The following is a 57,671-nucleotide window of genomic DNA, read 5'->3' as shown; positions in this document are numbered from 1 at the left end:
TCCTGCAATCCTTGTTGTTCATAATGACCGTTTTGGTTCGATTGCTGGTGTAACAAATGTCCTAATGAAATATTCTGTAAATATTGGCCATATGGAAGTTTCACGTAAAGAAGTCGGACAAATTGCTTTGATGGCAATTGAGGTCGACCAAGATCTAGATGATAAAATTATTAAAGAAATTGAATCTTTACCACATATCATTCGCGTTACGAAAATGGTTGATTAAGGAGAGGGGGAACTTAAATGTTTAAAAATGTTGCTGAATTAGTTGAATTAGCTGAATCAAAAAATGTTAAAATTTCAGAAATAATGATTCAACAAGAGATGTTTTTTACAGGAAGAAGCCGTGAAGAGATTATCGGTAAAATGGAGCAAAATCTTGTTGTTATGGAAAAGGCAGTTGAAAGAGGTCTTGCAGGTGTTCACTCGCCAACAGGTTTAACAGGAGGGGACGCTGTATTACTTCAAAATTACATTGCAAAAGGTAATTTCCTTTCTGGTCATTTACTTTTAGATGCTGTTAGTAAAGCGGTTGCTACAAATGAAGTAAATGCTGCAATGGGTACGATTTGTGCAACTCCTACAGCAGGTTCAGCTGGAGTAGTTCCTGGAACTCTTTTTGCAGTAAAAGAGAAATTAAATCCTACTCGAATGCAAATGATTGAATTCTTATTTGCATCTGGTGCTTTCGGTTTTGTTGTAGCTAATAATGCGTCAATTTCAGGTGCTGCAGGGGGCTGTCAAGCGGAAGTAGGCTCTGCAAGTGGTATGGCAGCAGCTGCGATCGTTGAAATGGCTGGTGGTACTCCAAGTCAAAGTGCTGAAGCATTTGCCATTACATTAAAAAATATGCTTGGTTTAGTATGTGACCCGGTTGCAGGTTTAGTCGAAGTTCCATGTGTTAAGCGAAACGCAATGGGTGCTGCTAACGCAATGGTAGCAGCTGATATGGCATTAGCAGGTATTACAAGTCGTATTCCATGTGACGAAGTAATTGATGCTATGTATCGAATTGGACAAACAATGCCATCTGCGCTAAGAGAAACTGCAGAAGGAGGACTAGCGGCAACGCCAACAGGACGTGAATTGGAAGCAAAAATATTTGGTGTTTCGCTAAAAAAATAGTGAGTATTGAACTTGAACAAAAAGTATCTGTATTAAGTGGTGTCGGTGAGGAAACTGAAACACAATTAAATGATATGGGTATTTTTACTATAAATGACTTAATCGAATATTTACCGTATCGATATGAGGATTTTCGAAATAAGGATTTATCAGAAGTGAAGCATGAAGAGCGCGTGACTGTCGAGGGGATTGTTCATAGCGCTCCTCTTCTTCAATTTTTTGGCAAAAATAAATCACGACTAACATTTCGACTTTTAGTTGATCGATACTTAATTACTGTTATTTGTTTTAATCGACCGTATTTTAAAACAAAGCTAAACTTAAATGAGCATGTAACTGTTTCTGGCAAGTGGGATCAACATAAACAAACCATTTCATTATCAGACCTTGTATTTGGTTCTCGTACGAATAGTCACGAAATTGAGCCTGTCTATTCAATTAAGGGGAAAATGTCTGTAAAAACAATGCGTAAATTTGTTGAGCAGTCTTTTAAAAAATATGGACATTTAATAAATGACTTAGTGCCAAACGAACTAATTCAAAAATATAAACTTTTAAATCGTTCAGAAACAATGAGATTACTTCACCACCCAATTGATGCGAATAGTCTAAAACAAGCTAGAAGAAGCTTTGTTTATGAAGAGTTTTTTCTTTTTCAACTAAAAATGCAAGCACTTCGCAAAATTCAGCGTAATCAATCAAAAGGCATCCCAAAAACATTAAACATTGAAAAAATACAACAACTAATCCAATCCTTACCATTTCCACTGACATCAGCTCAAAATAGAGTTGTACAAGAAATATTCACAGATTTAGAAAGTCCTTATCGAATGAATCGCTTATTACAAGGGGATGTTGGGTCGGGAAAAACCGTTGTCGCTACCATTGCATTATATGCATGTACACTTAATGGTTATCAAGGTGCATTAATGGTGCCTACAGAAATTTTAGCTGAGCAACATTTTGAATCTTTAGCCAAAATGCTACAACATACAGAAGTAAATGTTGAGCTTCTTACAAGTTCTGTAAAAGGTAAAAAGCGTCGTGAAATCCTGGAACGATTAAAAAACGGTGAGGTACATATTTTAGTCGGTACCCATGCATTAATTCAAGATGAGGTTCAATTTAATAAATTAGGTATTGTAATAACAGATGAACAACATCGATTTGGTGTTGGTCAACGAAGAGTTTTAAGAGAGAAAGGTTATTTCCCTGATGTTTTATTTATGACAGCTACTCCAATCCCAAGAACTTTAGCAATAACAGCTTTTGGTGAAATGGATGTATCGATTATTGATGAATATCCGGCTGGTCGTAAAAAAATAGAAACGTATTGGGTTAAACAAGAAATGTTTGATCGCGTTTTAGATTTTATCGGTAAAGAAATTAAAAATGGACGACAAGCATATCTAATCTGTCCACTGATCGAGGAGTCAGAGAAATTAGACCTTCAGAATGCATTAGATTTACATAGTGTTCTATCTTTTCATTATCAAAATGTGGCGAAGGTTGGATTGATGCATGGAAAGCTTTCATCAACAGAGAAGGATGACGTGATGAAGGCATTTGCAGCTAATGATGTTCAAATATTAGTATCAACGACAGTCGTAGAAGTAGGTGTAAATGTACCAAATGCAACTGTGATGGTTATTTATGATGCAGATCGCTTTGGACTATCACAATTACATCAGCTAAGAGGACGAGTTGGACGAGGTTCAGAACAATCTTATTGTATTTTAGTTGGCGATCCAAAAAGTGAAGTAGGAAAAGAAAGATTAACAATCATGACAGAAACAAACGATGGTTTTGAGCTAAGTGAAAAGGATTTAGAACTTAGAGGACCAGGAGATTTCTTTGGAAAACAACAAAGTGGTGTGCCCGAATTTAAAATGGCTGATATGGTACATGACTATCGTGCATTAGAAGTTGCGCGAAATGATGCAACATTATTAGTTAATTCAGATGTATTTTGGAAAGCTAATGAATATCAAGGATTAAGAATGTACTTAGACAGAACGGGATTATTTAATTCAGAAAAATTAGATTAGTACTAGGTATTAAAAGTTTGTCAAAAAAATATTGTAATACATGGATTTTTAATATAAACTGTATTTAATACCTGGTCACAAATTAGTAGTTGAGGTATGTAATATGAGAAGAAATAAAAAAGATCGTCATGAATTGTTAAAAAAAATTATAAAAGAAAATCCGTTTATTACAGATGAAGATTTAGCTAATCAATTATCTGTGAGCATACAAACTATTCGTCTTGATCGTCTTGAATTATCAATTCCTGAGTTAAGGGAACGTATCAAAAATGTTGCCACTCAGCAATTAGAAGATGTAAAATCACTACCAGTAGATGAAATAATCGGTGAAGTTATTGATATTCATTTAAACGAAAGTGCCATTTCTATATTTGACGTTAAGGAAGAGCATACTTTTAGTAGAAATGGAATTGCCCGAGGTCATCACTTATTTGCCCAGGCTAATTCTTTAGCAGTTGCAGTTATTCATGATGATTTAGCTCTTACAGCTAAATCAAATTTTGTTTTTATTAAACCAGTAAAAACAAATGATCGAGTAATTGCGAAGGCAAAGGTTTTACCGCAAAAAGAAGATCCGAGGCGCACTACAGTTGATATCAATGGCTATGTTGAAAAAGAACATGTATTCCATGGCTTGTTCGAAATGTACCACCGAAGTATTGAAGAATAGGAAGTGAACAAGATGAAATTAGCTATCGATGCAATGGGTGGAGATCATGCCCCAAAAGCAATCGTTGAAGGTGCGATGCTTGCAGTTGAAAAATTGAATGATATACATATTACTTTAATTGGTGATGAATCAAAAATTAAACCATTCTTAACGAATGATAAAAATATAACGATTATTCATACAGATGAAGTAATTGAAGGAACTGAAGAGCCAGTTAGAGCGGTTAGAAGAAAAAAGAATGCCTCTATGGTTTTAATGGCAAACCAAGTAAAAGAAGGTAATGCTGATGCATGTATTTCTGCTGGAAATACTGGAGCATTAATGACAGCGGGACTATTAGTTGTTGGTCGCATGGAAGGTGTAGAACGACCTGCACTTTCACCAACAATGCCTACTTTAGATGGAAAAGGCTTTGTTTTCCTAGATGTAGGTGCTAATGTTGATGCAAAAGCAACTCATTTACTTCAATATGCGATTATGGGGTCTGTATATGCCCAAAAAGTAAGAGGTATACATAATCCGACTGTAGGATTACTAAATGTCGGTACGGAAGATAAAAAAGGTAATGAACTTGCTAAACAAACTTTCCAGTTACTAAAAGAAAGTAATTTGAATTTTATAGGAAATGTTGAAGCTAGGGACTTAATGAACTCAGTAGCAGATGTAGTAGTTACAGACGGGTATACTGGAAATATAGCTTTAAAAGCGATTGAAGGTACTGCACTTGCAATGTTTTCATTAATTAAAGAAGCGATGCTTACTAATTTTACATCGAAGCTTGCAGCAGCTGTATTAAAACCAAACTTAAAAGGTGTTAAAAAGAAAATGGATTACTCTGAGTATGGTGGAGCAGCGTTATTTGGCTTAAAATCACCTGTCATTAAGGCTCATGGAAGTTCTGATGCTATGGGGATTTTTAGTGCAATTAAGCAAACGCAAACGATGGTTGAACATAATGTTGTAAAACTAGTAAGTGATCACATGGAGAAAATCGAATCAAATGCATAAGGGGGTCACTCCATTGGGTAAAGTGGCGTTTATTTTTCCTGGACAAGGATCACAAAAAGTTGGAATGGGTAAAGATGTAGCTGAGAGCTATAATGAATGTGGATCTATTTTTGAAACTGCTAACGAACAAATTGGTTTTAGTCTTTCTGAAATTATTTTCAATGGAACTGATGAAGAGTTAACTGCTACATATCATGCACAACCAGCAATCTTAACAACTTCAATTGCTATGCTTGAGAAGATTAAATCAGCTGGAATTAAATCAGACTTTGTCGCTGGTCATAGTTTAGGTGAGTTTACAGCGCTTGTAGCAGCAAATAGCATTTCATTTGAAGACGGTGTTAAATTAGTACATAAACGTGGTCAATTAATGGAACAAGCCGTACCAGTAGGACAAGGTGCAATGGCAGCTGTATTATTTTTAGCTCCAGAAAAAATTGAAGAAGTTATTTCTGAAGTGAATAAAAATGGTCATTCTGTAGGTATTGCAAATTATAATTCTCCTACACAAGTCGTTATTACTGGAGATGCAGAAGGTGTACAAATTGCTTCTGGTTTACTAAAAGAAGCTGGAGCTAAACGTGTATTACCTTTAAAAGTAAGTGGTCCATTCCACTCATCTTTAATGAAACCTGCAAGCGAAGAATTCCAAAACGAGCTTGGTAAAATAAGTGTAAATGATTGTGTAACGCCATTAATTTCAAATGTTACTGCTAAAGTTGTGACAGATGCAAATGAAATTAAGGAATTATTAGTTAATCAATTATATTCTCCGGTAAAATGGAACCAATCTATTCAAGAATTAGTTGACCTTGGTGTTGATACATTCGTTGAAATTGGTCCTGGAAAAGTTTTAACTGGATTAGTTAAGGCAATCTCTCCATCATCAAAATTAGTAAATGTTTATGATGTTGAAACATTAAACCAATTTTTAAATGAATGGGAGGAAATAAAATCATGCTAAATGGTAAAGTTGCATTAGTTACAGGTGGATCTCGAGGTATAGGACGAGCAATCGCATTATCTTTAGCAAAAAATGGTGCGAATGTAGTTGTTAATTATTCTGGGAATGAGGCGGCTGCTCTTAAAGTTGTAGAAGAAATTACAGCTCTTGGAGTTAAAGCTATTGCATATAAAGCAAATGTATCAAATGGTGAAGAAGTTGCTGCATTAGTAAAAAATACTGTTGATGAATTTGGTAGTATTGATATACTAGTAAACAACGCAGGTATTACAAGAGACGGTCTTTTATTACGTATGAAAGATGCTGATTGGGATGATGTAATTGATACAAACTTAAAAGGCGTATTCAATTGTATCAAAGCAGCAGCGAAGTTTATGACTCGTCAACGTAATGGCCGCATCATTAATATTAGTTCAGTTGTTGGACAAATTGGTAATCCAGGACAAATGAACTATGTAGCTGCAAAAGCTGGCGTATTAGGTTTAACAAAAACAGCAGCAAAGGAATTAGCTTCTAGAAATATTACAGTTAATGCAATTGCACCTGGTTTTATTGAAACTGATATGACAAATGAATTAAATGAGCAAATCAGATCACAAATGTTATCGAATATTCCATTGCAATCTTTTGGTCAACCAGAAGATATTGCAAATGCAGTAGTATTCTTAGCAATGGATGCAAGTAGATACATTACTGGACAAACAATCAATGTTGATGGTGGACTTGTAATGAATTAGTTTGGCGTTTGCCACATTTTTATGTATAATGCATAAGTAGACAATCTTTGGGGGGAGGTGAATAATAATGCAAGATGTATTAGAGCGCGTATCAAAGATTATTGTTGACCGTTTAGGTGTAGAAGAATCTGAGATCCAAATTACAAGCCGTTTCAAAGAAGATTTAGACGCAGACTCATTAGACGTAGTTGAATTAGTAATGCAATTAGAAGATGAGTTTGAATTAGAAATTTCTGACGAAGATGCTGAAAAAATCGTCACAGTTGGTGATGTTGTGAACTACATAGAGAGCAACATGTAATGAGAAAAGTCCCGTATTTTATACGGGACTTCTCATCATTTTCTTGACTAGTAGGTTTAGCAGCATATCAAACTGCTTTTTAGTTGGAGGTAAATATGCCGCATTCAAGAAGAGTAAGAGAATATAAACTTTCTGATGTTGAAAAAGAGAATTTTGTAAAATTACAAAAACAAATAAATATTATGTTTAATAATGAGGGCTTGCTAATTCAAGCGTTTACACATTCATCCTATGTGAATGAGCATCGTAAAAAACCATATGAAGATAATGAGAGATTAGAATATTTAGGGGATGCTGTTTTAGAGCTTACCGTTTCACAATATTTATTTCAAAAATATATAACTATGAGTGAAGGCGAGTTAACAAAATTACGTGCCGCAATCGTTTGTGAACCATCACTTGTGAAATTTGCGAATGAATTAGATTTTGGTCGATATATATTACTTGGTCGCGGAGAAGAATTGACAGGTGGTCGAACGCGTCCAGCATTACTTGCGGATGTTTTTGAAGCATTCATTGGATCATTATATTTGGACCAAGGATTACAAACAGTTATAAACTTCTTATCTCTTCATATATTCCCAAAAATAAACGATGGTGCTTTTTCGCATGTGATGGATTTTAAAAGTCAATTACAAGAGTATGTACAAAGAGACTCCACAGGTTCAATTGAGTATAAAATACTTCAAGAAAAAGGACCAGCTCATAACCGAGAATTTGTTTCAAAAGTATTATTAAATGGTGAAACATTAGGAATCGGTAGTGGTAGATCTAAAAAAGAAGCAGAGCAACAAGCAGCTAAAGAAGCATTATTAAAATTAAAAGAGTCAAGTAAATAGATTAACTAAAAAATCTAGTAGAAACTTGTCAATTAAACGAACAAACTTGATTTTTAGACTGATTGCAAGCGCTTGACTCTTGAGTGTTGAAGCTTGTTGAGGAGCTTAAGTCCCCTAAGGCGGTAAAGAGTACCGTTAGACAGGTGAAGAAACGAAGAAAGCGAGCGTTTGGCGGGCAGTCTGCTCCCCCTTTTATGGGGGAGTTTTTGTGTATATAATTAAATCAAAAAGGGGGAATTCAGTTGTTCCTCAAACGACTAGATATAATTGGATTTAAATCATTCGCTCAGCGAGTTACGATAGATTTTGTAAAAGGTGTTACAGCAGTTGTAGGACCAAATGGAAGTGGTAAAAGTAATATTACAGATGCCATTAGATGGGTACTAGGCGAACAGTCAGTCAAATCATTACGAGGAGCGAAGATGGAGGATATCATTTTTGCTGGTAGTGATGGAAGAAAGCCTTTAAATTATGCAGAAGTTACGCTGACTTTAGATAATCAAGATCAACAATTACCACTTGAGTATAGTGAAGTAAGTGTAACCAGACGTGTTTACCGTTCTGGAGATAGTGATTTTTATATTAATAAACAATCTTGTCGATTAAAAGATATTGTTGATTTATTTATGGATTCTGGACTTGGAAGAGAGGCATTCTCTATTATTTCTCAAGGGAAGGTTGAAGAAATATTAAGCAGTAAGCCAGAAGAACGAAGAGGGATTTTTGAAGAAGCAGCTGGAGTATTAAAGTATAAAAACCGAAAGAAAAAGGCTGAAGCAAAATTATTCGAAACGCAAGAAAACTTAAATCGAGTTGATGATATTTTATTTGAATTAAATTCCCAAATTGAACCATTAAGAATGCAAGCTTCAATTGCAAAGGAATACATAGAACATAGAGATGAGCTAGAAAAGGTTGAGGCAGCTCTCTTAGTATACGAAATTGAATCGCTTCACCAGAAATGGGAGGAGCTTAAACTAGAAATTGCCCAAAACTCTGATCTAGAGATTGCGTTATCGACAGAGATTTCGACTGAAGAATCAAAACAACACGAATTACAAGAGAAATTAAATGCATTAGATGAATCAATCGATCAATTGCAGCAAGTTTTATTAACCGTTACGAAGAACTTGGAAAAATATGAAGGTCAGAAAGAGCTAATGAAGGAGCGAAAAAGAAATACTTCAACTCAATCTGAACAATTAAGAAAACAAATTGATGAAGTTACTGAACAAATAAACGAGACATCTAAATTAATCGAAGCAGAAAAAGAACAAGAAAAACTTTCTCGCCAAAATATAAACAAAACGAAAACAAATATTGTTGAGATCCAAAATGAGATTACATCTTATGAGGGTGATATTGAAGAGCAAATCGAATTAATAAAATCTGACTATATTGAGCTTTTAAATAATCAAGCATCGATTAAAAATGAAAAAACGATGCTTGAAAAGCAAAGCCAACAATACTCAGTAAAATCGAGTCGATTAGATTTAGAAAACGAAAAATACATTCGTCAAAGAGAGAAATTACAGAATAGAAAAACTGAATTGCTTAATGAGAAAGAACAGTTTGATTTAACATTTAAAGAGTTAAATGAAAAATTAGAAACTTTGAATAAGCAACATGATGAAACTTCAACAGTATTAAAGGAAAAAGAAGAATTACTAAATAAAGCTTATCAGTTTATTCAACAAACAAAATCAAGAAAAGAAACACTTGAAGAACTTCAAGAAGATTTTGCTGGTTTTAATCAAGGTGTTAAAGAAATATTGAAAGCAAGAGGCACAAGATTAGAAGGTATTAAAGGTGCAATTGCTGAACTAATTACAACAAACAAACAATACGAAATTGCGATTGAAATTGCACTAGGTGCAGCTACACAACAAATTGTAGTTGAAAATGACGAGCATGCTAGAAGAGCAATTCAATTTTTAAAACAACAACGATTAGGCCGAGCTACATTTTTACCAATGAATATTGTTAAAGCGCGTTTTGTACCCGCAAATGTTATTGAAGGATTAAAAAGAAATTCTTCCTTTATTGGAGTTGCATCATCACTTGTTAGTTATTCAGGCGAGTATGAGCAGGTGATCCAAAACTTACTTGGAACTGTTTTAATCGCACAAGACTTAAAAGGTGCTAATGAACTGGCTAAACTCGTTGGACATCGCTATCGCTTTGTCACGCTTGAAGGTGATGTAGTTAATCCTGGTGGAGCGATGACTGGTGGGGCTGTCCGAACAACGAATTCATCACTTATAGGAAGACAGCGAGAGTTAGAAGAAATCACCGTAAAGCTAAAGGATATGCAAGAAAAGACTAACTCGCTTGAGAGTGAGGTTCAAATACTTAAGGCTTCAAATCTAGAAAGTTCTTCTAAAGCTCAAACATTAAATGATGAAATTCAAAAGGTTAAGCAAATAATTGTTTCAATTATGGAACAGCTAAAAAGTATCGAATTTGAAGAAAAAAATATAAACGATGCTTTAGCAATCTATGATTTAGAAATGGGAAGTTCAGCAAGTGATTTATTAAAAGTTAAAGACCGTCTAGAGGAATTATCATCGTTAAATGCTAATGTGAAAAATGAGATTATTTCTAAAGAACAAAAGATCAATGAATTAACTGAACGGAAACTAAATCAAAAGGAAATTAAAGATGAATTACAATCAAAGTTAACTAGTCTGAAAATTTCTCTGGCACAAGAAGAGCAAAAGTTAAGTTATAGTAACGAAAGAATCCGCCAGTTTGAAGAAAATTCTATCAAACAAAAGCAAATTCTTGAAGAAACGAAAGAAAAAATCATCTTCTTATCAAGTGAACTTATGACGAATGAAAATGGTAAGGAAGAGCTCGAGAACATAATTTCGGATACTCGAATTGAATTTTCAAAAACGACAGAAATTATTTCGAAACGTCGAGAGCAACGAATTGCTTATCAAACAGAACTAGAAGATTATGTTCAATCATTACGTGAAAAGCAACGTCAATATAAGTCACTGTCTGATTTACTAAAGCAGCAAGAAGTAAATAGCAATCGACTTGATGTAGAACTTGAAAATCGTCTTGAACAACTAAATGTAAAGTATATGACTACTTACGAAGCGGCAAAAATGAAATATACACTAGAAATGACAGTTGATGATGCAAGTAAACGAGTTAAACTATTAAAGCGTTCAATTGAGGAATTGGGAACTGTTAATATTGGTGCAATTGATGAGTATGAACGTGTATCTGAACGTCATAATTTCCTTCAAGAACAAAGTACTGATTTAAATGAAGCAAAAATAACACTTTACAATGTAATTAGTGAGATGGATGAAGAAATGACAAAACGTTTTGAAACAAGTTTTAGTGCAATTCGTGAAAAATTCCAAGTCGTCTTTGCTCAGTTGTTTGGTGGAGGTAGAGCTGATTTAGTTCTAACAGATGAGGAAAATTTATTGTTAACAGGTGTGGATATTGTTGCTCAGCCACCAGGTAAAAAGCTTCAAAATTTAGGCTTATTATCAGGAGGCGAACGAGCGCTTACGGCAATCGCGCTACTTTTTGCGATTTTACAAGTACGTCCAGTACCTTTCTGTGTTCTTGATGAGGTTGAAGCTGCACTAGATGAGGCCAATGTAGCTCGATTTGCAAAATTCTTAAAATATTTTAGTGAACAAACTCAATTTATTGTTATTACACACCGTAAAGGTACAATGGAAGAATGTGATGTATTATACGGTGTTACAATGCAAGAATATGGGGTTTCTACGCTAGTATCAGTTCGCTTAGATGAAGGCGAAGCATTATTATCGAATGGTAATTAGAAAGGATTGAAATTATGAGCTTTTTTAAGAAATTAAAAGAAACAATCTCGAAGCAAACGGAGTCAGTGACTCAAAAATTTAAATCTGGATTAGAGAAATCAAGAAATAACCTGACAGAAGGGTTAAACGATTTATTTGCTAGATACCGTAAAGTAGATGAAGATTTTTTTGAAGAACTTGAAGAAATTCTAATTATGGCTGATGTTGGTGTAAACACAGTAATGGAATTAGTAGAGGACTTGAAATTTGAAGTTAAACGAAAAAATATTCAAGATCCAAAAGGTGTACAAGAGGTTATTTCTGAAAAATTAGTTGAATTGTATAAAGGTGATGATTCAACTGATGATTCATTTGAGTTAAATTTAAATCCTGATGGTTTAACAGTTGTTTTATTCGTTGGAGTTAACGGAGTAGGAAAAACAACTTCAATTGGTAAAATCGCTCATAAACTAAAAACTGAAGGCAAAAAAGTACTACTTGCTGCAGGTGACACATTTAGAGCCGGAGCAATTGAACAGTTAGAAGTATGGGGTCAACGTGTTGGTGTAGATACAATTAAACAAGGTGAAGGATCAGATCCAGCTGCAGTAATGTATGATGCAGTTCAAGCTGCAAAAGCTCGTAAAGTAGATGTTTTACTTTGTGACACAGCTGGTCGCCTACAAAATAAAGTAAACTTAATGAAAGAACTTGAAAAAGTACGTAATGTCATTGCTAGAGAAGTACCTGGTGCACCTCACGAAGTATTACTAGTAATTGATGCAACAACGGGCCAAAATGGTCTTGTTCAAGCAAAAACATTCTCCGAAGCTACAAATGTTTCTGGTATCGTCTTAACGAAACTAGACGGAACGGCTAAAGGTGGTATTGTTTTAGCAATCCGAAACGAACTAAAAGTACCAGTTAAATTCGTCGGCCTTGGAGAACAAATGGACGACCTACAACCATTCCAAGCGGAACAATTTGTATATGGCCTATTTGGAGATTTAATGAATAAAGAAGCATAATTTTAAAATTAAGAAATGACGTGGATTTGTTTTAAGTTGAAAGACATATCCACTTTTTTTAAATTGTGTGAATAGAGAGATTAGTAAGACCAAGATGAATGCAGGGATGACCCATAAAAAGCATGCGCCCCACAGTTGAAATTAACTAACAAATAACGTGAATTTCAACTTTGCTAAGTTATTACAATTAGGATAAAAGTTCAATTTAATTATGCTGTTTTGATTTTTATAAATCGTCAAGTAAAAAACTTGACAGATATTTGTGTATTAGGTAAACTAGCATATGTAAAGGCAATTCACTTAACAAAGGAGTGATAGTTTTGGCAGATCATACAATGTTAGATAAGACGATGAGAATCAATTATCTATATGATTTTTATCATTCTCTTTTAACTCCAAAACAACAAAACTATATGTCATTATATTATTTAGATGACTATTCTTTAGGTGAGATTGCGGAAGAGTTTAACATTAGTAGACAGGCGGTTTATGATAATATAAAACGTACTGAAGCTATGTTAGAAGAATACGAAGAGAAATTATTACTTCTTAAAAAATTTCAACAACGAAATGAACTTTTAAATCATTTGAAAACTTATGCTAAAAAAGGTAAAGTTGTAGATGACGAGTTTCTTCGAGTGATCGATGCGTTAGAGAAATTAGAATAATAAGGAGGACGGTTTTATGGCATTTGAAGGATTAGCCGACCGACTTCAAAAGACATTACAAAAGGTTCGAGGCAAAGGTAAAGTATCTGAATCTGATGTCAAGGAAATGATGAGAGAAGTTCGTCTTGCTTTACTAGAGGCGGATGTTAATTTTAAAGTTGTTAAAGATTTTGTGAAACGTGTTTCTGAACGAGCTGTAGGACAAGAAGTATTACAAAGCCTAACGCCTGGTCAACATGTTGTAAAGGTAGTTCAAGAAGAACTAACGGCATTAATGGGTGGAGAACAAAGCAAAATTGCTGTTGCAAATCGCCCGCCGACTGTTATTATGATGGTTGGTTTACAAGGTGCTGGTAAAACAACAACGACAGGTAAATTAGCGAATTTACTTCGAAAAAAGTACAATCGTAAGCCACTTTTAGTTGCAGCAGATATATACCGTCCTGCCGCGATTAAACAGCTTCAAACATTAGGTAAACAATTAGATTTGCCAGTATTTTCATTAGGTGATCAAGTAAGTCCGGTTGAAATTGCGAAACAAGCAATTCAACATGCTAAGGATGAACATCATGATTATGTCCTAATTGATACTGCAGGTCGTTTACATATTGACGAAGGTTTAATGGAAGAACTTGCACAAATTAAAGAACTTTCAAAACCTGAAGAAATCTTCCTAGTTGTTGATGCAATGACAGGACAAGATGCAGTCAATGTGGCACAAAGCTTTAATGATCAATTAGGTTTAACTGGAGTCGTTTTGACGAAGCTTGATGGCGATACTCGTGGTGGTGCAGCATTATCAATTCGTGCAGTGACGAATACTCCAATTAAATTTGTTGGACTTGGTGAAAAACTAGATGCAATTGAGCCGTTCCATCCAGAACGAATGGCATCACGTATTCTAGGAATGGGTGATGTGCTTACTTTAATTGAAAAGGCACAAGAAAACGTAGACCAAGAAAAAGCAAAAGAGATGGAACAAAAATTAAGAAATGCATCTTTTACTTTAGATGATTTCTTAGACCAACTTTCTCAAGTTAAAAAAATGGGACCACTTGGTGATATTTTAAAAATGATGCCAGGTGCAAACAAAATTAAAGGATTGAATGATGTGCAAATTGACGATAAACAAATCGCTCATGTAGAGGCAATTATTCAATCGATGACAAAGCAGGAAAAGCTTACACCAGATATTATTAACTCAAGTCGCAGAAAGCGAATAGCTAGAGGTTCTGGTCGCCCTGTACAAGAAATAAACCGTTTATTAAAACAGTTTGAAGAAATGAAAAAAATGATGAAAATGATGGGCGGCATGCAAAAAGGGAAGAAGAAAGGTTTTAAATTTCCGGGCTTATTCTAACCTATTTGTATAATTTTCCAGCATTTAAACATCATTTAATAAAAAATTATGCTGTTAAGAAATTTTACTTTACAAACAGTATTGGTTTTTGATAATATATAAATCGTTGTAAATATTTTCGGAGGTGCTTTAAAAATGGCAGTTAAAATTCGTTTAAAACGTATGGGAGCTAAAAAATCTCCTTTTTACCGTGTAGTAGTAGCAGACGCTCGTTCTCCTCGTGATGGACGTTTCATCGAGGAAATTGGAACTTACAATCCAGTTGCTCAACCAGCTGAAATCAAAATTAACGAAGAAGCAGCATTAAAATGGTTAGGAACAGGTGCTAAACCATCTGATACAGTTCGTAACTTATTCTCTAAAGCTGGTATCTTAGAGAAATTCCACAACGCTCGCAACGGCAAGTAATTATGGAAAAAAAGATGAATACACTCATAAATGCAATTGTTTCAAGTCTTGTAGATCATCCAGAGGATATTTCACTTCAAGTTAAAGAAGATGAGAATAATCTATACTTTCATTTACAGGTAAATCCTGAAGATGCTGGTAGAGTGATTGGCAAACATGGTAAAATTGCTAAAGCGATTCGTACGGTTGTATATGCAGCAAGTAATGAACACGCAAAACGTATTCACTTAGATATTCAGTAATGTAAAACGGTCCTTGGCTATAGCTAAGGGCCGTTTTCAACATTACAGAGATTTACGGGAAAGCCAATATAATGTGGTGTGTTAGTCCCTATTTATGAATAGATGTAAGTCGTTTGGGCAAGTGGTAGCTTTTGATGCTTTAATGATTTTAAGATATGCTATACTTGGTATTAGGCAAGCTGTTTTAACCGCCTATGGTCTCAGGTAGACATATATACAATCGAAATGGTCAAACTAAAAATGAACATAGAAATTTTAATATAGAGGTAAAAGAATGAAAAAATATTTAAATGTCGGAAAAATTGTAAATACACATGGAGTTCGAGGAGAGGTTCGTGTTATTTCTAGAACTGATTTTCCAGAAAAACGTTACGTAAAAGGTAATACTTTATATTTCTTTAAAGAAAATGAATCGACACCAATTGAATTAATCATAACAAGTCACCGTGTACATAAAAATTTTGATTTACTTACATTTGAAGGGTATGAATCTTTAAACGCGGTAGAACCACTTAAAAATGGGATTTTAAAGATTACTGAAGATCAATTACACGAGCTAGATAAAAATGAGTACTATTACCATGAAATTATTGGTTGTGTTGTTGAGACAATTGATGGAGAAGAAATTGGAAAAATTAAAGAGATATTATCTCCAGGCGCAAACGATGTTTGGGTTATTCAAAGAAAAGGTCAAAAAGATGCCCTTATTCCTTATATCGAGCAAATTGTGAAAGAAATAGATGTAGCGAATAAAAAAGTTAAAATCGAATTAATGGAAGGTCTATTATGATGAAATTAGACTTTTTAACTCTTTTCCCAGAAATGTTTGAAGGAGTTTTAAATTCTTCTATTTTAAAAAAAGCACAAGAAAAAGAGGCTGTTAAGTTTCGCTGTGTAAATTTTAGAGATTTCTCTACGAATAAACATTCAAATGTTGATGACTATCCATATGGTGGTGGCGCTGGTATGGTACTAGCTCCACAGCCGATTTTTGATGCCGTTGATGAATTAGTATCAAAAAGTGAAAATAAGCCGAGGGTAGTCCTTCTATGCCCTCAAGGAGAGCGATTTAATCAACGTAAAGCTGAAGAGCTTGCAAAAGAGGAGCACTTAATCTTTATTTGTGGACATTATGAAGGCTATGATGAACGAATTCGTGAACATGTAGTGACGGATGAAATCTCAATTGGGGATTATGTATTAACAGGTGGAGAACTTGGTGCTATGGTCATTGCCGATAGTGTCGTTCGTTTATTACCTGGGGTACTTGGTAATACTACTTCAAAAATTGAAGATTCATTTAGTACAGGATTATTAGAGCATCCTCATTACACGAGACCTGCCGAATTTAGAGGCCATAAAGTACCAGATGTTTTATTATCAGGAAATCATGCGAAAATTGAAGAATGGCGAACAAAGCAATCTTTTAAACGAACGATAACGCGTCGTCCAGATTTACTCGAAAACTACTCTCTTTCTGAAATAGAGTCAAAATGGATGGATCAAGTAAAAGAAGAATTAAAACAAGAAAACTAGTTGCGTGCACTAATAGAATATGTTAATATAACTTGTGGCTTGAGTAAATACTTAAGCCTTTATTCTCGGTGTTCCGCTGCGAGTCACTAAATCTTGTAAGAGCATCGCTTGGAAAAGGAGAGCATACATTATGCAAAATTTAATCAACGAAATTACAAAAGAACAACTAAGAACTGACTTACCAGCATTCCGTCCTGGTGATACTGTACGAGTTCACGTTAAAGTTGTTGAGGGTACTCGTGAGCGTATCCAATTATTCGAAGGTGTAGTTATTAAACGTCGTGGTGGCGGAATTAGCGAAACTTTCACAGTTCGTAAAATTTCTTACGGAGTTGGTGTTGAACGTACGTTCCCAATTCACACTCCAAAAATTGCTAAATTAGACGTTGTTCGTCGCGGTAAAGTACGTCGTGCTAAACTTTACTACCTACGTGCACTTACTGGTAAAAAAGCAAGAATTAAAGAACTTCGATAGTCTTTTGAAAGGAGCTTGTATTAAACAAGCTCCTTTTTTTCCAATATTTGTAGATTATGGATATAATAAAAAGTAAAATAGAATACATAAATAAAGTTATTAACTTAACTGGTTAAAACTGCAAAACGTATGGTTATAAAATGGAGGGATTAGGTTGAAAGAAAGCAATAGTGGTGGAATTTGGGAATTAGTTAAAACAATTTTTATTGCGCTTGTACTTGCACTTGGTATTCGAACATTCCTTTTTACACCGGTTTTAGTTGACGGTATCTCAATGATGCCAACACTACAGGATCAAAGTAGAATGATTGTAAATAAGATCGTATACAAACTACATGAACCTAGACGTTTTGATATTGTAGTCTTCCATGCTACAAAGGAAAAAGATTATATTAAACGAGTTATTGGCTTACCCGGTGACACAGTAGAATATAGAAATGATGTCCTATATGTTAACGGTAAACCGTATAAAGAACCATATTTGAACGAATATAAAAAAGAAACGACAGATGGTCCTCTAACTGAAGACTTTAAGTTAGAAGAGATTACGGGTAGAAAAACTGTACCGAAAGGACAAGTATTCGTTTTAGGTGATAATCGTCGTTTAAGCAAAGATAGTCGTATTATCGGAACAGTTAGTCAAAAAGAAATTTTAGGCCGAGCAAGTTTTGTTTTTTGGCCGTTATCTGAGGTTGAAATGGCGAAATAAAAGCCAAATTAATCTTGATTATTCAAAGTATAAGAAGGTGGCAACATGACGATTCAATGGTTTCCTGGCCATATGGCAAAAGCTAGAAGACAAGTTACTGAAAAACTATCATTAATTGATGTTGTAATTGAATTAGCGGATGCAAGGGTACCTGCAGCTTCTAGAAATCCAATGATCGATGAAATAATTTCAAATAAACCAAGATTGCTTTTATTAAATAAAGCAGATTTAGCAGATCCAAGAATTACTCAGCAATGGTTAGCGCATTATGAAAAACAAGGCGTAATGGCAATTGCTATTGATGCAGCATCTGGACAAGGGTTAAAAGCAATAATTTCTTCCTGTGAAATACTTGTAAAAGAGAAATTTGATAAAATGAGATCAAAAGGGATTAAACCTCGCGCAATTAGAGCGTTAATTGTTGGGATCCCGAATGTTGGAAAATCGACTTTAATCAATAAGCTCGCACGAAAAAATATTGCTAAAACTGGTGACCGTCCAGGCGTAACGCAAGCACAGCAGTGGATAAAAGTAGGGAAAGAAATTGAACTGCTTGATACACCGGGTATATTGTGGCCTAAATTTGAAGATCAACTTGTAGGTCTTCGTTTAGCTACTACAGGTGCAATAAAAGATAGTATCATTAACCTACAAGAAGTAATGATTTACGCGATTAAATATTTAAGAGAGTTTTATCCAAATGTATTAAAAGAAAGATATGACATGAATGAGGAAGTTTTATTTTCTGAAGAAGTCGTTGATATTTTTGATCATATTGGAAAGAAACGTGGATTACTTATGTCAGGCGGAATTATAGATTATGATAAGACATCTGATTTATTTTTACGTGAGCTAAGAGCAGGGAAATTAGGAAGATTAACTTTCGAAAATCCATCAATGCTTGAAGTAACAACTGATGAAATATTAGAAGAAAGTGCGCAAGAATAAGCGTACTTTCTTCTTTTTTAATGAAATTTTATGGTCTAAACAGAACATGTTATAAAAGGAGTTCAAAATTATGTCTCTGAAAATAGATGAAATAAAAAATATACTAAGTGAATTAACTGACCCAACGAATGAACTCTTAAAAGAATTTGAAAGTGATCAAAGAATTGGTGTACAAAAGCTAGTAGCTAAATGGTATAGAGAACAAGAAAAAAGAGATTTAGCTAGAGAGAAATTCCTTAAAATGATGGAATATGAACAGAATCTTTACAGCCAAAATATAAAGTTAATTGCAGGAGTAGATGAAGTTGGTAGAGGTCCATTAGCTGGTCCTGTTGTAGCAGCGGCAGTAATTTTAGCGGAAAATACTGAGCTAATTGGATTAGATGATTCCAAAAAATTATCTAAAGAAAAACGACAGTATTTCGTAAAGCGAATCAAGGAAGAAGCAATTTCTTATGGGGTTGGTATGGCCAGTTCAACTGAAATAGATGAAATCAATATTTATGAAGCGACTAAATTAGCGATGAGACGTGCAATCGAACAACTTACTCATTCGCCTGAACATTTATTAATTGATGCAATGAAACTTCCGCTGGATATTTCTCAAACATCTATCATTAAGGGTGATGCAACGAGCATCAGTATAGCAGCTGCATCTGTACTTGCAAAAGAAACAAGAGATTCTTTAATGTGCGAACTTAGTTTAAAGCATCCAAACTATGGATTTGAAAAGCATATGGGATATGGAACTAAGGAACATTTAAAAGCGATCGATGAGCATGGAATTATTAATGAACATAGAAGATCCTTTGCACCAATTAAAGAAAAAGTTTGATTGTATAATTGGTAATTAGATTACATCAATTTACTGAAGTGGTCTAAAATATAATAGATTAACGGCGTTTAAAATTAACATTTTAAGTTTGTATTAAATAGTTAAATGAATCGAAAGGATATAAACCTAAAATCAAAATGATACTAATTGTCGTTAATCTATTTTCAAAGGATAAAGATAAATTATTGGTAAAATAATATTGTAATATGATAAACTACATTAACTATTGTATATGAAAGGGTTTTCTATATAAAAACATAGAATATTTAATTCTTTTCTACTAAAGTATTTACAGTATATTCGGTAAGAGATACAATAGGTATGTGTTTTAATTTGTCTTGTTCTAAAAGGGGAGGATGGATCATGAATATCCATGAGTATCAAGGGAAAGAAATCCTACGAAGCTATGGCGTAAAAGTACCAAATGGTAAAGTTGCATTCACAGTTGAAGAAGCAGTAGAAGCAGCTAAAGAATTAGGTACAGCTGTATGCGTAGTAAAAGCTCAAATTCACGCTGGTGGCCGCGGTAAAGCGGGTGGCGTAAAAGTAGCGAAAAATTTAGATGAAGTAAATACATATGCTAGTGAAATTCTAGGTAAAGTATTAGTTACTCATCAAACTGGACCAGAAGGTAAGGAAGTTAAGCGCTTACTTATCGAAGAAGGCTGCGATATTAAAAAAGAATATTATGTTGGTTTAGTTTTAGACCGCGCTACTTCACAAGTTGTATTAATGGCTTCTGAAGAAGGTGGAACTGAAATTGAAGAAGTAGCTGAAAAAACACCTGAAAAAATCTTTAAAGAGTATATTGATCCAGCAGTAGGTCTACAAGGCTTCCAAGCTCGTCGTATTGCGTTCAATATCAACATTCCAAGCAACCTAGTAAACAAAGCTGTTAAGTTCATGATGGGCTTATATAGTGCGTTTATCGAAAAAGATTGCTCAATCGCTGAAATTAACCCATTAGTAGTTACAGGTGATGGAGAAGTAATGGCACTAGATGCAAAGTTAAACTTTGACTCAAATGCTTTATATCGTCATGCAGACATTTTAGCTTACCGTGACTTAGAAGAAGAAGATCCAAAAGAAATCGAAGCTTCTAAGTATGACTTAAACTATATTTCTTTATATGGAAATATCGGATGTATGGTTAATGGTGCTGGTCTAGCAATGGCTACAATGGATATCATTAAACACTACGGTGGAGATCCCGCTAACTTCCTTGATGTTGGGGGCGGTGCTACAGCTGAGAAAGTTACAGAAGCGTTTAAAATCATCCTTTCTGACCAAAATGTTAAAGGTATTTTCGTTAATATCTTCGGTGGCATCATGAAGTGTGATGTTATTGCTGAAGGTGTAATCGAAGCAACTAAACAAGTTGGTTTACACTTACCATTAGTTGTTCGTTTAGAAGGAACGAATGTTGAATTAGGTAAGAAGATTCTTAATGAGTCAGGCTTAAACATTGTTGCAGCAGATTCAATGGCGGATGGCGCTGAAAAAATCGTTGCACTTGTAGGCTAAGAAAGGGAGGATAAAAATGAGCGTATTCATTAATAAAGATACAAAAGTCATTGTACAAGGTATTACTGGTTCACAAGGCTTATTCCATACAACTCAAATGTTAGAGTATGGAACTAAAATCGTTGGTGGTGTAACTCCTGGTAAAGGTGGAACTGACATTGCTGGCGTACCTGTATTCAATACAGTTAAAGATGCAGTTGAAGCTACTGGTGCTAATGCATCTGTAATCTACGTACCACCAGCATTTGCTGCTGATGCAATCATGGAAGCAGTTGATGCAGAATTAGATATCGCTATTTGTATTACAGAAGGTATTCCAGTACTTGATATGGTAAATGTTAAAAGGTACATGGAAGGCAAAAAGACTAGATTAGTTGGTCCTAACTGTCCTGGTGTTATCACTCCAGATGAGTGTAAAATTGGTATCATGCCTGGTTACATTCATAAAAAAGGTCATGTTGGAATCGTATCACGTTCTGGTACATTAACTTATGAGGCTGTACATCAATTAACTCAAGCTGGTATTGGTCAATCTACAGCTGTAGGTATTGGTGGAGACCCTGTAAATGGAACTAACTTCATCGATGTATTAAAAGCATTCAATGAAGATCCAGAAACTTATGCAGTTATTATGATTGGTGAAATCGGTGGAACTGCAGAAGAAGAAGCTGCTGAGTGGGTACAAGCTAATATGGCGAAACCAGTAGTAGGGTTCATTGGCGGTCAAACAGCTCCAGAAGGTAAACGTATGGGACATGCTGGTGCAATTATCGCAGGCGGTAAAGGTACTGCTAAAGAGAAAATGGCTACAATGGAAAGCTGTGGCATTAAAGTTGCACTTACTCCAGCAGTAATGGGCGAAACTTTAATTGGTGTATTAAAAGAGCGTGGCTTATATGAACAATGTAAGACACATGAAGCTTTAGTATAAGAATGATAAAACAAGTAGCCTCCGTTAGGAGGCTACTTGTTATTAGAAGAAAGGAGAATACATGAAAAATAAAATTCGACTTATTCATTTGCATCATTTTTTATTTGAAAACTATCAGGCAATCAAGAAGATTCTTCTCTATGATCCACATTTAGAAAACCTCTATCAATATTCACCTTCTACATTTAAAACTACATTTCAAATGACTTCGATAGCCGCTGAAAAATTATATGATCAACTTCATTCAACTTCCATTTTTGATATTTTAAAAGAAAGCTATAAAAAAAATATTAAAATTATTACAATTTATGATGATGTATACCCGGATTTGTTAAGAGAAATATGTGACCCTCCCTTTGTTTTATATTTGAAAGGTAATCAAAATATCCTTAATAAACAATTTATGTTGAGTATAATTGGAGCTAGAAAACCAACTTCATTTGCAAAAATTATTTGTGATTCATTAATATTAGGTCTGATAAGAGAAAATTGTGTTATTGTAAGTGGAATGGCATCCGGATGCGATTCGATTGCACATCATTCAGCTATTTTCCACAACGGAAAAACGATTGCAGTTGTCGGTTGTGGGTTAGACTATATTTATCCGAAAGAAAACCGTAACTTATTTAACGAAATATCTTTAAATCATTTAGTTATTAGCGAATATCCATATTATATTAGACCAGAAAAAAGATATTTTCCTAGAAGAAATAGAATTATTGCTGGTTTATCAAAAGGTTTAATCGTTTTAGAGGCTAAGGAGAAGAGCGGCACGATGATTACTGCAAATTTTGCAATTCAATATAATAGAGAGGTATTTGCAGTGCCAGGTCCGATTATAATGGAAGAATATAAAGGAAATCATCGATTAATTCAGGATGGAGCGAAATTAATTACATGTACAAATGATATTTTAGAGGAATTTTAGGAATATACTAAAAAATAAAAAAATATGTTTATATTACAAAATATTGACAATACTAATGCGACTTGTGGTATTTTATATCTAAATAAAATTTGACTAATGTATAGAATAAACTATACAATTTGAAATTGTATGAAGGAAAATCAAAAATATAAATTGAACTCTTCTTATTATGAATCTATTTGAGAATACATAAGAATAAAAGAAAGAAATAAGGAATACAGAGAGTAATGAATAGGAAACTCTCGGGAGGCTTAAAAGATGGCAGAAAATTTAGTTATAGTGGAGTCCCCTTCAAAGGCTAAAACAATAGAAAAGTACTTAGGTAAAAAATTCAAAGTAATCGCATCAATGGGACATGTTCGAGATCTACCTAAAAGCCAGATGGGGATTGAAATAGAAAACGATTACAACCCAAAATACATAACAATCCGTGGAAAAGGTCCAGTTTTAAAGGATTTAAGATCTGCTGCGAAAAAAGCAAAAAAAATCTATCTAGCAGCCGATCCAGATCGCGAGGGTGAAGCAATAGCATGGCATATTGCGAATACACTCAATATCGATACATCATCGGATTGTCGTGTAGTGTTTAATGAAATTACAAAAGATGCTATTAAAGAGTCTTTTAAAAAACCTAGACCAATTAATATGAATTTAGTAGACGCACAGCAAGCAAGACGTGTACTAGATCGTTTAGTAGGGTATAACATAAGCCCATTACTATGGAAGAAAGTGAAAAAGGGCTTAAGTGCTGGTCGAGTTCAATCTGTCGCTCTTAGACTAATCATCGAAAGAGAAAAAGAGATTGAAATCTTCCAACCTGAAGAATACTGGACAATTAAAAGTAAAGCTTTAACAAAGAAAGAAACATTTGATACTTCTTTTTACGGTGTTAATGGTAAAAAATTGGAATTGAATTCTGAAACTGACGTGAAAAATGTTTTATCACAAATTAAAGGTGATCACTTTGAAGTTCAAAGTGTTACTAGAAAAGAACGTAAACGCAATCCAGCAACTGCTTTTACTACTTCCTTACTACAGCAGGAAGCAGCTAGAAAATTAAATATGCGTGCAAAGAAAACGATGATGATTGCACAGCAATTATATGAAGGAATTTCCCTAGGTAGTGGAGGACAGGTCGGATTAATCACATATATGAGAACTGATTCGACTAGAATATCCGATGTTGCGACTGAGGAAGCAAAATCTTATATAATTGATACTTATGGTGCAGATTTTATTGCTACAAATAAAAAAAGTGAAAAGAAATCAGATAAAGTACAAGATGCTCACGAAGCAATTAGACCAACGTCTACATTACGTTCGCCTGATACAATCAAAGCACATGTTAGCCGTGATCAATATCGACTTTATAAATTAATATGGGAACGATTTGTTGCTAGTCAGATGGCATCAGCAGTACTCGATACGGTTAAAGTTGACTTAATTAATAATGATGTAATATTTAGAGCTAATGGATCTGTAGTTAAATTCCCTGGGTTTATGAAGGTGTATATAGAAAGTAATGATGATGGCACAGAAGAAAAAGACCGTATCCTTCCACCGTTAGCTGAAGGTGAAAAAGTTAAATTAGAAGATCTATTACCTGAACAACATTTTACTCAACCTCCTCCACGTTACACGGAAGCTAGATTAGTAAAAACGCTTGAAGAGTTAGGAATAGGTCGACCATCAACTTATGTACCAACTTTAGAAACGATTCAGAAACGTGGATATGTTTCACTAGATAATAAACGATTTGTACCTACTGAACTAGGTCAAATAGTATTTGACTTAGTCGTAGAGTTTTTCCCAGAAGTAATTAATATTGAGTTCACGGTTCAAATGGAAGGCGACCTTGATAAAATTGAAGATGGTAATGTGAACTGGATTCAAATCATCGATCAATTTTATAGAGGTTTTGAGAAGCACTTAGAAATAGCTGAGAAAGAAATGCAAAAAGTTGAAATTAGAGATGAACCTGCTGGTGAAGACTGTGAATTATGTGGAAATCCAATGGTATTTAAAATGGGCAGATACGGTAAGTTCATGGCGTGCTCAAACTTTCCAGATTGCAGAAATACAAAAGCAATCGTAAAAGATATTGGTGTCAAATGTCCTACATGTAAAGATGGGAATATAATTGAACGTAAATCGAAAAAGAATCGAATATTCTATGGATGTACGAATTATCCAGAATGTGAATTCTTATCATGGGATAAGCCAATTGCAAGACCTTGTCCGAAATGTGAAAACTTACTAGTTGAAAAGAAAATGAAAAAAGGTATTCAAGTTCAATGTGTATCTTGTGACTACAAAGAGGATCAACAAGTGTGAGTAATTAATTTAACTCACTTCAGACATCAGTCTGAAAATCAAATTTATGGGACTTTGTCTAAATACAAGTGTGAGCAATTAATTTGCTCACTTTTACTTTTCATATCAACTTTTTATTAAGAAATCTTTAAGAAAAAAATTATAAAATATTATTACGTAATTTTGATTGAATCAGCGTAGAAGGAGTTAACAATGAAAGAACAATTTATTAATGTAATTGGGGCAGGTTTAGCAGGAAGCGAGGCTGCTTATCAAATCGCAAAAAGAGGAATTAAAGTACATTTATACGAGATGAGACCAGTTAGACAAACACCTGCTCATCATACCGATAAGTTTGCTGAATTAGTTTGTAGTAATTCACTAAGAGCGAATACATTAACGAACGCTGTTGGTGTATTAAAAGAGGAAATGAGAAGATTAGATTCAGTTATAATTCGATCTGCTGATGAGTGTGCTGTACCAGCAGGTGGTGCGTTAGCTGTAGACCGACATGAGTTTGCAAGCCGTGTAACTGAGTATGTAAAAAATCATCCAAATGTAACTGTGCATAACGAAGAAATGACTAAAATTCCTGAAGGACCAACAGTTATCGCAACAGGACCTTTAACATCACCTGAATTATCACAGCAATTAAAGGAATTAACGGGTGAAGATTATTTCTATTTTTATGATGCTGCGGCTCCGATAGTAGAAAAAGAAAGTATTGATTTAAATAAAGTATATTTAAAATCAAGATATGATAAAGGTGAAGCAGCTTACTTAAATTGTCCAATGACAGAAGAGGAATTTGATCGTTTTTATGAAGCATTAACCACAGCAGAAACAGTTCCTTTAAAAGAATTTGAAAAAGAGATTTTCTTTGAAGGCTGTATGCCAGTTGAAGTAATGGCTAAACGTGGAAAGCAAACATTATTATTCGGACCAATGAAACCAGTAGGCCTAGAGGATCCAAAGACTGGTAAGACGCCGTATGCAGTTGTCCAACTACGTCAGGATGACAGTGCTGGAACTTTATATAATATAGTAGGATTCCAAACGCATTTAAAATGGGGGCCTCAAAAAGAAGTTTTACAATTAATACCTGGCCTAGAGAATGCTGAAATTGTAAGATATGGTGTAATGCATCGGAATACGTTTATAAATTCACCGAATCTATTAGAGGCAACATATCGCTTTAAAGGTCGTGAAGATTTATTCTTTGCAGGTCAAATGACTGGAGTGGAAGGTTATGTAGAATCTGCAGCATCTGGTTTAGTAGCGGGGATAAATGCAGCTAGATACGTAATGGAAAGAGAGTTAGTCGTATTCCCGGCAGAAACTGCTATTGGAAGTATGGCTAATTATATAACGACAACAAGTGCGAAACACTTCCAACCTATGAATGCTAATTTCGGTCTATTCCCTAAGCTTGATGTCAAAATTAAAAGAAAACAAGAACGATATGAAGCTTATGCAAACCGTGCATTAGAATCAATTATGAATTTTGTAGAATGTTAAGAAAATAAATTGCAAATAGCTACTTAATATGTTAGTATGTAGTGGCTTGTGAGGAGAAATTACCTTGAATATTAAAATATTGTGTCAATTATTCATTCAGTATTTACAATTAGAGAAAAACTCTTCACAATACACATTAAATAGTTATAAAAAAATTGTTGAACAATTTCTAGTTTTTATGGAGCAACAATCCATTATTTCATTTTCTTCAGTTACTTATTCTGATGTTCGTCTCTATTTAACAACTTTGCATGACAAACAGCTATCAAGACGTACAGTCTCAAAGCATATTTCTTGTTTAAGAAGTTTCTATCGTTTTCTTATGAGAGAAAATGAAGCAAAAGAGAATCCTTTTGTATTAGCGTCACTTCCTAAAAAAGAAACTATGATACCAAGATTTTTATACAAGGAAGAACTTGAAAAACTATTTAAGATTAGCGATCTAGATACGGAACTTGGACAAAGAAATCAAGCTCTTTTAGAATTGCTATATGCTACCGGAATCCGAGTAAGCGAATGCTGTAATTTGACATTAAAAGACATAGATTTTCAAATTGGGACTATTTTAGTAACGGGCAAAGGGAATAAACAGCGGTATATTCCCTTTGGCAGTTATGCAGAAAAAGCTCTTCATACATATATAGAAGATGGCCGAAATAGACTGATAGTAGCTAACAAGCAAATGAATGACGATCTTTTTTTGAATCACCGTGGTACAAAACTAACGGCAAGAGGTGTCCGTGGTATTTTAGAAAAAATGATCAAAGATACTTCGTTGACTAATAAAATCTATCCACATATGTTAAGGCATACCTTTGCTACGCATATGCTTGATAACGGTGCTGATATTCGTAGTGTTCAAGAATTACTTGGACATGAGAATTTATCATCTACTCAAATCTATACACATGTAACGAAGGAAAGATTACAAAAGGTATACAATTTACATCATCCTAGAGCATAAATTCGCTCAATTTTAGAAATTAATCGACATTTCTAAGGAGGATTCACATGTCCAATTTTCATGCTACAACGATTTTCGCAATCAGACACGATGGTAAAAGTGCCATGGCTGGTGATGGCCAAGTAACTTTTGGAAATGCAGTAGTAATGAAGCATACTGCAAGAAAAGTTAGAAAGCTTTTTAATGGAAAAGTTTTAGCTGGCTTTGCAGGATCTGTTGCAGATGCATTTACTTTATTCGAACTTTTTGAGGGCAAGTTAGTTGAATATAATGGTAATATTCAACGAGCTGCTGTTGAATTAGCAAAAAAATGGAGAACAGATCGAGTATTACATAAACTTGAAGCATTGCTAATCGTAATGGATCATAATTCATTATTATTAATTTCTGGTACTGGTGAAGTAATTGAGCCTGACGATGGAATTCTTGCAATCGGTTCTGGAGGGAATTACGCCCTTGCAGCAGGCCGTGCGCTAAAGGAAAACGCAGGGGAAAATCTTTCAGCAAAACAAATTGCATATGCTAGTTTAAAAACTGCAAGTGATATTTGTGTTTATACGAACGGAAATATAATTTTAGAAGAATTAGAATAGGAGAGTGTATTATGAGTACTTCTTTCACGCCTCGTCAAATTGTTGAAAAACTTGATCAATATATTGTTGGACAGCAACAAGCGAAAAAAGCAGTAGCAATTGCACTCAGAAATCGATATCGTAGAAGTTTACTTGAAGAGTCATTCCGTGATGAAATTTCACCAAAAAATATTTTAATGATTGGTCCAACAGGTGTTGGTAAAACTGAAATTGCTAGAAGGATGGCAAAACTAGTTGGCGCGCCATTTATTAAAGTTGAAGCTACTAAATTTACAGAAGTTGGATACGTTGGAAGAGATGTAGAATCAATGGTTCGTGATTTAGTCCAAACTTCTATTCGAATTGTAAAAGAAGAGCGTATGAATAAGGTGAAAGATCAAGCTGAAAAAAATGCGAATCAAAGATTAGTAAAACTTTTAGCACCAAGTATGAAAAAACAAGCTTCATTCAAAAACCCACTTGAGATGCTTTTTAATCAAGATTCACAAAACTCGAATGCTGAGCAAGAAGAGAATGACACAGAATTAACATCTAAAAGAAGAAATATAGAATTTCAACTATTATCTGGAAAACTAGAAGAAGAACTTGTGTCTATTGAAGTAGAGCAACAACAAGCTCCGATGCTAGATTTTATGCAAGGAACTGGAATGGAACAAATGGGAATGAACTTCCAAGAGTCATTAGGTAGTCTATTTCCAAAGAAAACTAAAAAAAGAAAACTTACTGTTAAAGAAGCTCGTAAGATTTTAACGAATGAAGAAGCTCAGAAATTAATCGATATGGATGAAGTAACTCAAGAAGCAGTTTATAGGGCTGAGCAATTAGGTATTATTTTCATTGATGAAATTGATAAGATTGCAAGTAAACAAAACTCTACTCAAGATGTTTCGAGAGAGGGAGTACAAAGAGATATCTTACCAATTGTTGAAGGAAGTACAGTTGTGACAAAATATGGACCGGTTAAAACGGATCATATCCTATTTATTGCAGCTGGTGCATTTCATATTTCAAAACCATCAGATTTAATACCTGAATTACAAGGTCGCTTCCCAATTCGTGTAGAATTAGGGAAATTATCTGTTGAAGATTTTGTTCGTATTTTAGTTGAGCCTGATTTTTCAATTATTAAACAATATAAAGCTTTATTGTCTACAGAAGGTATACAAATCGAATTTTCTGACGATGCTATACGTAGAATAGCAGAAATAGCATTTGAAGTTAATCAGACGACAGACAACATAGGAGCAAGAAGATTGCATACTATTATGGAAAAGCTTCTTGAAGACCTATCGTTTGAGGCTTCTGAAATTCAAATGGGAACAATTATGATTACACCTCAATATGTAAATGAAAAGCTCGCAAATATTGCAAAAGATAAAGATATAAGTCAATTCATTTTATGATTTAGCTAAAACATTTTGAATTCAGCCATTAGATTGCTAAGAAGTTCAAAGGAAACGTACAATTAAATAGGAGGCATTTAGAAAGATGCAATTATTAGAAAAAACAAGAAAGATTAATAAGTTATTACAACAATCTGCAGGGAAGCCAGTTAACTTTAAAGAAATGGCAGATACATTAGAAGAAGTTATTGAATCAAATGTATTTATTTTAAGTCGTAAAGGGAAATTATTAGGCTACGGTCTACACCAAAAAATCGAAAATGAGCGTATGCAAAAAATGTTCAGCGATCGCCAATTCCCTGAAGAATATACACAAAACCTATTTAATATTAATGAAACGTCATCAAATATAGACATCAATAGTGAACATACTGCATTCCCAGTTGAAAATAAAGATTTATTTTCTGGCGGTTTAACAACTATTGTACCAATTATCGGTGGTGGTGAGCGCTTAGGTACCCTTGTTCTAGCTCGAATTAATCATGATTTTGAAAATGATGATTTAATCTTAGCTGAATATGGCGCTACAGTAGTAGGTATGGAAATTCTACGTGAAAAAGCAGAAGAAATTGAAGAAGAAGCTAGAAGTAAAGCTGTTGTACAAATGGCTATTTCATCTCTTTCATATAGCGAATTAGAAGCAATCGAACATATTTTTGAAGAATTAAATGGCTATGAAGGTTTATTAGTAGCAAGTAAAATTGCTGACCGAGTAGGAATTACAAGATCTGTTATCGTAAATGCACTACGTAAATTAGAAAGTGCTGGTGTTATCGAGTCAAGATCACTAGGAATGAAAGGTACTTATATTAAAGTACTAAATGACAAATTCTTATTAGAGTTAGAGAAATTAAAATCTAACTAATTAATAAAATCACTTCTTAAAGAAGATAAAATGATAAAATTAAGTATGAACCTTTTCTCAATGAATAATTGTGAAAAGGTTTTTTTGTCTTTATTATGTTCAAAATTTTGCATATTTCTATATTGGAATAAAAAGATTAAATAAATAGAGACTATTTCCTCTTTTGTATAAATGATATATATAGACGAATTGGAAATTATGGTATGATTAAAAAATATTTACTTGATTATAGTGATAAAATTTAATAATTATTTGTTTTTTTCGGATACAATTTTTAGAGTGAATTCGATAATAGAATTGTAATGGTATTTTCTACTTTTATACTGTTGGCTGTTTTCAAATATATTGTTGTTTTTTAGTATATGTCTGTTTATTTCCACTCCAGATACATACACTCCTTAAGACGAAGTTAATGAAGTAAAATATCAAACAAGTAGGGAAGTTTTATACATCTACCCTACTTTCTTTTGTATTAACCCATTATGTCTACCTCGTTAAATTTAATAAACTTTTGGACGTAAACAGTTAATTACTGAACAACAATATTCAATAAAGGCTATTTTTTACTAGTATAAATTAATGAATATTGAACTGTTTAAATTTGTTCTTTATTAGGTAAAACTAAAATCATCCTAAAAAAACATCTATTATATAAAAAAAAGAACTCTGAAATATAGGAACAATTATTTTAAAAAAACGAAAAAATATATTTTTTTATTGTGTTTTAAAAAGTTTCACATTATTTTAAAGAATGGGTGAATAAATTAAAGAATTTTAATAATATAATTTTTAAAAGGATAGAAATGAGAGCAATTGAGTTTTTGTCATACTTGAGGCATAAGCACACGATATGGATTGATTCGTAACGAATATTGAATAAAATTAATAGATTCATATTTATTACTATTTAGCCGTTTAATAATAGGGGAATTGAAAGGCTAAATAGTAATAAAAGAAGAATTTGATGAATTGATTCTAGATTTATTGTAAACTCCTTTTGATGATTATTTGATTAGAACGAAAAGGTAGCTCAATCGACTACTTGGGAGACATGATATTACATATTTAATTGGGAACTGCATATTCAATAGTAAGAATTAAACTTGAGTAAAGTTTTAATTCCTTTTAATTAAATGTTGCCTAAAAAAGAAATTTACACCAAAAATCACTATTTAAAAACAAATTGTCAATCAAGTATTAAACATAATATGGTAATTCGCTGAGGTGAAAGACGTGTTGCAAGTTCAAAAAAATGTTTCACAAAGTTATTGGAAAATGTGGATTGAAGATCGTGATTTAGATGCTGGAGATGCGTTAATGCAGATTTATATGCCACTAGTTCACTTTCAAGTACATCGTATAGCTCAAAGATTACCTTCAAGTGTCAGCAGAGATGATTTACACAGTTTAGCGATGATGGGCTTATATGACGCACTAGAGAAATTTGACCCGAAAAGAGATTTAAAATTTGAAACATATGCTTCAATTAGAATAAGTGGTAATATATTGGATGGTCTTCGTAAAGAAGACTGGTTACCTAGATCAATTCGAGATAAAGCAAAAAAAATTGAATGTGCAATTGAAAAGTTAGAACCGGCTCTTGAACGAAAAGCTACACCTGAAGAAATAGCACTTTATACTGGTTATTCTTCGATGGAAGTTGTTAATGTCATAAATGATGTGTTTTTCTCAAATATGTTGTCTGTAGATGAACAAATCAAAGATGCTGGAGATGGACAAGTTAATTTTATTCATACAATAAAAGATCATGAAACACTAACACCAGAAGAAATGCTACTGAAAGATGAACAAATAAGGTTGCTTGCCAAGACGATTGTAACTGAATTAAATGAGAAAGAGCAGTTAGTAATAAGTTTGTATTATCATGAAGAATTAACATTTACTGAAATAGGAACAATTATTAATTTATCGACTTCAAGAGTTTCTCAGATCCACGCTAAATCTATTTTTAAATTAAGGGATCTTTTAAGTAAAAATAATATATAAGAGCTTTGTAAACTCTACATTGATTCGTTTAGGATTTTTAATTCTATTAAAAATGATTCGTATAATGCTTTTTAAGACTATTTATATTTGTGTAGTGGGAATCAGCCTCACATTACTTGCTATATTGACAATTTCTTATTTAACTATTTACTAAATTATGAAGAAGAATACGATTAAGTTGAATAAATTAACAAAAATTCCCAATACTGATAAAGATTCAGTTGTTGGTATAGGTGAATGATCAATTCTAAATCACTTAATTTATTGCTTTCAAGTGTTAATCATTTAGTATGGAAGAATAGCCCAAATTCGAATAATAGCAGTTCGATGATCTAAAAATAAACTTTCTATGGATGAAAATGGAAGAAGGATTTATTTAGAGATAAGGAAATGCCACCATTGTTGAAACTTCGACAATAATTTCTCGTTTTCTCTTGATAATTAATGATGTATATGCTATAGTAGTCCATGGTGTTAATACACACGCTTGCCGATTTTCTTATTGGTGCTACCCAGTTTGGGAGTGATAGGAGAAGAAGACGTGAGCGGAGGAAAAAGAACCATTAGGAGGAAATAAAATGTCAGTAATTTCTATGAAGCAATTATTAGAAGCTGGTGTTCACTTCGGTCACCAAACACGCCGTTGGAACCCAAAAATGAAACGTTACATCTTCACTGAGCGTAACGGTATCTACATCATCGACCTACAAAAAACAGTTAAAAAGGTTGAAGAGTGTTACAACGTAATGAAAGGTATCGCTGCTGAAGGTGGAAACATCCTTTTCGTTGGTACTAAAAAACAAGCTCAAGAAGCTATTAAAGATGAAGCAATTCGTTCTGGTATGTACTTCATTAACCAACGTTGGTTAGGTGGAACGTTAACAAACTTCCAAACAATCCAAAAACGTGTTAAACGTTTAAAAGATATCGAAAGAATGCAAGAAGATGGCACTTTTGAAGTGTTACCAAAGAAAGAAGTTATTCAACTTAAAAAAGAATTAGATCGTCTTGAAAAATTCTTAGGCGGAATCAAAGACATGAAGCAACTTCCTGATGCATTATTCGTTGTTGATCCTCGTAAAGAGCGTATCGCTGTTGCTGAAGCTCGTAAGTTAAACATTCCTATCATCGGTATTGTTGACACTAACTGTGATCCAGATGAAATCGATCACGTTATCCCAGCAAACGACGATGCTATTAGAGCTGTAAAACTTCTTACATCAAAAATGGCAGATGCGATTCTTGAAGCGAAACAAGGCGAAGAAACAACTGCTTAATGAGAAATTGAAAGGTGATAAGAGGTTTTAGCCTTTTATCACCTTTTTTAAAGGTTAAAATAATCGAAAATTGTTTACCTTATAAAACGATTGAATAAAAATAAACTTACATATAGGAGATGAAATATTATGGCAATTACTGCTCAAATGGTAAAAGAATTACGTGAAAAAACTGGCGCTGGTATGATGGATTGCAAAAAAGCATTAACTGAAACTGAAGGTAACATGGACAAAGCAATCGACTACCTTCGTGAAAAAGGGATCGCAAAAGCTGCTAAAAAAGGTGACCGTATCGCTGCTGAAGGTTTAACTTTCGTTGAAGTATCTGGAAACGATGCAGTATTAATCGAAGTAAACTCTGAAACTGATTTCGTTGCGAAAAACGAAGGTTTCAAAGAATTAGGTTCTGTTCTTGCAAAACATATCGTTGCTAACAAACCTGCAACTGTTGAAGAAGCTTTAGCACAAACAATGGAAACTGGTGAAACTGTTGAAACATTCATCAACCATGCAATTGCTAAAATTGGAGAAAAAATCTCTTTACGTCGTTTTGAATTAGTTTCTAAAACAGATGCTGATGCATTTGGTGCTTACTTACACAGTGGCGGTCGTATTGGTGTTCTATCAGTAGTAGAAGGAACAACTAAAGAAGATGTTGCTAAAGACGTATCTATGCACATCGCTGCAATCAACCCTAAATATATCTCTCGTGATGCTGTTTCTCAAGAAGAAGTTGAGCATGAGCGTGGAATTTTAACTCAACAAGCATTAAACGAAGGTAAACCTGAAAACATCGTTGCTAAAATGGTAGAAGGACGTATTGGTAAATACTTCGAAGAAATCTGTTTGTTAGATCAATCTTTCGTTAAAAACCCAGACGTTAAAGTAGGTCAATTCGTAAAAGCTGCTAACGGAACTGTTAAATCTTTCGTTCGTTATGAAGTTGGAGAAGGCTTAGAAAAACGTGAAGATAACTTTGCTGAAGAAGTAATGAATCAAGTAAAAGGTAACTAATTTAGTTAGTTACTTTGAATGAAAATAGGGGACACTATGTGTTCCCTATTTTTTAAAGAAACGTAAATACATAGATGTACGTAAATGGAGGGTATTATGAGTAAAGCAAAGTATAATCGCGTAGTATTAAAACTTAGTGGTGAAGCACTAGCAGGCGGACAAGGATTTGGAATTAATCCATCAGTTATTAAATCAATTGCTGAACAAGTGAAAGAAATTGCAGAACTAGATGTTGAAGTTGCAGTAGTAGTAGGTGCTGGTAACATTTGGCGTGGAAAGACAGGTAGCGAAATGGGTATGGACCGAGCTACAGCTGACTACATGGGCATGTTAGGTACTGTAATGAACTCATTAGCACTTCAAGATAGTCTTGAAACACTTGGTGTACAATCTCGTGTACAATCATCAATTGAAATGCGTCAAGTTGCTGAACCATATATCCGTCGTAAAGCAATTCGTCATTTAGAGAAAAAACGTGTTGTAATTTTTGCTGCTGGTACAGGAAATCCTTATTTCTCAACTGATACTACTGCTGCATTACGTGCTGCTGAAATTGAAGCAGATGTTATTTTAATGGCAAAAAATAATGTAGACGGAGTATATACAGCTGACCCATCAATCGATAAAACTGCTGTAAAATACGAAACTCTTACATATTTAGACGTATTAAAAGAAGGTTTAGGTGTAATGGATTCAACTGCATCTTCTTTATGTATGGACAATGATATTCCATTAATTGTATTCTCAATTATGGAAGAAGGTAATATTAAACGTGCCGTACTTGGCGAAAATATTGGAACAATAGTAAAGGGGAAATAAAAATGTCTAATCAAATCATTTCTTTAGCAAAAGAAAAAATGACAAAAGCTGTTTCTGCTTTCTCTAGAGAATTAGCAACAGTACGTGCTGGTCGTGCAAACCCAGCTATTTTAGATAGAGTTTTAGTTGAATATTATGGTGCTCCAACACCAATCAACCAAATGGCAAATATTTCAGTACCAGAAGCAAGATTATTATTAATTACTCCATACGATAAAACAGTCATTAATGATATGGATAAAGCGATTCAAAAAGCTGACTTAGGCTTAAATCCTTCAAATGATGGAACTGTAATCAGAATTAGTTTCCCACCATTAACAGAAGAGCGTCGTCGCGACTTAGTAAAAGTAGTTAAAAAATCTGCTGAAGATGCTAAAGTTGCAGTACGTAACATCCGCCGTGATGCAAATGATGATCTGAAAAAAGCAGAAAAAAATGGTGAAATTACTGAAGATGAATTACGTGGTCTTGTAGAAGACATTCAAAAACAAACTGATTCACATATCGAAAAAATCGATGGAATCACAAAAGAAAAAGAAAAAGAGATAATGGAAGTTTAATACTGCATTGCAAGGTATATCTTACTAGCGCTTAGAAAAATAATGAATTTTTCACATTATGCTATTACATAATTTCATTATTGCATTATAATTAAATAAACTAAGCGCTTTGAGTAAAAAGACCCTCTGTTTAAGGGGGTTTTTTTACTCAATGCTTTAATTAGATATACTTAAACGGAGGATTAAAGATGTTTAAATTAATTTCTTTTTTTAAAAGAAATAAAGAAGAGAAAAATGTACCTCCAAGTTCGCAATTAAATGGGGTCGACGGAGTAATTCCTGAGCATGTTGCAATTATAATGGATGGTAATGGTAGATGGGCACAAAAGAGGAAGCTACCAAGGGTTAAGGGACACTATGAGGGAATGAAAGTAGTTCGAAAAATTGCAAGAACTGCTAGTAAATTAGGTGTAAAGACTTTAACGTTATATGCTTTTTCAACTGAGAATTGGAAAAGACCTAAAACTGAAGTAGAATTCTTAATGAAGTTACCACAAGAATTTCTAGGGACATTTTTACCTGAATTAATCGAAGAAAATGTGCAGGTAAGATTAACTGGAAATAAAGAGCAATTACCAAGCTATACTACAGAAGCAGTATTAAGAGCAGTAGAGGAAACTAAAAATAATACGGGTATGGTATTAAATTTTGCCCTAAATTATGGATCTAGAGACGAAATTATTTCTGCAGTTAAAAAGATTTCTTCAGATGTATTGGATAATAAAATAAATAAAGAAGAAATTAACGAAGACTTGTTTAATCGTTATTTAATGACTAGTGATTTTAAAGATCCAGATTTGTTAATTAGAACTAGTGGTGAATTAAGAATTAGTAATTTTATGCTTTGGCAAATTGCTTATTCTGAACTATATTTTACAGATGTTTTATGGCCCGATTTTACCGAAGAGTGTTTAATTGATGCGGTAAAAGAATATCAAAATCGAGCAAGAAGATATGGTGGTATTTAAGAAAGCGGTGAACGAACTTGAAACAGCGTATTATAACAGGAGTTATAGCTGGAGCATTATTTTTAGGGTTAGTAATATTTGGTAGATGGCCGTTTGGATTACTTGTATTTGCACTTGGTACGATCGGTTATTTTGAATTGATTAGAATGAAAAAGTTTAATTTATTTAGTGCACAAACAGTACTTGGATTAATCTTAACATGGGTAGCAATTACACCAAATGATTTATCAAATAGGATTTTTCCTATAGAAATCGGTAAAACGGAAATTTCAATTGTACTAATCTTATTACTTTTATCATATACGGTAATTACAAAGAATACATTTACTTTTGAAGATGCTTCTTTTGTAGTACTAAGCAGTTTATATGTAGGATTCGGATTTCATTATATGTACGAGATGAGAAATATGGGGATTTCTTACTTCTTCTTCCCATTATTCGTAATTTGGTCAACTGATTCAGGTGCATATTTTATTGGGAAAGCCACAGGTAAAACTAAACTTTGGCCTGATATTAGTCCTAACAAAACGATTGAAGGTTCAATAGGTGGAATTATTTGTGCTGTAGTAGTTGCAGTAATTTTATCGATTATGTTAACTTTAAATCATTCAATACTATATTTAGTACTAGTAGCTGTTCTTGTTTCGATTTTTGGTCAATTAGGTGATCTCGTACAATCTGCATATAAAAGGTACTACGGTGTTAAAGATTCAGGAAATTTATTACCTGGTCATGGTGGGATTTTAGACAGATTTGATAGTATCATTTTCACATTGCCAATCGTCTATTTACTATTTACGTTATAGTATTAGTTTTTGTATTTAAGGAGACATATGAAAATGAAGAAAATCAGCTTACTTGGAGCAACTGGTTCAATCGGTATACAAACACTCGATATTATTAGAAATCAATCAAATGATTTTGAATTAGTCGCGTGTTCAGCTGGAAGAAATATTGATGAATTATATAAGATAATTTTAGAATTTAAACCAAAACTAGTTTCAGTTGCAGGTAAAGAAGAAGCTGAAAAACTGACGAGCTTAGGTATCCCTTCGAAAACCAAAGTTTTATATGGTGAAGAAGGTCTGATCGAAGTTGCAGTACATGAAGACAGTACAATATTTGTTAACGCTGTTGTTGGAAGTGTAGGTTTAGTTCCAACAATGAAAGCAATTCAAAATGGTAAAACAATCGCACTAGCGAATAAAGAAACATTAGTAACAGCAGGTCATATTGTAATGGCTGAAGCAGAAAAATATGGTGTCACAATTTTACCAGTAGATAGTGAGCATTCAGCAATCTATCAATGTTTAAATGGTGAAAACCCTAGTGAAATACATAAATTAATCATCACAGCTTCAGGTGGTAGTTTTAGAGATAAAACAAGAGATCAATTAAAGGATGTTACAATTGAAGATGCGTTAAACCATCCAAATTGGTCAATGGGTGCAAAGATTACAATTGATTCTGCTACAATGATGAATAAAGGATTAGAAGTGATAGAAGCACATTGGTTATTTAATATGCCATATGAAAAAATTGATGTAGTACTTCATAGAGAAAGTGTTATTCATTCTATGATTGAATTCGATGACGGAAGTGTTATGGCACAATTAGGAACACCAGATATGAGAGTACCAATCGCCTATGCACTAAACTATCCTTCAAGAAAACCAGTTAATAATCATAAGCCATTAGATTTAATTAAATTTGGGACACTTCATTTCCAAGAAATGGATTTTAACAGATTTAAATGTTTGGATTATGCTTATCAAGCAGGAAAAGTTGGCGGTAGTTTACCAACTGTATTAAATGCAGCAAATGAGGAAGCGGTAGCTGCTTTTCTACAGAATAAAATATCATTCTTACAAATTGAGAATTTAATAGAAAACGCTCTTGAAAAACACAATGTAATAAGTAAACCTTCATTTGAAGAAATTCGAAACATTGATGAACAAACAAGGCAATTCGTTTCATCACTAATAAAGTAAGGGTGGTAATTAGATGAATACAGTTATAGCGTTTGTTGTAATTTTTGGCGCACTTGTATTTTTTCATGAACTAGGACATCTATATTTTGCAAAACGTGCTGGTATATTATGTAGAGAATTTGCGATTGGATTTGGTCCAAAGGTTTTCTCATTTTATCGAAATGAAACTACATACACAATAAGATTATTGCCGCTTGGTGGTTATGTTCGTTACGCTGGAGAAGATCCAGAAATGGTACAAGTAAAGCCTGGATCACATATCGGTTTACAATTTAACTCAATCGGGGAAGTTACTAAAATTGTAGTTGATCAGTTTGATCGTTTCCAAGATCTTCGTTTTGTCGAGGTTGATTCAATAGATTTAGAGCATAAGTTAGATATCATTGGTACTGAAGAAGGAACTGAAGGCGTATCAAAATTCAATGTAAATGAAAAAGCGTTCATTTATAGTGAAGGACAAGGTCACCAGATTGCTCCGTATAACCGACAATTTAATAGTAAATCTGTAGGAAAAAGAGCGATTGCCATTTTTGCAGGCCCAATGATGAATTTTGTTCTAGCTTTAGTGATTTTTATCTTATTGGGATTACTTCAAGGAACTCCCGTAAATGATGCTAAAATTGGTGAATTACTTCCAAAAGGCCCAGCACAAACTGCTGGTCTAAAGGAAGGCGACATTGTTTTATCAATTGATAATAAAGATGTTTCAAAATGGGCTGAAGTAGTTAAAATTGTTAGAGAAAGCCCAAGTAAAGAATTATTATTTAAAGTGAAAAGAGATAACAAAGTTATTTCGATTCCAATCACACCTAAATCAGAAACTATCGATCATAAAGTTAATGGTTTAATCGGTGTATATGCACCTGTTGAAAAAAATGTTTTTTCTTCGGTTAAATATGGTATAACTGAAACAGTTGGGTGGACAAAAGAAATTGTATTAGCAGTTGGTCATTTAGTATCTGGTCAATTCTCAATCAATAATCTTTCGGGGCCAGTTGGTATTTATCAAGTAACAGATCAAGCTGCACAATCAGGTATTTTCTACTTAATGAAATGGGCAGCGTTTTTAAGTATTAACCTTGGTATTATGAATTTATTACCATTACCAGCTCTTGATGGAGGAAGACTAACATTTTTTGCAATAGAAGCATTAAGAGGTCGACCAATAGATCGCCAAAAAGAAGGTGTCGTTCACTTTATTGGTTTTGCGCTTTTAATGTTATTAATGATTATCGTAACTTGGAACGATATTAAAAGATTTTTCTTATAAGAAGCTCTGTTTAATTTAATCGTGTAATTTCATGAATTTTGTTTAAAGAATCCGCGACTTACTTGCTTATAAAACGGGCTTAGTGACATATTGTTTGTCAATTAGCCCGTTTTAAGTGGGAGCGGATTCTTATCTTACAAGCTCTTTTTAGAAATGTTGTTTGTATTGTATAGTTGAAGCTTTTATAACAATTACAAAATCTATTTTTAAAAATATTTATTAAAAAGAATATAAGAATAAAAGAAAAATATGAGGTGAATCCTTTTGAAACAAAGTATCGTATATAGTCCAACTCTTCGTGAAGTACCATCAGATGCAGATATAAAAAGCCATCAATTATTATTAAGAGCAGGTTTTATTAGACAAAATGCATCTGGTATATATAGCTTCTTACCTTTAGGCAATAAAGTTCTTCAAAAAGTTGCAAATATCGTTCGAGAAGAAATGAATAATGCTGGTGCGATGGAAATGTTAATGCCATCAATGCAAGCGCAGGAATTATGGGAAGAATCAGGTCGTTGGGATAATTTTGGTCCAGAACTAATGCGTTTAAGAGATCGTCACGGTAGAGGATTTGCATTAGGAGCAACACATGAAGAAGTTGTTACTTCCATTATTCGTGATGAATTAAAATCATATAAAAAATTACCGATTACACTTTACCAAGTACAATCAAAATTCCGTGATGAAAAACGTCCTCGTTTTGGACTACTTCGCGGGCGTGAATTTTTAATGAAAGATGCATATTCTTTCCATGCATCACAAGAAAGCTTGGATGAAGTATATGCTCGATTATTTACGGCTTATAGCAACGTATTTACTCGTTGTGGATTAAATTTCAGAGCAGTTGTTGCTGATTCAGGAGCGATGGGTGGAAAAGATACGCATGAATTCATGGTGTTATCTGATATTGGTGAAGATACAATCGCATTTTCAAATGAATCTAGCTATGCAGCAAATATTGAAATGGCACCAGTTGTGACGAATTACGAGCCATCTGATGAGAAATTAGAAGAAGTTCAAAAAGTAGAAACGCCAAATCAAAAAACAATTGATGAAGTAATTGAATTCTTAAACTTACCGATTGAAAAAAGCATTAAATCAATTATTTTCAAAGCAGATGAAAGTTTTGTACTAGTGCTTGCTCGTGGTGACCACGAAATCAACGATATTAAATTAAAGAATTATTTAGGTGCACATACAGTAGAGCTTGCTTCTAAAGAAGAAGTAAAAGAACTAATGAACTGTGAAATAGGATCACTAGGTCCAATTGGAGTAAAATCTGATTTATTAGTATTAGCAGATAATGCAATTAAAGGTATTGTAAATGGTTGTTGTGGAGCAAACGAAGAAGGTTATCACTACATTAATGTAACTGTAAATAGAGACTATGATGTTAAAGATTTCGTAGACTTAAGATTTATTCAAGAAGGTGACTTATCACCAGACGGTAAAGGAACTATTTCATTCGCAAAAGGTATTGAAGTAGGTCATGTATTTAAATTAGGTACAAAATATTCTGAGTCTATGAATGCAACATTCCTTGATGAAAATGGGAAGTCGAACCCGATCATTATGGGATGCTATGGAATTGGTGTATCTCGTACATTAGCTGCAATTGTAGAGCAATATAATGACGAGAAAGGTATTGTCTGGCCTAAAAACCTAGCTCCTTTTGATGTACATGTCATTACTGTAAATACAAAGAATGAAGAGCAAGTAAATTTAGCAGACGATATTTATAAAACGTTAAAAGAGATTGGACAAGATGTATTATTAGATGACCGAAATGAACGTGTAGGCGTAAAATTTGCAGACGCAGATCTTTTCGGAATTCCTGTACGTGTAGTTGTTGGTAAAAAAGCCGCAGAAGGAATTGTAGAACTTAAAACTAGAGATGGACAAGTTAGTAAAGAAGTAGAAATTTCTAACCTTGTGAATGAAATAAATATGTTAAAATAAATAAAAGTGGAAGCGACACCTTACGGGAATCGCACACAAATAAAAAGTACCTCTTAATTCTAGAGGTACTTTCGATTTTTTTTACACATATACTGCAATTTTAATAAGGTTGGTGAAAAAATGGGACAAACACGTCAGGAGCGGTTTCAGCTATTATTAGATCAGCTTCAATTTCCCGAAGATATGCGAGATCTGTATTTTAAAAATGGGGAAATCGTAAATCTTGAAGTAAATAAAAGCGAAAAAAAATGGCAGTTTACTTTTAAAATAGACAATGTTTTACCTTTTGCAACATTTCAAGTATTTGTAACAAGTTTATTAAGAACTTTTAAACATATAGCAGATGTTTCAGTCGTTATTAATACAGAAAATCCAAAAATAGATGAACAAAAAGTAATTGATTATTGGTCATTTATGATTCAATCTGTTGAATCGAAATCCCCTATATTACAACATATTGAATCTGCCTTACCTTCAGTTGAAAATAATAAAGTAATGATCGATTTAAATAGTGTCATTGAAGAGAATGCTTTTACAAATCGATACGTTCCTCAGCTGCAAGATTTATATCAAAAAGTAGGTTTTCCTAAGTTGTTTTTTGAGAATACGATTAAAGACAATGTTGAAGAAAAAACTGAGTTTCTAGAGAAAAAAGCCGAAGAAGATCGCAAGCGAGCGATGGAAGTACTTGTTGAATTAGAAAAGAAAGAGGCTGCTGAAGAAGCTGATGGAGATGAGCCCGGGGGTCCTCTTGTTGTTGGATATTATATTAAGGAAACTGAATTTAATACAATCTCTTCAATCATAGAAGAAGAAAAACGAGTAGTTCTCCAAGGCTATGTATTCGATTCTGAAATTCGTGAACTTAAGAGTGGCCGTGTTTTAATTACCTTCAAAATTACTGATTATACTAGCTCAATACTAGTTAAAATGTTCTCTAGAGATAAAGAAGATATCCCGATGTTAAATAAAATTAAAAAGGGTATGTGGGTAAAAGTTAGAGGATCAGTACAAAACGATACATTTGTACGTGATTTAGTCATGATTGCAAATGATATAAATGAAATTACGCCAGATGAACGCAAGGACGAAGCTCCAGAAGGAGAGCGTAGAATTGAGTTACATGCTCATACACATATGAGTCAAATGGATTCAGTCGTTTCAGCAGGTGATTTAGTCAAACAGGCAGGTAAGTTTGGACATGAAGCAATTGCAATAACCGATCATGCAGTTGTTCAATCTTTCCCTGAAGCATTTGGAGCAGGTAAAAAACACGGTGTAAAAATACTATATGGCGTTGAAATAAATTTAGTAAATGATGGTGTACCAACAGCATATAATCCATCTCATATTTCATTAGAGGAAGCAACCTATGTTGTATTTGACGTAGAGACAACAGGTCTTTCTGCTGTTTATGATACGATCATCGAGTTAGCTGCTGTAAAGATTCATAAAGGTGAAATCATTGACCGATTTGAACGATTTGCAAATCCACATCATCCACTATCTGCAACTACGATTGAATTGACGGGAATTACTGACGAAATGGTAAGAGATGCCCCAAATGTTGATGTGGTACTTCGTGAGTTTAAAGAGTGGATGGGTGACGATATATTAGTAGCTCATAATGCTTCATTTGATATGGGCTTTATTCAAATGGGCTTTAAAAAATATGAAATTGGTATTACAAATAACGGTGTAATTGATACGCTTGAATTAGCTAGAACTTTATATCCAGATTTTAAAAACTTTCGATTAAATACACTTTGTAAAAAATTCGATATTAACTTAACACAACATCATAGAGCGATTTACGATGCTGAGGCTACTGGGTTCTTACTCCTAAAAATGCTAAAAGATGCAGCAGAGCAGGATATGTATTATCATGACGAGCTAAATAATAACATGGGGAAAGGCGATGCTTATAAACGAGCAAGACCATCACATGCAACACTATTAGCTACGAATGAAACTGGATTAAAAAACTTGTTTAAAATTGTTTCATATTCCCATATCCATTATCATCATCGAGTTGCAAGGGTTCCTAGATCATTATTAGTGAAACATCGCGAAGGAATATTAGTCGGATCTGCATGTGATAAAGGTGAAGTTTTTGAGGCGAGTGTACAAAAATCTCCTGAAGAAGCAGAAAAGCTAATGGAGTTTTATGATTATATCGAAGTATTGCCGCCAGAGACACTTTTACATTTAGTGGAATTAGAAATTGTTAGAAATGAACAACATTTAAGAGAAGTCATTTCAAAGCTTGTAAAAATGGCTGAGAAGGTAGAAAAAATTGTTGTTGGTACTGGTAATGTTCATCACTTACAAAAAGAAGATCAAATTTATCGAAAAATTTTAGTTGGTTCTCAAGGTGGAGCAAATCCATTAAATCGACATCGATTACCAGACGTTCATTTTAGAACAACCAATGAGATGCTATCTGCATTCGCATTTTTAGGAGAAGAAAAAGCAAAAGAAATAGTCGTTACAAATACTCAAAAAATTGCTAGTTTAATTGAAGATATTAAACCAATTAAAGATGACTTATATACTCCAAAAATTGAAGGTGCTGAAGATGAAGTTCGTGATATGAGCTATCAAATGGCAAGATCTATTTACGGAGAGCAATTACCAGAAATTGTAGAAGCCCGTCTTGAAAAAGAGTTAAAAAGTATTATTGGACATGGTTTTGCAGTAATTTACTTGATTTCGCATAAACTCGTAAAAAAATCATTAGATGATGGGTATCTAGTAGGTTCAAGGGGATCTGTAGGTTCATCATTAGTAGCGACCATGACAGAAATAACGGAAGTAAATCCACTTCCTCCACATTATGTCTGTCCAAATTGTAAGCACTCAGAGTTTTTCAATGATGGATCAGTAGGTTCTGGATTCGATTTACCGAACAAAGATTGTCCAGAATGTGGTACTGCATATAAAAAAGATGGTCATGATATTCCTTTCGAAACCTTCCTTGGATTTAAAGGGGATAAGGTTCCTGACATCGATTTGAATTTCAGCGGTGAATATCAACCAACTGCTCATAACTATACAAAAGTACTTTTTGGTGAGGACTATGTCTATCGTGCAGGTACAATCGGTACTGTAGCTGACAAGACAGCGTACGGTTATGTAAGAGGATATGCAAATGATCATAATCTAAATTTACGTGGTGCTGAATATGATCGATTAGCTATGGGATGTACAGGTGTAAAAAGAACAACTGGACAACATCCAGGTGGAATTATTGTAGTTCCAGATTATATGGACATTTATGATTTTTCACCGATTCAGTTCCCAGCTGATGATGTAAAGTCTGAATGGAAAACGACACATTTTGATTTCCATTCAATCCATGATAATTTATTAAAACTAGATATTCTTGGACACGATGATCCTACCGTTATCCGTATGCTTCAAGACTTAAGTGGAATCGATCCAAAAACGATTCCAACTGATGACCCTGAAGTTATGAAAATATTTGCTGGACCAGAACCTTTAGGTGTTTCAGAGGAACAAATAGGCTGTAAGACAGGTACTTATGGTATTCCTGAATTCGGAACAAAATTCGTTCGTCAAATGTTGGAAGATACGAAGCCATCTACCTTCTCAGAACTAGTTCAAATTTCTGGTTTATCACATGGTACAGATGTATGGCTAGGAAATGCTTCTGAATTAATTAACAGTGGAACTTGTACACTTTCTGAAGTAATTGGTTGTCGTGATGACATCATGGTTTATTTAATATATCAAGGATTAGAACCTTCATTAGCATTTAAAATAATGGAATCTGTTCGTAAAGGTAAGGGAGTACCAGTAGAGTGGGAAGAAGAAATGAGAAATAATAAAGTACCTGCTTGGTATATTGATTCTTGTAAAAAAATTAAGTACATGTTCCCAAAAGCCCACGCTGCAGCATATGTTTTGATGGCAGTACGAATTGCATATTTCAAAGTTCACCATCCAATTCTTTATTATGCTGCATATTTTACAGTACGAGCTGAAGATTTCGATATCGAAGCGATGATTGCTGGTCCAAGTACGATTAAAGCTAAAATAGAAGAAATTGCGATAAAAGGACTAGATGCATCAGTAAAAGAGCGAAGTTTAATGACTGTACTAGAATTAGCATTGGAAATGTGTGAAAGAGGTTTTTCATTTGAAAAAATGGATTTATATCGATCTAGTGCAGATGAATTTCTAGTAAATGGTAACAAATTAATTCCACCGTTTAATTCGATTCCTGGATTAGGAACGAATGCGGCTAAAAATATTGTTGCGTCTAGAGAAGACGGAGAATTCCTTTCGAAAGAAGACTTACAACAAAGAAGTAAAATTTCAAAAACTGTATTAGAGTATTTAGATAAACAAGGCTGTTTACAAAACTTACCTGATCAAAACCAATTATCACTTTTCGATGGCTTTTAACAGTTTGCAAAACTTGGGAATTATGGTATAGTAGATACAGATGTAATTTAGCACGGGATTTTTCTTGAAGAGCAGGGGCAACCTGCTCTTTCTTATTACCCTTATGACCCAATTCATCTCTTGCGTAGTGTGCAACTTGAATTTTAAGTTACAATAATTGCGTAAATTGGAAATACTAAAGATAATTTCCCTGCTAAATAGCAGGGAATTTTCATCTTGTAATGTTTGGAAGGAGGATACTTCTTGAGTAAGAAGGTCACAGAGGTTGTATCAGAATTAGCACAACCAATAATTGAACAAATAGGATTAGAGTTAGTTGATGTAGAATACGTAAAAGAAGGAAAAGACTGGTTCCTTCGAGTATTTATAGATAGTGAGTCTGGAATTGATTTGGAGCAATGTGCTGCCGTAAGTGAAAAACTAAGTGAAGTCTTAGATGAAAAAGATCCAATTGAAAACCTATATTTTTTAGATGTTTCATCACCAGGTGCTGAACGTCCTTTAAAGAAAGAACAAGATTTTATTAAAGCAATTGGAAAACAAGTTTTCATTAAAACTTATGAACCAATCCTTGACGAAAAGAAATTTGAAGGGAAATTAATTTCCTACACGTCAGAGGAAGTTCAGTTAGAGTTAACAATTAAAACAAGAAAAAAAATGATTACAATTCCAACACCAAAAATCGCAAGTGCAAGACTTGCTGTTACGTTTTTCTAAGTAGGGGGTACTTTTAATGAGTTCGGAGTTATTAACAGCATTAGAAATAATTGAAAGAGAAAAAGGAATTAGTAAAGATGTCGTAATTGAAGCGATTGAAGCAGCTTTAATTTCAGCATATAAACGTAATTTTAATCAAGCACAAAATGTTCGAGTTGATTTTAACCTACATAACGGTTCAATTCGTGTTTTCGCAAGAAAAGAAATAGTAAGCAATGTGTTTGATACACGTTTAGAAATTACAGTTGAAGAAGCACAACAACATAATCCAAACTTTATGGTAGGAGATGTCATTGAATTAGAAGTAACACCTAAAGACTTTGGACGAGTTGCTGCAACTACTGCTAAACAAGTAGTAACACAAAGAGTTCGTGAAGCAGAACGCGGTGTAATTTATTCAGAATATATTGACCGTCAAGAAGATATGATGACAGGTACAGTTCAACGTATCGATTCACGCGCAATTTATGTTAACTTAGGTAAAATTGAAGCAGTGCTTCCTGTAACAGAACAAATTCCAACTGAGAAATACAGAATCCATGATCGCATTAAAGTATTCGTTACAAAAGTTGAAAAAACATCAAAAGGTCCACAAATTTTTGTATCACGTACTCACCCTGGATTATTAAAGCGTTTATTTGAAACAGAAGTACCTGAAATTTATGATGGTGTTGTAGAAATTCGTTCAGTAGCACGTGAAGCAGGTGACCGTTCTAAGATTTCAGTATATACAAGCAACCCTGATTTAGATCCAGTAGGTGCTTGTGTTGGTCAAAAAGGTCAACGTGTACAATCAATTGTTAATGAATTAAAAGGTGAAAAAATTGATATTGTACGTTGGTCTTCAGATCCAGTTGAATTTGTTGCAAATGCATTAAGCCCATCTCAAGTTATTAGAGTTTTAGTAAATGAAGAAGAAAAAGCAACTACAGTAGTAGTACCAGATCACCAATTATCTCTTGCAATTGGAAAAAGAGGTCAAAATGCTAGATTAGCTGCGCGTTTAACTGGTTGGAAAATTGATATTAAATCACAGTCTGATGCAGATAAAATTGGTATTGACTATACATCTCCAGCGCAAGAAGTAACTGTATCTAATGATGATTTCGATGCTTACGCTGACGACTTAAATGAGGAGTGAGTAAACTCATGAATCGAAAAATTCCTTTACGTAAGTGTGTTGTAACACAAGAAATGAAACCAAAAAAAGAATTAATCAGAATTGTTCGTTCTAAAGAAGGAGAAGTATCCATTGATCCAAGTGGAAAAAAATCAGGTCGTGGAGCTTACTTAACAAAATCTGTAGAAGTTGTAAAACAAGCGCAGCAAAAAAACACTTTAGAACAGCAATTAAACGCTAAAATTGACGCTAGTTTATACGAAGAACTTTTAGCGTATATTGAAAAGGAAAAAGCATGACAAACAAAGGATTGTCTTTATTAGGACTTGCAGCTAGAGCTCGTAAAGTGGTTTCAGGCGAAGAGTTAGTTGTAAAAGAAGTCCAACAAAAGAGAGCAAAACTAGTTATTTTGTCAAAGGATGCTTCCGATTTAACTGCGAAGAAAATAAAAGACAAGACAACTTATTACAATACTCCACTTTGTTATGTTGAAAATCGCTTTGAATTAGGGCACGCTATTGGGAAAGACGCTCGAGTGGTCGTTGCAATTACTGATCAAGGATTTGCAACAAAACTTCAGACATTATTAAATTAATGGACTAATCTGGGGGTGAACGTATGACGAAAATTAGAATTTATGAGTATGCTAAAAAGCAAAATGTTTCAAGTAAGGAAATTATTGAAAGACTCAAGGATTTAAAAATCGAAGTAAAGAATCATATGGCCACAATTGCAGAGGATATTGTTGAAAAATTAAATAAGAGTTTTCAACCAAAGTCTGTAGAGATCAAACAACCCCAAAAAGCAGTGTCCAAATCTTCTTTTAAGGTAATTCCTGCATTTAATGTAGAAGCAAGTGAAGAGCTTGATTTTGAAGTAGACTACCAATTAGAAGATACGAAAGAAAAATCAAAAAAGAACAGTAATAAAAAGAAAAAGACTGATAGCCAAAAGCAAAGCAGTCAAATTGAAGATCGACAAACGACAGGGATAAAGAAAGGCAATCAAAATATGAATCATAAAAATAACTCAACCGAGAATACCTCGAATAAAATTATCTTCTCAGGTTCTTTAAAAGTATCTGAGCTTGCAAAAAAATTAGGTAAAGAACCATCAGAATTAATTAAAAAATTATTTATGTTAGGCATTATGGCGACAATTAACCAAGACCTTGATAAAGACACGATTGAATTATTAGCAAGTGACTACGGAGTTGAAGTTGAAGAGGAAGTTATTGTTGATGAAAATGACTTCGAAAGCTTTATAGATGAAGCTGATGATGAAGCTAATCTACAAGAACGTCCACCAGTTGTAACGATTATGGGTCACGTTGACCACGGTAAAACAACTTTACTTGACTATATTCGTAAATCAAAGGTAACTGCTGGAGAAGCAGGTGGAATTACACAACATATCGGTGCTTACCAAGTAGAAATCGAAGGAAAGAAAATTACGTTCTTAGATACGCCTGGTCACGCCGCATTCACTACAATGCGTGCACGTGGAGCACAAGTTACTGATATTACAATTATCGTTGTAGCAGCTGATGACGGTGTTATGCCACAAACAGTTGAAGCGATCAATCACGCAAAAGCAGCAGAAGTACCTATTATTATTGCCGTGAATAAAATGGATAAAGAATCTGCAAACCCAGACCGTGTAATGCAGGAATTAACTGAACACGGTATTGTATCAGAAGCATGGGGTGGAGACACAATATTTGTTCCTATTTCAGCATTAAATGGTAACGGTGTTGATCAGCTACTTGAAATGATTCTTTTAGTTAGTGAAGTAGAAGAATATAAAGCAAATCCTACACGTAAAGCACTAGGTACTGTAATTGAAGCTGAATTAGATAAAGGTAAAGGTGCAGTTGCAACTTTATTAGTTCAAAATGGTACATTAAAAGTTGGAGATCCAATTGTAGTTGGTACTTCATTTGGCCGTGTACGTGCGATGGTAAATGACTTAGGTCGTCGAATTAAAGAGGCTGGTCCATCAATGCCAGTTGAAATTACTGGTTTAAATGAAGTTCCTCAAGCAGGTGACCGTTTTATGGTATTTGCTGATGAGAAACGCGCGCGTCAAGTTGGTGAAGCACGTGCTTCACAAGCAGTTCTTCAACAACGTAGCGAAAGCTCAAAATTATCTCTTGAAGATTTATTTGCTCAAATTCAAGAAGGTAATGTAAAAGAAATCAATCTAATTGTAAAAGCAGACGTTCAAGGTTCTGTTGAAGCAATGGCTGCTTCATTACAAAAAATAGAAGTAGAAGGCGTAAAAGTTAAAATCATCCACACAGGCGCTGGTGCGATTACTGAGTCTGATGTAATTTTAGCTTCTGCATCTAATGCGATCATTATTGGTTTCAACGTACGTCCTGATGTAAATGCAAAACGTACTGCAGATTTAGAAAATGTAGATATTCGATTACACCGTATTATTTACAAAGCAATTGAAGAAATTGAATCTGCGATGAAAGGTATGTTAGACCCAGAGTTTGAAGAAAAAGTAATCGGTCAAGCAGAAGTTCGTCAAGTATTCAAAGTATCAAAAGTTGGTACAATTGCTGGATGTTATGTAACTGATGGAAAAATTACTCGTGACAGCGGAGTTCGATTAATTCGTGACGGTATTGTTGTATTCGAAGGTCAATTAGACACATTAAAACGTTTCAAAGATGACGTTAAAGAAGTAGCGACAAACTACGAATGTGGTATCACGATCGAGAAATACAATGATATTAAAGAAGGCGACGTAATCGAAGCTTACGTAATGGAAGAAATTAAACGTAAATAACGAAAAGTGGAAAAAGCTTGCCAAGCTCTGAAGGGAATATCTCCGACAACTTGAAGAAGTGGTGGTTTGTCCACTTCGAAAGTAGTTGGAATATTACCGTAGAGCTAGCTTTTGGAACTAGACATCACGAAAAGTGGAAGCGACTCGCTCTGCCCCGACAAGCATAAGACAAGGACCAGATAAGGTTGGTTTTTAACCTTAACTGGTCATGGGCTTATGACCTCGAGGGGCAAGTCGCTGGAACTAGACATCACAATATCTTCTATTAAAAGTTGATTTTAAAACTGGAAATAAATAATGGACTTATCACAAATGAATAAGTTCAGCATAATAAATAATAATTTATACAATTAGTTAAACTAATCGTATGAAAGCACGAATTGTTTTGCTTTGTAAGATTGAGGTGAAAATATGAAAGTAAGAGCACATCGAGTTGGGGAACAAATGAAGAAAGAACTTGGTGAAATTATTGGTAGAAAAATTAAAGATCCAAGAATCGGCTTCGTAACAGTTACTGATGTTCAAGTAACTGGTGACCTTCAACAAGCTAAAGTCTATATTTCAGTATTAGGTGACGATGAACAACGTCAAAATACATTAATTGGATTAGCGAAAGCAAAAGGATTTATTCGTTCTGAAATTGGTCAACGTATTCGTTTACGTAAGACACCAGAATTAATTTTTGAATTTGATGAATCAGTCGATTATGGTAATCGAATTGAGACATTGCTAACTCAAATTAATAAAGAGAATAACTGATAATGAATGGATAGGCGAGTGATTCGTCTATCCATTTTTCATCATGCTAAAAAATAAACAATAGGTGATAAGATGAATGGTGTAATTGCACTGAATAAACCAGCGGGTCTTACCTCTCATGATTGCGTCTTTAAAATAAGAAAGATTTTAAAGACAAAAAAAGTCGGTCATACAGGAACCCTTGATCCAGAAGTAACGGGCGTCTTGCCAATCTGTGTAGGTGAAGCTACAAAGCTAATACCATATTTAACCGATGATCGAAAAAAATATATTGGCGAAATTACCATAGGATTTTCTACAACAACTGAGGATGCTCATGGTGAAATTATTGAGCAGAAGAAGGTTGATCGAGTTATTACCCGTGAAGAGATTTTAAATGTACTAAATCAATTAACAGGAGATATTAATCAAACTCCTCCTATGTACTCTGCTGTTAAAGTAAATGGTAAAAAGCTATATGAATACGCTAGGGCTGGAATAGAAGTAGAACGTCCAACTAGAACGGTTACAATATATGAAATCATTTTACTTGATGATCGAGAAGTATTCGAAGGAGATACAATTTCTTTTAAATTTGAAGTTTTCTGTAGTAAAGGTACATATATTAGAACTTTAGCTGTTCAAATAGGTGAACTTTTAGGGTTCCCTGCTCATATGTCTTATTTAACTAGAACAAAAGCAGGCGCATTTACGATTGATGATTGCGTTACTTTTACTGAATTAGAAGAAAATGCTAATGATTTTACTTTAGATCGTGTAATGTTATCGATGGAGCAAGCTCTTAATGAGTATCCACGTCTAACTGTGACACCTGAAGAAGAAGTAAGAGTATTTAATGGTGGATTTTTTCCGAATACGATGAACTGTAAAGAAGGGGAATATATTGCAGTCTACAACGAAAATAATAGAATTATTGCAATGTACACTCCAAACCCTAAAAATAATAATGTAATTAAACCGACAAGAGTATTTCATAACCAATAGAAAAAACTATATAAATTTTATTCATTGTTCTATAATGGGAAAAGAGACTTGATTATAGAAAAGGTGATATATATGACAAAAATAATAAAAATCACCCATCCTCATTCAATAAAAAAAGAAGATTGTAAAGAAACGGTCTTAGCACTTGGCTTTTTTGATGGAGTACATAAAGGTCATCAACAAGTCATAAAAACTGCCAAAGAAATTGCGGATGAAAAAGGATTATTATTATCAGTGATGACATTCGATCCACATCCATCTGCAATTCTCGGAAATCGTGATGATGCGATTTCTTATTTGACACCTTTGGAGCTAAAAGTGAAGTGGATGGAGAAACTTTGTGTAGACCAATTATTTGTTGTTGAATTTTCAGAGGAATTTGCGACACTATTACCACAAGAATTTGTAGATCAATACATTATTTCTTTAAATGCAAAACATGTTGTTGCTGGATTTGATTTTTCATTTGGAAAATATGGTAAAGGGAATATGGAATCATTACCATTTCATTCTAGAGGTGAATTTACTCAATCAACAGTTTCAAAATTCGTTTTAGATGATGAGAAAGTAAGTTCAACACGAATTAGGGAAGCGATAAAAGCTGGTGAAATGGAAGAAGCTACCCACTTACTTGGCAGACAGTATCAAATTAAAGGGATCGTTGTGGATGGTGACAAACGTGGCCGAACAATTGGTTTTCCAACAGCTAATATTTCTGTTTCCATTCCGTATGCATTACCATCAGTAGGTGTATATGCTGTAAAATGTATTGTTAACGGTGAAATATATGAAGGTATGTGTAATATTGGATTCAAACCAACTTTCTATCATGAGTTCCAAAAACAAACAATTGAAGTAAATATTTTTGAATTTAATGAAGATATATACGGAAAAGAAGTTGAAATTTTTTGGTATGCCAGAATACGTGATGAAAAGAAGTTTAATGGTATAAATGAGTTAATCGATCAATTACAAAAAGATCGTGAAACAGTAAAAAGTTATTTTCGAGAATAACTAATTTAGAATACTTGCTTTTATAATTAAAACAATGTAATATTATTAAAGTACTTGAAAAACCGTTGCTTGGCAAATCGATTCACCGACGACTGCTAGGTAATAGGTGTTCAACAATATTATTATGAGGTGAAAAAACATGGCATTAACTCAAGAACGTAAAAACGAAATTATCAGCACTTACAAAACTCATGCGAACGATACTGGTTCTCCAGAAGTTCAAATTGCAGTTTTAACTGAAAACATTAACTCTTTAAATGGGCACTTACGTACTCACAAAAAAGATCACCACTCTCGTCGTGGTTTATTAAAAATGGTTGGTAAGCGTCGTAACTTACTTAACTACTTACGTAACAAAGACATTACTCGTTACCGTGAATTAATTAACAAATTAGGTTTACGTCGTTAATTCGAGTATTAATTTGATACTTTAAGAAAAAGCGGGATTCTTCCCGCTTTTTCTTATACATATCGATTTAAAATTACTGAACAATTGAATTTTAAATTTATAAATATTTATTCTCTTTTTCTCGTTAGTTGATTTCTTTACTAAACATAGGAGATAATAGAGAATATACGATTTTTTTACATAATTAGTTTAGACTTTGAATTGTAAATTAGAGAGGGGTATTTATACCATATGGAACAACAAAAGCACGTTTTTTCCACGGAGCTTGCTGGTAAAACTCTTACTGTTGAAGTAGGACAATTAGCAAAGCAAGCAAATGGAGCAGTTTTAGTAAGATACGAAGATACAGTCGTATTATCATCAGCAACTTCATCAAAGGAACCTAAAAAAGTTAGCTTTTTCCCATTAACAGTAAACTACGAAGAGCGTTTATATGCAGTAGGTAAAATTCCTGGTGGATTTATTAAACGTGAAGGTAGACCGAGTGAAAAAGCAATATTAGCGAGTCGACTAATTGACCGCCCAATTCGACCATTATTTGCAGATGGATTCCGAAATGAAGTACAAGTAATCAGTATGGTAATGAGTGTTGATCAAGATTGTTCATCAGAAATGGCTGCTATGTTTGGTAGTTCACTAGCGCTATGCGTATCTGACATTCCTTTTAATGGACCTATTGCTGGAGTTGTAGTTGGTCGCATTAATGACGAATTTATTATTAATCCAACAGTTGAGCAAGCTGAAAACAGTGATATTCATTTAACAGTTGCTGGAACGAAAGATGCAATAAACATGGTTGAAGCTGGAGCTAATGAAGTGCCAGAAGAAGTTATGCTTGAAGCAATTATGTTTGGTCATGAAGAAATTAAAAAATTAATTGCATTCCAAGAAGAAATAGTAGCACAAATTGGAAAAGAAAAATTGGAAATTAAGCTTCATGAACTAGATGCTGAATTAGAAAAACAAATTCGTGAAATTTGTGAAACAGAATTAAATGCAGCTATTCAAGTTCATGAAAAACATGCTCGTGAAGCTGCGATCAATGAAGTAAAAGAACGTGTTGTTCTTCAGTTTGAAGAAAATGAAGCAGAAGAAGAGATCATTGGACAAGTTAAAGAAATCCTTTCAATGCTAGTAAAAGAAGAAGTGCGTCGTTTAATCACGGTTGAAAAAGTTCGTCCTGATGGAAGAAAATTAGATGAAATCCGTCCATTATCATCACAAGTTGGTTTACTACCTCGTACACATGGTTCTGGTTTATTCACTCGTGGACAAACTCAAGCGTTAAGCATTTGTACATTAGGGGCTCTTGGTGATGTGCAAATTCTTGATGGATTAGGCATAGAAGAATCAAAACGTTTTATGCATCATTATAATTTCCCACAATTTAGTGTTGGTGAAACAGGACCAATTCGTGGACCAGGGCGCCGTGAAATTGGACATGGAGCATTAGGTGAAAGAGCACTTGAACCAAGTATTCCAGATCAAAAGGATTTCCCATACACAATCCGACTTGTATCAGAAGTACTTGAATCAAATGGTTCAACTTCACAAGCAAGTATTTGTGCAAGTACTCTAGCAATGATGGATGCTGGTGTACCAATTAAAGCACCAGTTGCTGGTATTGCAATGGGATTAATTAAATCTGGTGAACATTATTCAGTTCTTACAGACATTCAAGGTATGGAAGATCATTTAGGAGATATGGACTTTAAAGTTGCAGGAACAGCTAAAGGTGTAACTGCACTTCAAATGGACATTAAAATTGATGGTTTATCAGAACAAATTTTAAAAGAAGCATTAGAACAAGCAAAAATTGGACGTATGCAAATTCTTGATTCGATGCTTGCTACAATAAGCGAACCAAGAACGGCATTATCTGAGTTTGCTCCAAAAATCTTAATGATGACAATTAACCCAGATAAAATTAAAGATGTTATTGGACCAGGTGGAAAACAAATCAATAAAATTATTGAAGAAACTGGCGTAAAAATTGACATCGAACAAGATGGAACAGTATTTATTTCATCTGTAGACCAACCTATGAATGAACGTGCAAAACAAATTATCGAAGACCTTGTTCGTGAAGTAGAAGTAGGTCAATTATACATGGGTAAAGTAAAACGAATTGAAAAATTCGGCGCATTCGTTGAAATCTTTGCAGGTAAAGATGGATTAGTCCATATTTCTGAACTTGCAGAAGAACGCATTGCAAAAGTTGAAGACGTAGTTTCACTGGGAGACGAATTCCTAGTAAAAGTAACTGAAATCGACAAACAAGGACGAGTAAACCTATCTCGCAAAGCTGTATTAAAAGAACAAAAAGAAAAAGCTGAGCAAAACTAGAAAAGCGGAAGGCGTTCGCTCTGCCCCGACAAGCATAAGACAAGGACCAGTGAAGGTTGCTTTTTAACCTTTGCTGGTCCTTGTCTTATGACCTCGAGGGGCAAACGCCCTGGAGCTAGACATCGAAAATACTTATTAAATCTCCATTCATCTGAAGAAGTGGCGATTTTTCCACTTCGAAGATTAATGGAATATTACCGAAGAGCTAGCTTGCGGAACTGGACATCATGAAAAGCGGAAGGCGTTCGCTCTGCCCCGACAAGCATAAGACAAGGACTAGTGAAGGTTGCTTTTTAACCTTTGCTGGTCCTTGGCTTATGACCTCGAGGGGCAAACGCCTGGAGCTAGACATCATGAAAAGCGGAAGGCGTTCGCTCTTCCTTAACCAAATAAAAACAACAGGCACATAGAAATGAGCCTGTTGTTTTTTATTTTTTTTACTTTCACACTCCTTCTTAATCCTCTCTTTTAATTTTCCAGAATTTCATGT

51 protein-coding genes (1 of these 51 running past the window's edge) are annotated in these 57,671 nt (G+C 34.0%); all 51 read left to right on the top strand.

Annotated elements, in window-relative coordinates; translation table 11 throughout:
* On the top strand, positions 1 to 226 hold the 3' portion of the coding sequence (sdaAB, locus tag COI44_RS05365) for an L-serine ammonia-lyase, iron-sulfur-dependent subunit beta (RefSeq protein WP_098427000.1). Its footprint begins 437 nt before the window's first position; only the last 226 of its 663 coding nucleotides appear in the window; its start codon lies beyond the left edge, outside the window; its stop codon occupies positions 224 to 226.
* A gap of 17 nt (positions 227 to 243) precedes the next feature.
* Positions 244 to 1,125: an L-serine ammonia-lyase, iron-sulfur-dependent, subunit alpha gene (gene sdaAA, locus COI44_RS05360; RefSeq protein ID WP_098426999.1), complete on the top strand. Its 882-nt coding sequence runs from the start codon at positions 244 to 246 to the stop codon at positions 1,123 to 1,125.
* Positions 1,125 to 3,173 (top strand): ATP-dependent DNA helicase RecG, encoded by a 2,049-nt coding sequence (recG, locus tag COI44_RS05355; protein WP_098426998.1) that lies wholly within the window; start codon positions 1,125 to 1,127, stop codon positions 3,171 to 3,173. Before sdaAA ends, recG begins: the two co-directional genes overlap by 1 nt.
* Positions 3,174 to 3,276: 103 nt before the next feature.
* Positions 3,277 to 3,843, top strand: coding sequence for a transcription factor FapR (gene fapR, locus COI44_RS05350; RefSeq protein ID WP_098426997.1), 567 nt, complete (start codon positions 3,277 to 3,279; stop codon positions 3,841 to 3,843).
* Between the two features lie 12 nt (positions 3,844 to 3,855).
* A complete protein-coding gene (plsX, locus tag COI44_RS05345; RefSeq protein WP_098426996.1) occupies positions 3,856 to 4,851 on the top strand; it encodes a phosphate acyltransferase PlsX in 996 nt (331 codons plus the stop codon).
* Positions 4,852 to 4,864: 13 nt separating this feature from the next.
* Entirely contained in the window at positions 4,865 to 5,815 is a 951-nt protein-coding gene (fabD, locus tag COI44_RS05340; RefSeq protein ID WP_098426995.1) for an ACP S-malonyltransferase, read from the top strand.
* Positions 5,809 to 6,552, top strand: coding sequence for a 3-oxoacyl-[acyl-carrier-protein] reductase (gene fabG / locus COI44_RS05335; protein WP_098426994.1), 744 nt, complete (start codon positions 5,809 to 5,811; stop codon positions 6,550 to 6,552). Before fabD ends, fabG begins: the two co-directional genes overlap by 7 nt.
* Positions 6,553 to 6,619: 67 nt before the next feature.
* Complete coding sequence (gene acpP / locus COI44_RS05330) at positions 6,620 to 6,853, top strand: acyl carrier protein (RefSeq protein ID WP_025568936.1); 234 nt, start codon at positions 6,620 to 6,622, stop codon at positions 6,851 to 6,853.
* A 95-nt stretch (positions 6,854 to 6,948) separates the two neighbouring features.
* Positions 6,949 to 7,692 (top strand): ribonuclease III, encoded by a 744-nt coding sequence (gene rnc / locus COI44_RS05325; protein WP_098426993.1) that lies wholly within the window; start codon positions 6,949 to 6,951, stop codon positions 7,690 to 7,692.
* Positions 7,693 to 7,934: 242 nt separating this feature from the next.
* On the top strand, positions 7,935 to 11,507 hold the full coding sequence (smc, locus tag COI44_RS05320) for a chromosome segregation protein SMC (RefSeq protein ID WP_098426992.1): 3,573 nt from the start codon (positions 7,935 to 7,937) through the stop codon (positions 11,505 to 11,507).
* A gap of 14 nt (positions 11,508 to 11,521) precedes the next feature.
* Positions 11,522 to 12,514 carry a signal recognition particle-docking protein FtsY gene (ftsY, locus tag COI44_RS05315; RefSeq protein WP_098426991.1) on the top strand — a complete coding sequence of 331 codons (993 nt, stop codon included), beginning with the start codon at positions 11,522 to 11,524 and terminating at the stop codon, positions 12,512 to 12,514.
* A 335-nt stretch (positions 12,515 to 12,849) separates the two neighbouring features.
* Positions 12,850 to 13,182, top strand: a complete 333-nt coding sequence (locus COI44_RS05310; RefSeq protein ID WP_098427113.1) for a putative DNA-binding protein — start codon at positions 12,850 to 12,852, stop codon at positions 13,180 to 13,182.
* A gap of 16 nt (positions 13,183 to 13,198) precedes the next feature.
* Positions 13,199 to 14,542: a signal recognition particle protein gene (ffh, locus tag COI44_RS05305; protein ID WP_098426990.1), complete on the top strand. Its 1,344-nt coding sequence runs from the start codon at positions 13,199 to 13,201 to the stop codon at positions 14,540 to 14,542.
* 135 nt (positions 14,543 to 14,677) lie between these two features.
* Complete coding sequence (gene rpsP, locus COI44_RS05300) at positions 14,678 to 14,950, top strand: 30S ribosomal protein S16 (RefSeq protein ID WP_025569022.1); 273 nt, start codon at positions 14,678 to 14,680, stop codon at positions 14,948 to 14,950.
* Between the two features lie 14 nt (positions 14,951 to 14,964).
* On the top strand, positions 14,965 to 15,192 hold the full coding sequence (locus COI44_RS05295) for a KH domain-containing protein (protein ID WP_087998621.1): 228 nt from the start codon (positions 14,965 to 14,967) through the stop codon (positions 15,190 to 15,192).
* A gap of 274 nt (positions 15,193 to 15,466) precedes the next feature.
* The gene (gene rimM / locus COI44_RS05290) at positions 15,467 to 15,982 is read left to right on the top strand and encodes a ribosome maturation factor RimM (RefSeq protein WP_098426989.1); all 516 of its coding nucleotides are present in this window, start codon (positions 15,467 to 15,469) and stop codon (positions 15,980 to 15,982) included.
* Positions 15,982 to 16,728 carry a tRNA (guanosine(37)-N1)-methyltransferase TrmD gene (gene trmD, locus COI44_RS05285; RefSeq protein WP_098427112.1) on the top strand — a complete coding sequence of 249 codons (747 nt, stop codon included), beginning with the start codon at positions 15,982 to 15,984 and terminating at the stop codon, positions 16,726 to 16,728. Before rimM ends, trmD begins: the two co-directional genes overlap by 1 nt.
* Before the next feature lie 130 nt (positions 16,729 to 16,858).
* Positions 16,859 to 17,203 carry a 50S ribosomal protein L19 gene (gene rplS, locus COI44_RS05280; RefSeq protein WP_025569026.1) on the top strand — a complete coding sequence of 115 codons (345 nt, stop codon included), beginning with the start codon at positions 16,859 to 16,861 and terminating at the stop codon, positions 17,201 to 17,203.
* A 154-nt stretch (positions 17,204 to 17,357) separates the two neighbouring features.
* The gene (gene lepB, locus COI44_RS05275; protein WP_056470894.1) at positions 17,358 to 17,912 is read left to right on the top strand and encodes a signal peptidase I; all 555 of its coding nucleotides are present in this window, start codon (positions 17,358 to 17,360) and stop codon (positions 17,910 to 17,912) included.
* Between the two features lie 45 nt (positions 17,913 to 17,957).
* Entirely contained in the window at positions 17,958 to 18,860 is a 903-nt protein-coding gene (gene ylqF, locus COI44_RS05270; RefSeq protein ID WP_098426988.1) for a ribosome biogenesis GTPase YlqF, read from the top strand.
* A gap of 67 nt (positions 18,861 to 18,927) precedes the next feature.
* The gene (locus COI44_RS05265) at positions 18,928 to 19,695 is read left to right on the top strand and encodes a ribonuclease HII (RefSeq protein ID WP_286163785.1); all 768 of its coding nucleotides are present in this window, start codon (positions 18,928 to 18,930) and stop codon (positions 19,693 to 19,695) included.
* 363 nt (positions 19,696 to 20,058) lie between these two features.
* Positions 20,059 to 21,219 (top strand): ADP-forming succinate--CoA ligase subunit beta, encoded by a 1,161-nt coding sequence (gene sucC, locus COI44_RS05260; protein ID WP_056470885.1) that lies wholly within the window; start codon positions 20,059 to 20,061, stop codon positions 21,217 to 21,219.
* A 16-nt stretch (positions 21,220 to 21,235) separates the two neighbouring features.
* Complete coding sequence (gene sucD / locus COI44_RS05255; RefSeq protein ID WP_098426986.1) at positions 21,236 to 22,150, top strand: succinate--CoA ligase subunit alpha; 915 nt, start codon at positions 21,236 to 21,238, stop codon at positions 22,148 to 22,150.
* Positions 22,151 to 22,211: 61 nt separating this feature from the next.
* Complete coding sequence (gene dprA, locus COI44_RS05250) at positions 22,212 to 23,078, top strand: DNA-processing protein DprA (protein ID WP_098426985.1); 867 nt, start codon at positions 22,212 to 22,214, stop codon at positions 23,076 to 23,078.
* Between the two features lie 258 nt (positions 23,079 to 23,336).
* A complete protein-coding gene (gene topA / locus COI44_RS05245; RefSeq protein WP_098426984.1) occupies positions 23,337 to 25,412 on the top strand; it encodes a type I DNA topoisomerase in 2,076 nt (691 codons plus the stop codon).
* Between the two features lie 192 nt (positions 25,413 to 25,604).
* Positions 25,605 to 26,909: an FADH(2)-oxidizing methylenetetrahydrofolate--tRNA-(uracil(54)-C(5))-methyltransferase TrmFO gene (gene trmFO / locus COI44_RS05240; protein ID WP_098426983.1), complete on the top strand. Its 1,305-nt coding sequence runs from the start codon at positions 25,605 to 25,607 to the stop codon at positions 26,907 to 26,909.
* Positions 26,910 to 26,973: 64 nt separating this feature from the next.
* On the top strand, positions 26,974 to 27,873 hold the full coding sequence (xerC, locus tag COI44_RS05235) for a tyrosine recombinase XerC (protein WP_098426982.1): 900 nt from the start codon (positions 26,974 to 26,976) through the stop codon (positions 27,871 to 27,873).
* Between the two features lie 47 nt (positions 27,874 to 27,920).
* Positions 27,921 to 28,466, top strand: coding sequence for an ATP-dependent protease subunit HslV (gene hslV / locus COI44_RS05230; protein ID WP_056470870.1), 546 nt, complete (start codon positions 27,921 to 27,923; stop codon positions 28,464 to 28,466).
* A gap of 11 nt (positions 28,467 to 28,477) precedes the next feature.
* The gene (hslU, locus tag COI44_RS05225; protein ID WP_098426981.1) at positions 28,478 to 29,869 is read left to right on the top strand and encodes an ATP-dependent protease ATPase subunit HslU; all 1,392 of its coding nucleotides are present in this window, start codon (positions 28,478 to 28,480) and stop codon (positions 29,867 to 29,869) included.
* A gap of 85 nt (positions 29,870 to 29,954) precedes the next feature.
* Positions 29,955 to 30,734 carry a GTP-sensing pleiotropic transcriptional regulator CodY gene (gene codY / locus COI44_RS05220; RefSeq protein ID WP_056470865.1) on the top strand — a complete coding sequence of 260 codons (780 nt, stop codon included), beginning with the start codon at positions 29,955 to 29,957 and terminating at the stop codon, positions 30,732 to 30,734.
* Between the two features lie 1,236 nt (positions 30,735 to 31,970).
* Entirely contained in the window at positions 31,971 to 32,741 is a 771-nt protein-coding gene (locus tag COI44_RS05215) for a FliA/WhiG family RNA polymerase sigma factor (protein WP_286163770.1), read from the top strand.
* Positions 32,742 to 33,319: 578 nt separating this feature from the next.
* Positions 33,320 to 34,018, top strand: a complete 699-nt coding sequence (rpsB, locus tag COI44_RS05210) for a 30S ribosomal protein S2 (RefSeq protein WP_098426980.1) — start codon at positions 33,320 to 33,322, stop codon at positions 34,016 to 34,018.
* Between the two features lie 129 nt (positions 34,019 to 34,147).
* Complete coding sequence (gene tsf, locus COI44_RS05205) at positions 34,148 to 35,032, top strand: translation elongation factor Ts (protein ID WP_098426979.1); 885 nt, start codon at positions 34,148 to 34,150, stop codon at positions 35,030 to 35,032.
* A 96-nt stretch (positions 35,033 to 35,128) separates the two neighbouring features.
* The gene (gene pyrH / locus COI44_RS05200; protein ID WP_097975483.1) at positions 35,129 to 35,851 is read left to right on the top strand and encodes a UMP kinase; all 723 of its coding nucleotides are present in this window, start codon (positions 35,129 to 35,131) and stop codon (positions 35,849 to 35,851) included.
* A gap of 2 nt (positions 35,852 to 35,853) precedes the next feature.
* Entirely contained in the window at positions 35,854 to 36,411 is a 558-nt protein-coding gene (gene frr / locus COI44_RS05195; RefSeq protein ID WP_098426978.1) for a ribosome recycling factor, read from the top strand.
* A 188-nt stretch (positions 36,412 to 36,599) separates the two neighbouring features.
* A complete protein-coding gene (locus tag COI44_RS05190) occupies positions 36,600 to 37,379 on the top strand; it encodes an undecaprenyl pyrophosphate synthase (protein ID WP_098426977.1) in 780 nt (259 codons plus the stop codon).
* A 17-nt stretch (positions 37,380 to 37,396) separates the two neighbouring features.
* Positions 37,397 to 38,185, top strand: coding sequence for a phosphatidate cytidylyltransferase (locus COI44_RS05185; RefSeq protein WP_098426976.1), 789 nt, complete (start codon positions 37,397 to 37,399; stop codon positions 38,183 to 38,185).
* 33 nt (positions 38,186 to 38,218) lie between these two features.
* Positions 38,219 to 39,370 (top strand): 1-deoxy-D-xylulose-5-phosphate reductoisomerase, encoded by a 1,152-nt coding sequence (gene dxr, locus COI44_RS05180; RefSeq protein ID WP_098426975.1) that lies wholly within the window; start codon positions 38,219 to 38,221, stop codon positions 39,368 to 39,370.
* A 13-nt stretch (positions 39,371 to 39,383) separates the two neighbouring features.
* Positions 39,384 to 40,640 (top strand): RIP metalloprotease RseP, encoded by a 1,257-nt coding sequence (gene rseP, locus COI44_RS05175; protein ID WP_098426974.1) that lies wholly within the window; start codon positions 39,384 to 39,386, stop codon positions 40,638 to 40,640.
* A 264-nt stretch (positions 40,641 to 40,904) separates the two neighbouring features.
* On the top strand, positions 40,905 to 42,602 hold the full coding sequence (locus COI44_RS05170) for a proline--tRNA ligase (protein WP_098426973.1): 1,698 nt from the start codon (positions 40,905 to 40,907) through the stop codon (positions 42,600 to 42,602).
* Positions 42,603 to 42,722: 120 nt separating this feature from the next.
* Positions 42,723 to 47,033, top strand: coding sequence for a PolC-type DNA polymerase III (locus COI44_RS05165; protein WP_098426972.1), 4,311 nt, complete (start codon positions 42,723 to 42,725; stop codon positions 47,031 to 47,033).
* A 243-nt stretch (positions 47,034 to 47,276) separates the two neighbouring features.
* Positions 47,277 to 47,750 (top strand): ribosome maturation factor RimP, encoded by a 474-nt coding sequence (gene rimP / locus COI44_RS05160; protein ID WP_098426971.1) that lies wholly within the window; start codon positions 47,277 to 47,279, stop codon positions 47,748 to 47,750.
* A gap of 16 nt (positions 47,751 to 47,766) precedes the next feature.
* Positions 47,767 to 48,891 (top strand): transcription termination factor NusA, encoded by a 1,125-nt coding sequence (nusA, locus tag COI44_RS05155; RefSeq protein ID WP_098426970.1) that lies wholly within the window; start codon positions 47,767 to 47,769, stop codon positions 48,889 to 48,891.
* An 8-nt stretch (positions 48,892 to 48,899) separates the two neighbouring features.
* Complete coding sequence (gene rnpM / locus COI44_RS05150) at positions 48,900 to 49,169, top strand: RNase P modulator RnpM (RefSeq protein ID WP_056470825.1); 270 nt, start codon at positions 48,900 to 48,902, stop codon at positions 49,167 to 49,169.
* Positions 49,166 to 49,465, top strand: coding sequence for a YlxQ family RNA-binding protein (locus tag COI44_RS05145; protein ID WP_025568541.1), 300 nt, complete (start codon positions 49,166 to 49,168; stop codon positions 49,463 to 49,465). The genes rnpM and COI44_RS05145 overlap by 4 nt, the downstream gene beginning before the upstream one ends.
* A gap of 23 nt (positions 49,466 to 49,488) precedes the next feature.
* Positions 49,489 to 51,669: a translation initiation factor IF-2 gene (gene infB / locus COI44_RS05140; RefSeq protein ID WP_098426969.1), complete on the top strand. Its 2,181-nt coding sequence runs from the start codon at positions 49,489 to 49,491 to the stop codon at positions 51,667 to 51,669.
* A 411-nt stretch (positions 51,670 to 52,080) separates the two neighbouring features.
* Positions 52,081 to 52,428 carry a 30S ribosome-binding factor RbfA gene (gene rbfA, locus COI44_RS05135; RefSeq protein ID WP_025568543.1) on the top strand — a complete coding sequence of 116 codons (348 nt, stop codon included), beginning with the start codon at positions 52,081 to 52,083 and terminating at the stop codon, positions 52,426 to 52,428.
* A 72-nt stretch (positions 52,429 to 52,500) separates the two neighbouring features.
* Positions 52,501 to 53,412 (top strand): tRNA pseudouridine(55) synthase TruB, encoded by a 912-nt coding sequence (gene truB, locus COI44_RS05130; RefSeq protein ID WP_098426968.1) that lies wholly within the window; start codon positions 52,501 to 52,503, stop codon positions 53,410 to 53,412.
* A gap of 72 nt (positions 53,413 to 53,484) precedes the next feature.
* The gene (gene ribF, locus COI44_RS05125; RefSeq protein WP_098426967.1) at positions 53,485 to 54,426 is read left to right on the top strand and encodes a bifunctional riboflavin kinase/FAD synthetase; all 942 of its coding nucleotides are present in this window, start codon (positions 53,485 to 53,487) and stop codon (positions 54,424 to 54,426) included.
* A 139-nt stretch (positions 54,427 to 54,565) separates the two neighbouring features.
* Positions 54,566 to 54,835, top strand: a complete 270-nt coding sequence (gene rpsO, locus COI44_RS05120) for a 30S ribosomal protein S15 (protein ID WP_025568545.1) — start codon at positions 54,566 to 54,568, stop codon at positions 54,833 to 54,835.
* Positions 54,836 to 55,066: 231 nt separating this feature from the next.
* The gene (gene pnp, locus COI44_RS05115) at positions 55,067 to 57,181 is read left to right on the top strand and encodes a polyribonucleotide nucleotidyltransferase (RefSeq protein ID WP_098426966.1); all 2,115 of its coding nucleotides are present in this window, start codon (positions 55,067 to 55,069) and stop codon (positions 57,179 to 57,181) included.
* Positions 57,182 to 57,671: the final 490 nt, after the last annotated feature.

It is taken from the genome of Bacillus sp. AFS088145 (assembly GCF_002564465.1).
Taxonomy (GTDB): Bacteria; Bacillota; Bacilli; order Bacillales; family Bacillaceae_G; genus Gottfriedia.
This window is presented reverse-complemented; position numbering and strand designations above follow the sequence as displayed.

Coding starts and splice junctions, on each gene's coding strand:
- sdaAA (WP_098426999.1), top strand. CDS start 244: ATGTTTAAAAATGTTGCTGAATTAGTTGAATTAGCTGAATCAAAAAAT.
- fapR (WP_098426997.1), top strand. CDS start 3,277: ATGAGAAGAAATAAAAAAGATCGTCATGAATTGTTAAAAAAAATTATA.
- plsX (WP_098426996.1), top strand. CDS start 3,856: ATGAAATTAGCTATCGATGCAATGGGTGGAGATCATGCCCCAAAAGCA.
- fabG (WP_098426994.1), top strand. CDS start 5,809: ATGCTAAATGGTAAAGTTGCATTAGTTACAGGTGGATCTCGAGGTATA.
- acpP (WP_025568936.1), top strand. CDS start 6,620: ATGCAAGATGTATTAGAGCGCGTATCAAAGATTATTGTTGACCGTTTA.
- rnc (WP_098426993.1), top strand. CDS start 6,949: ATGCCGCATTCAAGAAGAGTAAGAGAATATAAACTTTCTGATGTTGAA.
- ftsY (WP_098426991.1), top strand. CDS start 11,522: ATGAGCTTTTTTAAGAAATTAAAAGAAACAATCTCGAAGCAAACGGAG.
- COI44_RS05310 (WP_098427113.1), top strand. CDS start 12,850: ATGTTAGATAAGACGATGAGAATCAATTATCTATATGATTTTTATCAT.
- ffh (WP_098426990.1), top strand. CDS start 13,199: ATGGCATTTGAAGGATTAGCCGACCGACTTCAAAAGACATTACAAAAG.
- rpsP (WP_025569022.1), top strand. CDS start 14,678: ATGGCAGTTAAAATTCGTTTAAAACGTATGGGAGCTAAAAAATCTCCT.
- COI44_RS05295 (WP_087998621.1), top strand. CDS start 14,965: ATGAATACACTCATAAATGCAATTGTTTCAAGTCTTGTAGATCATCCA.
- rimM (WP_098426989.1), top strand. CDS start 15,467: ATGAAAAAATATTTAAATGTCGGAAAAATTGTAAATACACATGGAGTT.
- trmD (WP_098427112.1), top strand. CDS start 15,982: ATGAAATTAGACTTTTTAACTCTTTTCCCAGAAATGTTTGAAGGAGTT.
- rplS (WP_025569026.1), top strand. CDS start 16,859: ATGCAAAATTTAATCAACGAAATTACAAAAGAACAACTAAGAACTGAC.
- ylqF (WP_098426988.1), top strand. CDS start 17,958: ATGACGATTCAATGGTTTCCTGGCCATATGGCAAAAGCTAGAAGACAA.
- sucC (WP_056470885.1), top strand. CDS start 20,059: ATGAATATCCATGAGTATCAAGGGAAAGAAATCCTACGAAGCTATGGC.
- sucD (WP_098426986.1), top strand. CDS start 21,236: ATGAGCGTATTCATTAATAAAGATACAAAAGTCATTGTACAAGGTATT.
- dprA (WP_098426985.1), top strand. CDS start 22,212: ATGAAAAATAAAATTCGACTTATTCATTTGCATCATTTTTTATTTGAA.
- topA (WP_098426984.1), top strand. CDS start 23,337: ATGGCAGAAAATTTAGTTATAGTGGAGTCCCCTTCAAAGGCTAAAACA.
- trmFO (WP_098426983.1), top strand. CDS start 25,605: ATGAAAGAACAATTTATTAATGTAATTGGGGCAGGTTTAGCAGGAAGC.
- hslV (WP_056470870.1), top strand. CDS start 27,921: ATGTCCAATTTTCATGCTACAACGATTTTCGCAATCAGACACGATGGT.
- hslU (WP_098426981.1), top strand. CDS start 28,478: ATGAGTACTTCTTTCACGCCTCGTCAAATTGTTGAAAAACTTGATCAA.
- codY (WP_056470865.1), top strand. CDS start 29,955: ATGCAATTATTAGAAAAAACAAGAAAGATTAATAAGTTATTACAACAA.
- rpsB (WP_098426980.1), top strand. CDS start 33,320: ATGTCAGTAATTTCTATGAAGCAATTATTAGAAGCTGGTGTTCACTTC.
- tsf (WP_098426979.1), top strand. CDS start 34,148: ATGGCAATTACTGCTCAAATGGTAAAAGAATTACGTGAAAAAACTGGC.
- pyrH (WP_097975483.1), top strand. CDS start 35,129: ATGAGTAAAGCAAAGTATAATCGCGTAGTATTAAAACTTAGTGGTGAA.
- frr (WP_098426978.1), top strand. CDS start 35,854: ATGTCTAATCAAATCATTTCTTTAGCAAAAGAAAAAATGACAAAAGCT.
- COI44_RS05190 (WP_098426977.1), top strand. CDS start 36,600: ATGTTTAAATTAATTTCTTTTTTTAAAAGAAATAAAGAAGAGAAAAAT.
- dxr (WP_098426975.1), top strand. CDS start 38,219: ATGAAGAAAATCAGCTTACTTGGAGCAACTGGTTCAATCGGTATACAA.
- rseP (WP_098426974.1), top strand. CDS start 39,384: ATGAATACAGTTATAGCGTTTGTTGTAATTTTTGGCGCACTTGTATTT.
- COI44_RS05165 (WP_098426972.1), top strand. CDS start 42,723: ATGGGACAAACACGTCAGGAGCGGTTTCAGCTATTATTAGATCAGCTT.
- nusA (WP_098426970.1), top strand. CDS start 47,767: ATGAGTTCGGAGTTATTAACAGCATTAGAAATAATTGAAAGAGAAAAA.
- rnpM (WP_056470825.1), top strand. CDS start 48,900: ATGAATCGAAAAATTCCTTTACGTAAGTGTGTTGTAACACAAGAAATG.
- COI44_RS05145 (WP_025568541.1), top strand. CDS start 49,166: ATGACAAACAAAGGATTGTCTTTATTAGGACTTGCAGCTAGAGCTCGT.
- infB (WP_098426969.1), top strand. CDS start 49,489: ATGACGAAAATTAGAATTTATGAGTATGCTAAAAAGCAAAATGTTTCA.
- rbfA (WP_025568543.1), top strand. CDS start 52,081: ATGAAAGTAAGAGCACATCGAGTTGGGGAACAAATGAAGAAAGAACTT.
- truB (WP_098426968.1), top strand. CDS start 52,501: ATGAATGGTGTAATTGCACTGAATAAACCAGCGGGTCTTACCTCTCAT.
- ribF (WP_098426967.1), top strand. CDS start 53,485: ATGACAAAAATAATAAAAATCACCCATCCTCATTCAATAAAAAAAGAA.
- rpsO (WP_025568545.1), top strand. CDS start 54,566: ATGGCATTAACTCAAGAACGTAAAAACGAAATTATCAGCACTTACAAA.
- pnp (WP_098426966.1), top strand. CDS start 55,067: ATGGAACAACAAAAGCACGTTTTTTCCACGGAGCTTGCTGGTAAAACT.